Consider the following 54,999-nt stretch of genomic DNA (forward strand, 5'->3'; position numbering starts at 1 on the left):
ATGTGTTGAAACGGCGCGATCCGAGCCTGCCCGTGGTTATCTATCCAACGCTGGTACAAGGACAAGATGCAGCGGTCTCAATTGCCCAAGCCATTGGACGTGCCAACAGCCGCAACGAATGTGATGTGCTGATTGTTGGCCGTGGCGGAGGCTCACTCGAAGATTTATGGTGCTTTAATGAAGAAATCGTCGCCCGTACTATCGCCGCCAGTCAGATCCCTATCGTCAGTGCCGTGGGCCATGAAGTGGATGTTACCATTGCTGACTTTGTTGCCGACGTGCGCGCGCCGACGCCATCAGCCGCCGCAGAATTAGTGAGCCGTGATCTTAGTTACCGCTTGCAGCAATATCAGCAGCGCGAGCAAGCGCTCAAAAACGCGATTGGCACCCTCCTGTATCGCCAGCAGCGGGCACTGACGCAGCACGAACACCGTTTGTCTCATCAGCACCCTCGCCGTCGTCTACAACAGCAAAGTCAGCATATTGATGAGCTGCAAAGACGGATGCACCAGGCACTCACTAAGCAGTTTTCACGGTACAGCAGCCAACTGAACACGCTAGATAACCGATTGCAGCGCATGACGCCTGACCGTCGTATTCAGCAACATCAGGCTCAATTGGCGCAATACCATCAACGCCTCACCCACGCGATGGACTCACACCTGTCACATGCGCAACAGCGACTCGCCACCTTGGTCGCCACCTTAGATGCGGTCAGCCCACTTGCCACCCTTTCTCGCGGCTATTCAATTAGCCGTGATAGTGATGGGCACATCGTCACTAACATCAACCAGCTAGAAGAGGGCGATACCTTACACACTCAGCTCAGCAACGGCGATGTCACCAGCGTGGTTCGGCAGCGACACCCCCATCAATCTTCTGATTAAACTCTGCACAACACACATCTGACCGATCAGTAAGCGATCGCGCGATCTTGGGGTTTATTCCCCTTGATCAGCTTCCTACCCTGAAAAGAATATTTATCAATACACTTCCCGAAAGCATAAGTTACATATTCTGCATTTGGATTTTTAAAAGGATAAAAATCTTAACTATATTTTATTAAAGCCTGGATCCAGAACAATCTAAAAGTGTGACGTGGGAAGGGGTGTCGATTTTATCACCGCTCAAAACCTGAGCGGCAGCGTGACACACTAGGATCTAAGACAACAGATAATCGCGCTCATTAATGTGAGTCAGATCACTTTTATTCAGTAACCGATCCCAAGAGAGATCGAACCCACCACATCGCGATCAAAAAAAAGCCCAGCATCGCTGCTGGGCTTTGTATTACTTCTTATTACGATTTTTCACCATATCCATTAAGCGTTTACGTTGACGGGATTGAGATAATGTCAGCTTTTCTTTTTTCCCCTCATAGGGGTTTTCGCTGTTTTGGAACTGGATCTTGATCGGCGTGCCCATAATATCCAGAGTTCGACGGTAGTAATTCATCAAATAACGTTTGTACGAATCAGGTAACTCTTTAACAAGGCTGCCGTGAACGACCACAATCGGTGGATTGTAACCGCCTGCGTGCGCATATTTGAGCTTCACCCGACGTCCCCGGATCATCGGTGGTTGATGGTCATCTTGCGCCATTTTCAGAATACGGGTGAGCATCGCGGTTCCGACGCGTTTTGTCGCTGACTGATACGCCTCTTGAATCGACTCGAACAAGTGGCCTACCCCGGTGCCGTGCAAAGCAGAAATAAAATGAACACGGGCAAAGTCGACAAACCCTAAGCGGCGGTCAAGCTCAGACTTCACGCGCTCTTTCACTTCGCTATCTAAGCCATCCCACTTGTTGACCGCCAAAACAATCGAGCGGCCCGCATTCAGCGCAAAACCAAGTAAGCTTAAGTCTTGGTCCGAGATGTTCTCTCGTGCGTCGATCACCAACAATACGACGTTGGCATCTTCAATCGCCTTGAGGGTTTGGATCACCGAAAATTTTTCCACTTTATCGGTCACCCGTTTACGACGTCGAACCCCGGCGGTATCAATCATCACGTATTCGCGACCATCACGCTCCATGGGAATGTAAATCGAGTCGCGGGTCGTGCCTGGCATGTCATAAACCACCACGCGCTCTTCGCCCAGCATACGGTTAGTCAGGGTCGATTTACCCACATTGGGACGGCCGATAATACCGATTTTAATCGGCAGCGACTGTAAGTATTCATACTCGCTTTCAGCCTGCTCTTCGGTTTTAACCGCGTCTTCGCCACTGTCGAGCGTATCTGCTTCATCGGTCAAATCGACCAAGCCTGCTTGCTCGTCGTCCTCGTCCGCTGACACTTGCTCAACCAAAGGCGTCAACGCACGATTAATCAGGCCGCTAACACCTCGACCATGCGCGGCGGCAATTTGGAACATGTTGTCCATGCCCAGCTGCCAAAAGTCCGCGGTTGCCGTGTCTGGGTCAATACCATCCACTTTGTTCACCACCAAGAAGGTGGTTTTTTCACGGGTACGAATATGCTGAGCAATGTCTTTGTCCGCTGGCGTAAGACCGGCTCGACCATCCACCATAAACAGCACGACATCGGCTTCTTCAATCGCCGCTAGCGACTGCTCCGCCATCTTGGTTTCTACACCTTCTTCGGTGCCGTCAATGCCGCCGGTGTCGATCACGATAAACTCGTGATCATCCAGCAATGCTTTGCCGTATTTTCGATCCCTGGTCAGTCCCGGAAAATCCGCTACTAATGCATCGCGTGTGCGGGTAAGACGGTTAAAGAGCGTCGATTTCCCCACATTCGGGCGCCCCACTAGGGCTATAACAGGAATCATGTAGGCCTCTTCTTTTCATTCGCTTTATTAATAAACAAGGCTCCCGACTGTCTTTGCAGCCAGGAGCCTAAATATAGAACTGGGTGGCTTCGCTTACTCGATACTCAGCTTTCTCAGTTGACCATCACGGGTGATCACGATATAGCCATCATCCGTTTGCACCGGGGCAACAGCGATCCCGTTACCTTCCAGTGATTGCTGCGCGACAAAATCGCCCGTTTGCGGATCAAGCCAATGCAAGTAGCCTTGGCTGTCGCCGACCACCAGATAGCCGCCGCTTGCCGCGGGTGCCGTTAAGATACGGTACGCCAACTGTGTGTTGCGCCACATCTCTAGGCCGTTGCGTGCATCTAACGCAACAATATTGTCTTTATCATCAATAAGATAAATACTATTGCCTGCTACGAGGAAGTCTTTAGCAGAGGAAAAATCCCGCTTCCACGCCGCTTTTCCGGAGCGCAAATCAATAGAGACTAATTGGCCATTATAGCCTACTGCATACAAACGGTCGCCATCGAGCACTGGGGTCGCATCCACATCCACTAAGCGGTCGATTTCAGTCGCCCCTTTTGGTGTCGAGATAGGAATTTGCCAAATAGACCGTCCGGTTTCGATCATTGCCGCGCCTAGGCGTCCATTGGCCATCCCCCAGAATAAGCCGCCGGAAATAGTCACCGGCGCACTTTCACCGCGTAGGCTCAAGTTCGGCACATCATTGGTGTTGTTCCACTGTGGCTCGCCCGATTCCGCGTCCAATGCCACTAACTCACCACGGCTGGTGTTAACGATCACCAACCCAGCTTCCACCAAAGGCTTGGCCAGCACTTCGCCATTCACGTTCTGTTGCCAAACCCGCTCGCCGGTTTCCGCATCCAGTGCGTACACTTGACCCGTTTCGCCACCCACATACACTTTGCCGTATGAGGCGCTCAACCCGCCGGAGAGCAACGCCGGTGTCTCGTCTTGCACCGACTGTTGCCAGATAGATTCACCGCTTTCTAAATCAAACGCGGCGACTAAACCTTGTCGATCAGCCGCAAAGACTTTGTCATAGGCCACTGTGGGCTGAAGTGCGGAATAATACTGCCCGACACCGTCGCCCACTTGTGCTCGCCAATGCTGGGTTGAAGATATCTCATTGGTCACAGCAGGCAGTGGGGCCATTTGCACCACATCTTCTTCACCGGCACAGCCAGCCAGTACAGCCATGGTCGTGGCCATTGCAGCCATGCGCCATAATCGTTTTTTCATACCACGACCTTATTGACTCAGATTATCAAGCTTCATGTTAACGGTCGGGCTTTCCGCCGCCGCCAATGACGCTGCATACGCGTCTCGCGCTGCCTGCTTGTCGCCTTGACGAAGCAAGACGTCGCCGCGGATCTCTTCCACTTTCGCGGTCCAGCTCTGCGTGGTGACTTTGTCGAGTTCGCTCAATGCGGCTGGGTAATTACCTAACTCCGCTTCAACGCGCGCCAGGCGTGTCGTCACCAACCCATACAGCGCCTCGTCTTTCACGGCTTGCTGAGCGTTTTGCAATTGCTCACGGGCACTTTCCAGCTCCCCTTGCGCAACATGCTTTTGTGCCAGCTGCAATGCTGCCAAGGCACGATAACCTTCATGGCCTTCTAATTGGCTCAATGACACGGTATCGCCGCTTTCAATACCACTTAGCACTTGTTCGTATTGCTGCGAGGCTTGCTCTTGGTTGGTAAGCTGTTGTGACTGAAAATAACGCCAGCCATATAACGCCCCCAAACCGACAACGGCGCCGATCACGACCGCTTTACCGTTGTCTCGCCACCACTTCTTAATGGCTTCAACCTGCTGCTCTTCTGTGGTGTAGACGTCCACGTTCTGTCCTCTTAAATCAATGCTTTTAGTGACGCGGCGATCTCATCCTGATTCAGTGTTTGTTGCTCGCCGCCTTTCAAATCTTTTAACGCCACTGTGCCGTTGGCCACTTCATCCTCGCCTAGCACGAGCGCCACAGAGGCGCCGACTTTATCCGCGCGCTTAAACTGTTTCTTAAAGCTACCACCGCCAAAATGTGACATCACACGCAGTCCGGGCACCTGTTCGCGTAAGCGCTCCGCCAGTTTCATCCCAGCGATCATCGCGCCTTCACCCGCCGTGACCATGTACACATCCACCGCCGGGCGGACATCATCTTGGTTGAGGTTTTCCAGCATCAGAACCAAACGCTCTAATCCCATTGCAAACCCAACGGCAGGCGTCGCTTTCCCCCCGAGTTGCTCAACCAAGCCATCATAACGGCCACCACCGCACACCGTGCCTTGCGCCCCCAAGCTATCGGTGATCCACTCAAACACGGTCCGGTTGTAGTAGTCGAGGCCACGTACCAAACGGTGGTTAACTTGGTATTCGATACCTGCCGCGTCCAAGAGTTCACACAAGAGGGCAAAATGCTGTTTAGATTCGTCATCCAGATAATCACCCAACTGAGGCGCATTAACCAATACAGCTTGGATGTCCGCATTTTTGGTATCGAGCACGCGCAATGGGTTGGTCTGCATTCGACGCTTGCTGTCTTCATCCAACACTGATTCGTGTTGCATCAAAAAGTCCACCAGCGCTTGACGATAGTTCGCACGCGCTTGTGGTGATCCGATTGAGTTAAGCTCCAATCGCACATGCTCAGCAATGCCCAGCTCACGCCACATACGTGCGGTCATCATGATAAGTTCCGCGTCCACGTCTGGGCCATTTAGGCCAAACACCTCAACGCCAAACTGATGAAACTGGCGATAACGACCTTTTTGTGGGCGCTCATGACGGAACATAGGCCCGGTGTACCACAGGCGGTGCTCTTGGTTGTACAGCAGGCCATTTTCGATCCCCGCTCGGACACAACCCGCGGTCCCTTCAGGACGCAAAGTGAGGCTGTCACCGTTGCGATCATCGAAGGTGTACATTTCTTTTTCGACAACGTCTGTCACTTCGCCAATCGCACGGCTAAACAAATGCGTTGCTTCCACAATAGGCATGCGAACTTCGCTATAGCCGTAAGCGCTCACTACCTTTTTAATCGTAGATTCGAGCTTTTGCCATAAAGGAGATTGAGACGGGAGGCAGTCATTCATGCCTCGAATTGCTTGAATTGTTTTAGCCACGTTAACTTCCGTTACCGACATGATAGAAAAGGGGAGAAGGCCGCCTAACGGCTTAGCCTTCTTGATCGATTTGTGACACCTTGATGCGGTTGCGTTCATCCATCATCGCCGCTTTGGCGCGGATTTTTGCCTCCAACTCATCCACCAAGTTGTCGTTATTAAAGCGCTCTTTTTGGCGTTTACCGTCGAGGTAATAAGCGCTGCGCTTGTTACCTCCAGCCAAACCGAGGTGAGACGCTTCGGCTTCACCCGGGCCATTGACCACACAACCAATCACGGAGACATCCATTGGGGTCAGTATATCTTCCACGCGCTGCTCGAGCGCATTGACTGTACCAATCACATCAAACTCTTGACGCGAACAGCTCGGACACGCAATAAAATTGACGCCGCGCGAGCGAATGCGAAGTGATTTGAGAATATCGAAGCCCACTTTGATTTCTTCTACCGGATCGGCGGCGAGCGATACCCGCAAGGTATCACCAATGCCTTCCGCCAGTAGCATTCCCAAACCAACGGATGACTTAACCGCACCAGCACGCGCGCCACCAGCCTCCGTAATGCCAAGGTGTAAAGGCTGATCAATCTGCCGAGCAAGTTTGCGATAAGACTCAACCGCCAAGAAAACATCTGACGCTTTGACGCTGACTTTAAATTGATCAAAGTTAAGACGGTCCAAGATATCGACATGACGCATGGCCGACTCGACCAAAGCATCGGGCGTTGGCTCCCCGTATTTTTCTTGCAGATCACGCTCAAGTGAGCCGCCATTCACACCAATTCGGATTGGAATGTTTTTATCACGTGCGGCATCTACCACCGCCCGAATGCGCTCTTCTTTACCAATATTACCTGGGTTGATACGCAAACAATCGACACCATACTCCGCCACTTTTAATGCAATACGGTAGTCAAAGTGGATGTCTGCCACCAAAGGGATCGACGTTTGCGCTTTAATCTCTTTAAACGCTTCCGCCGCGTCCATGGTGGGTACTGACACCCGAACGATATCTGCACCCACCCCTTCTAGCGCTTTGATTTGCGCGACGGTGGCTGCCACATCTGTGGTTCGCGTGTTGGTCATAGATTGCACGGCAATCGGCGCGCCATCACCAATCGGCACATTGCCGACATTGATGCGCGTTGAGGGACGGCGTTTGATGGGAGTTTCGTTGTGCATATCGACGTTCTCTGATTACTGCGGAAGGCGCAACCGAGCCACTTGGCCGGTTGGGAAGCCATCAAGATCAATGTTGTCGCCATTAAAGGTGATTTTCACCACACTAGGGGCACCCAATACTAATTGATACGGGGTGTCGCCGGTTAAGGTCACTTGTTCACCCTCAGATTTTATCCCGGTTGCCAGTCGCTCACCATTGGCGTCTCGCACGTCTATCCAGCAATCTCCACTAAAGGTCATCACCAGACGGTTATTGACCGTGCTTGCGGGGGCTTCATCCTCAGACGCTGCCGTTGGTTGTGCCTCTGGTGTTGTTTGCGTTGTCGCCTCGTCCGTTTGCGCCGACTCAACCGCAGTGGCCGATTCTGACGCCGTCGATGCTGATGGGCTCACCTCATCTGACACCGGCGCGTTCGCGGCATCTTGTACATCAGTGACCTGCGGCTCCGCCTCTTGTGAGGCCGCCGAATCTGTCATCGCAGGCTCGGCCATTGCCGGTGCATCGGCGGCAACCATCGCGCTATCTTGTGCTGATGGGGTCGTGACGAGTTCATCCGCTTGTTGGCTATCTAATTGTGTTGGCACGGACGTCATAGCCTGCTGATTCTGCCAATACCACACGCCAGTGATCCCGACCGCAATGGCAATAATCACCCAAGACAGCCACATTAATCGACTTTCGCTCTTTTGCCGCCGCGTTTTGCGCGAGAAGCTTTGCATTTTTTGTACAGTAGCCGCACTGCTCGCTTCCATATTGCTATTACCCAACAGCTGATCGGCGTCGATTTGCATCAGCTTGGCATAGGAGCGCAAATAGCCACGTGTAAACGTGGCCAATTGATCCATGTCTGGGTTGTTTTGTTCAAGATCCTCAATGACACTGACCCGTAACCGAAGTCGGTCAGCAACATCACGAACACTCCAGCCCATTTTCTCTCGCGCTTGCTTTAATACTTCCCCGGGCGCAGGTTGGGTATCAGATTGCGCTTGTTCTTCCGTCTGTTCAGTATTCATTCGCTAGGTACAATTGATATTCTTTGGATTCTGGAAACCGTTGCGCCAATCGCTGAGCGTCATGGGCAGCTCGCTCCGTGTAGCCTTGTTGCTGATAAGCTTTCACTAGCAATAACAGTCCGGCAGGCTGAACACCAACGCGTTGGTGGAGCCGCTTGATACGTGCGACGGCTGCTGCCTCTTGCCCAGTCTCTATCTCTAACTTGGCAAGTTGTAAACCCGCACGGACATTCCGCGGGTCGTGATCAGCCGCTTTGCTAAACAAGGCTTTTGCGCGTTCTACGTGGCCAGCTTTTAGCTGACAAAACGCTGCGTTTTCATAACTGTCTGACACACGATGATAATACGGTTGTACGACTGCTTGCAAAAATGCGTCATTTGCCGCGGCAAACCGCTGTTGTTCGCACAAGAAAACACCGTAATTGTTATATACATCGCCTTTTTCAGACGCTTGCGCTAACGCTTGTTGATATAAGCGATCCGCTTTGTCGTTTTCACCGACACGTTGTTGATAATACGCCATCGACAGCGAGGTGCGATAGTAGTTAGGTGCATATTGGCGCGCTTGCTGCAAGTTTTGCTGCGCTTGTTGATAGCGATCACTGTTTAGATAGCCTAATCCCAGTGCAATACGCGCCTCTGCGGCTTGAATCTTATCAAACTTGGGCTCACTGTGCTGCGAACTTGGCGTTGAACAGCCAACCAACGCCATCAACACGCCCACAACCCAAACCGTTTTTGTCATGCCATCCCCTTATCGCCATCTCATTTAGACGGGTCGAACAGGGATCACCTCCTGTGCGCCCAGTCGCTTCTCGGCACGCTTAGTTCGGTCGACAATGTCACCGGCTAGTTGGCCACACGCTGCGTCAATGTCATCGCCTCGTGTTTTACGTACCGTCACCGTAAAGTCGTATTCCATCAAGGTTTTCATAAACCTATCAATACGAGAATTACTCGGTTTGTTGAACGGTGATCCAGGATACGGGTTAAATGGGATCAGGTTAATCTTCGCTGGGGTGTCTTTTAATAGCTCTGCGAGTTGGCGCGCATGCTCCATGTAGTCATTGACATGATCCAGCAAGATATATTCTACCGTCACACGGCCGCGGTTGGCATTTGAGGTTGCAATATAACGGTGTACCGCATCCAAAAAGGCCTCGATATCCCAACGATCGTTAATTGGCATGATTTGGCTACGCAGCTCATCGTTCGGCGCATGCAGTGAGATGGCCAAGGCGACATCGATTTTGCCAATCATTTGCTCCAAGCCAGAGACCACGCCCGATGTCGACACGGTGACTCGGCGCTTAGATAAGCCATAAGCATTGTCGTCGAGCATCAAATTCAGAGAAGGGAGAAGGTTTTTCATGTTGAGCAGCGGCTCTCCCATGCCCATCATCACCACGTTAGTGATCGGACGACGGCCCGTCTCTTTCTCAATGCCGATCTCTTTCGACGCACGCCACACTTGCCCGATGATCTCAGACACACGCAAGTTGCGGTTAAAACCTTGTGCCCCGGTTGAGCAGAACTTGCAATCAAGCGCACAGCCTACCTGAGAGGAGACACACAGTGTCGCCCGATCATCTTCGGGGATATATACGGTTTCCACGTCTTGACCGCCCACACGCATTGCCCATTTGATAGTGCCATCTTGGGAGTAATGCGCTTCACTGACTTCTGGGGCTTTAATTTCTGCCACCCGCTTGAGCTTCTCACGCAACTTCTTGTTGATGTTGTTCATTTCATCGAAGTCGTCGCAACCAAAGTGATACATCCACTTCATGACTTGGTCAGCACGGAAGGCTTTTTCGCCGAGCTCATCAGCGAAGTAGGCACGCAATCCTTGCCTGTCAAAATCAAGCAGATTAACTTTCTCTGTCGTCATTGGGGGTTGCCTCGTAAGAACTAGCTAGGTGGTAAGACTGAATCATCGCCTCACGCGTGCCGACGTCTTACCTTGATCATAGCCAAGATATCTCCTCGGACGCGCTTAAGGCGCGAAATTGTACAGGCTTTAGATCACAGTTTCCACTCTCTAACAGCGGGGTTATTCAATGTGGTTGTCTGATTTCGATAGGCAGAAAAAAAGAGGCTGACGCCTCTTTTTGAAGATTAAAAAGCAGGTGCTTGATTTAGCAGCGAGGATGAATTTCATCCGCGGTAAAAAAGTACGCGATTTCGCGCTCTGCAGACGCAGGGCTATCAGAGCCATGCACTGAGTTATATTGCATGCTTTCCGCATGGTCAGCGCGCAATGTGCCACACGCTGCTTCTTCTGGGTTGGTTTTTCCCATCAACTCACGGTAGCGGCTAATCGCGCTCTCGCCTTCTAGTACTTGCACCATGATAGGGCCTGACGTCATGAACCCAACCAAGGATTCAAAGAAAGGCTTCCCTTGGTGCTCGGCATAAAATCCTTCTGCCTGCTCTTTGCTAAGATGGAGCATTTTCGCCGCCACGATACGCAAACCTGCACTTTCGATACGCTGATAAAGCGTGCCAATTAAATTACGCTCTACGGCATCAGGTTTAACGATAGAAAAAGTGCGTTCAATGGTCATTCGCTTGTCCTTTCACTGTCTGAATCTGGCCCGCTAGGGGCAACAACGCGCCTACCCTAGCAAATTTCCTCGCGTGTCCCTATGACCAATCGGGTGAAGCGTTAACTCACACAAAATTTTGTTAACCTTTCACCCAAGGTGTCACAGGTCTATTTCGCTTGGTCGAGCAATACACGCGCTAAGGTTTTCACGCCCATTCCGGTCGCGCCCACGGCCCATTTATCATTGGCCGCTTTGCGGTAAGTGCCAGAGCAATCAATGTGCATCCAGCCTTTTTGATAATCCTCAACAAAGTAGGAAAGGAACGCCGCCGCGGTGCTCGCACCTGGCATGTACGCCCCCATGGATGCATTGGCAATATCCGCAAACGAGGAAGGCAGCAGCTGGCGATGGAACTCGGCCAATGGCAACGGCCACATGCCCTCGCCTTCTTTTTGTGCCGCGTCAAGCGTACGGTGTGCGAGCTCATCGTCGAAACTAAACAGCGCATGATAGTCATTACCCAACGCGGCTTTTGCCGATCCGGTGAGCGTGGCACAATCAATCAGAAGTTCAGGTTTTTGTTCACTGGCGTACATCAGGCCATCAGCGAGCACCAAGCGCCCTTCCGCATCGGTATTGAGCACTTCAACGGTCACGCCATTTTTGTACGTGATAATATCACCCAACTTGTAAGCACTGCTTGAGATCATGTTCTCGGCACAGCAGAGTACCAGTTTAACGCGTTTATTCAGCCCCTTGGCAATCGCCATCGCCAGCGCCCCGGTCGCTGTCGCTGAGCCGCCCATGTCCGCTTTCATGGTGGTCATAAAGTCGGAGCCTTTAATGCTGTAGCCCCCAGAATCAAAGGTGATCCCTTTCCCCACCAAACAGGCATACACAGGCGCGTCCGGATCGCCTGTAGGGTTATAGTCGAGTTGTAACATGGTCGGTTTGCGCGCCGAGCCACGACCGACGGTATAAATGCCATTCCAGCCTTTTTCTAACAGGTCGGTACCGGAAATGATTTTATAACTGACCTGGTCGGGGGCCATGGACTTAACAAACTCCCCCGCACGCGCTACTAACTGATGTGGCCCAACTTCTTCTGCCGTTTGGTTGATAATATCGCGTACCCAGTCACCCACGGTCTGTCGAAGCTCGAACTCTTGCGTATCGGCATCGTTCAACACGGTCTGCGTAAAGGCGACCTTATTTTTGGGGCCACGAAGCCCTTGGTAGAACGCCCAGACTAATTCAAGGTCCCAGTGTTCTCCTGTGAGTGTCAGCGCAGGCACACCTTGCCCTTCAAGCTTGCGCGCCGCTTGTTGCACCTTGTCTCGCGGATTGGCATCGCTCGACACATGGATCACCGCGTTGTCAGCGTCAAAGGAGACCAGCGCGTTATCGCCCCACTGTGGCGCCGCCGGCTGATGCGACAGGATAACGTTTAATGAATCTGACATATTGCACTCCTTGTACTGTCTCGCTGCTTTTACTGTACAGCGTGTCTCACTGAGCCCTCAGACAAACGCCTGGACGCCTCAGCGATATGAAAAAAGCGAGCCCATTGGCCCGCTTTGAATGTATGTTTTATTGGCCACAGGTACTGTGCCGAGCCGGAGACGATAACACAAGTATTATCAATCACTCGCGAGAGCTAGCCCTCAGTCTCTCTCATCCATCCAGCACATGATGATCGCCTCGAGGATGCGCTCATTGGAACGCTCTGGGTCATCGTCAAAATCATCCAGTTCAGTGATCCACTGATGCAAATCAGTAAAACGAACCGTTGTTGGATCGACATCTGGGTAGGCGTCACAAAGCTCGATTGCAATATCGAGCGAGTCTGTCCATTTTAAGCTCATCTTGCTTCTCCGTCCGTTACAGCCTTGGATTAATGGTTTTCGGCTGCGTGATTCAAGGTATAGCGCGGGATCTCAACCACCAAATCTTCATCGGTAATTTTTGCTTGGCAACCCAAGCGTGACTCCGGCTCAAGCCCCCACGCTTTGTCGAGCATGTCATCTTCTAGCTCATCACTTTCGTCTAACGAGTCGAACCCTTCACGGATCACCACATGGCAGGTGGTACACGCACACGACTTTTCACACGCGTGTTCAATGCCAATGCCATTTTTCAACGCCACGTCGAGGACTGTTTCCCCTTCTTTCGCTTCCAATTCCGCACCTTCTGGGCATAACTCGTGGTGCGGCAGAACAATAATCTTAGGCATGATTACACCTCATCAATGGATTGGCCGGCCAACGCATGACGAATCGATTGATCCATGCGGCGTGCCGCAAAGGTCTGGCTGGCTTTGTCTAATGCTTTGATCCCGGCTTCAATGGCGGCGCCATCATCACCGTTGCGCAAGGCAATCAAGGCTTCTATTTCTTTCACCAAAGCTTGCTGCTCATCAGCGTTGAGCAGGTTATCCCCGTCTTGTTGCATGGCAACCAGCAAGCCTTCGATCACACGATCGGCTTCCACACGCTGCTCCGCCAAGTAGCGGGCATCTTTGTCTTCTTCCGCATGGGTAAATGACGATTTGATCATGGTGGCAATCTCATCATCACTCAAGCCATAAGAGGGCTTCACTTGGATAGACGCTTCCACTTCGGTGGATTTTTCCATCGCCGTCACGGACAACAAGCCATCAGCATCTACTTGATAAGTCACGCGAACATGGGCCGCCCCCGCCGTCATCGGTGGGATGCCTTTGAGGCTAAAACGTGCTAATGAGCGGCAATCGTCTACCATTTCACGCTCACCTTGAACCACATGCACTTTCATGCCGGTTTGGCCATCTTTAAACGTGGTGAATTCTTGCGCTTTTGCCACAGGAATGGTGGTGTTGCGTGGGATAATTTTCTCCACCAAACCGCCCATGGTTTCGATACCAAGAGAAAGCGGGATCACATCCAACAGCAACATGTCAGAGTCTGGTTTGTTGCCCACCAAAATATCGGCTTGCGTCGCGGCGCCAACGGCAACCACTTTGTCTGGATCGATGCTGGTCAGTGGCTCGCGACCGAAAAACGTACCAACCTGTTCACGCACGGCGGGAACACGGGTAGAGCCGCCCACCATCACGACTTCCAGCACCTCATCGGCACTGACACCGGCATCTTTTAATGCGCGGCGGCATGACATCAAGGTTTTCTTAATAAGTGGAGCAACCAATTGATCGAACGTTTCACGGCTCAACTCGCCTTGCCACCCCAGCACATCGATGGACGCGCTGTCAGCAGAAGAAAGGGCAATTTTCGCCTGCGTGGCGGCGTGCAGCACGGTACGGCGCTGATCGCCACTGAGGGTGTCAAACCCGGCTTGCTCACAGATCCATTGCTCGAGTAGATGGTCAAAGTCGTCTCCGCCCAAAGCGGAATCGCCGCCGGTCGCCATGACCTCAAACACGCCCTGAGATAAGCGTAGAATCGAGATATCAAAGGTGCCGCCACCTAGGTCATAGACCGCAATTACCCCTTCTTGGCCCGAATCAAGGCCATAAGCAATCGCCGCAGCGGTAGGCTCGTTAAGCAAACGCAGCACGTTTAGGCCTGCCAGCTTCGCCGCATCTTTAGTTCCCGCACGTTGTGCGTCATCAAAATAGGCGGGTACGGTGATCACCACACCTTCAAGCTCGTCGCCCAAACTTTTTTCCGCACGTTCGCGAACGGTGCGTAAGATATCGGACGAGCCCTGCACTGGGTTAATCGCGCCACGGCGGGTTTCCACTTGTGGCAAGCCATTTTCGGTTTGTGAAAACTGATAAGGAAGTTGCGGATAACGGGCTTGCACATCGTCTAATGAACGCCCCATCATGCGTTTGACAGACACCAAGGTATTGGCGCTATCCGTTTGCACGTGTGGGAGGGCGTCATAGCCCACGGAAATGGCATCATCACCGTAATGGACCACAGAAGGGATCAGTGGTCGATCTTGTTCGTCGTTCAAGGTGGTTGCGGTACCGCTTCGTACCGTGGCCACCAAGGTGTTGGTGGTACCCAAATCGATGCCGACCGCGTGCTTGTGCTCATGCGGCGCGGCACTTTGACCGGGCTCTGAAATTTGTAACAGTGCCATGTCTAATCCTTAAACTTTACTGCGTTGACAGGCGAAAGGGCGATCAACTCATCAGCTGATCTTCGACACGCTCCACTTCATGGCGAAGCTTTTCTGCGAACTTGAGTTTACGCACAATCACGGCGGCCTCTTGCCACTGTGACGCAGCCAATGCCTGTTTAACCTCTAGAATCAATGCGTCGTAGAGTGACTGGGCTTTTTCACCAAAATCAAACAGCGCCGCTTCATCTTGACTATCGGTAATCGACTCGAGCTCCTCACGCAACGTCATTTGCTGCATCAGGAACTCAGGATCCTGCATGGTTTGCTGTTCGTCTTTTAAGTCAATACCTTGCAACGTCAGCATATACTCAGCGCGTCGAACCGGATCTTTTAACGTCTGAAACGCGTCATTCACTTGCGATGCTTTCTGTACCGCCTGCAGACGGGTTTTCTCGTCTTGGCTAGCAACATTATCGGGATGGTACTGACGTTGCAATTCCCGAAACGTTGAAGAAAGCGAGCTACCGTCCAGCTCAAACTGATACGGTAGCTCGAAAAGTTCAAAATGATTCATGTGCTCTCACGGATTACACGTTGAAGCTTTCGCCACAACCACATTCACTACTCACGTTAGGGTTGTTGAATTGAAAACCTTCATTCAGGCCTTCTTTAACAAAATCCAGCTCTGTCCCTTCGAGATAGAGCAAGCTCTTACCATCGACGATTACCTTGACATCATCGTACTCAAAAACCTGATCGCCTTCTTGAAGCTCATCCGCAAATTCGAGTACATAGGCCATGCCTGAACACCCTGACGTTCTCACGCCCAGGCGCAAGCCAATGCCTTTGCCACGGTTATTGAGAAACGCTCTGACGCGATCTGCTGCCGCCTGTGTCATGGTAATAGCCATATATCAACAACCCCTTCGTTTTACTGCTGGTGTTTTTTCTTGTAATCACTGACCGCCGCTTTAATGGCGTCTTCCGCCAAGATAGAGCAGTGCACCTTGACGGGTGGTAGCTCTAATTCTTCTGCGATCTCAGAGTTTTTGATCGCAGCAGCGTCGTCAATCGAGCGGCCTTTCACCCACTCGGTAACCAGTGAGCTCGAGGCAATCGCCGAGCCGCAGCCGTATGTTTTAAACTTGGCGTCTTCGATGATGCCTTCGTCATTCACCTTGATTTGTAGTTTCATGACGTCGCCACACGCAGGGGCACCAACCATGCCATTACCAACCGATGGGTCGCCTTTCTCAAACGAGCCAACGTTACGTGGGTTTTCGTAGTGGTCAATTACTTTATCGCTGTAAGCCATAATCGTTTCCTCAATATGATTGCTCACTGTTGCCAGCTGGCGCGTTATTCGAGTTAGTGGTGCGCCCATTCAACGGTACTTAGATCGATACCGTCTTTGTACATGTCCCAAAGTGGTGACATTTCACGCAGCTTGTTAACTGCTTCACGCACTTTCTCAATCGCATAATCCACTTCTTCTTCCGTCGTAAAGCGACCAAATGAGAAGCGCAGCGAGCTATGTGCGAGCTCATCGTCGCGTCCAAGCGCACGAAGCACATAGGAAGGTTCAAGGCTTGCTGAGGTACACGCAGACCCTGACGATACCGCCAGATCTTTCAGTGCCATCAGCAATGACTCGCCTTCAACAAAGGCAAAGCTCACGTTTAGGTTATGTGGAACACGCTGTTCCAAATCGCCATTGACGTAAACTTCTTCTAAATCTTTCACGCCTTCATAAAAACGCTCGCGCAATGCCAGCGCATGTTGGAAGTCTTTCTCGCGCTCTTCTTTCGCGATACGGAACGCTTCACCCATGCCCACAATTTGGTGAGTAGGCAATGTGCCTGAACGCATACCACGCTCGTGACCACCACCATGCATTTGCGCTTCAATGCGTACGCGTGGCTTACGGCGAACGTATAAGGCACCAATGCCTTTAGGGCCGTACGCTTTGTGTGCGCTGAATGAGATCAAATCGATTTTCATCTCTTTGACGTCCAGTGGCACTTTACCCACTGACTGCGCCGCATCGACGTGGAACATAATTTTACGTTCACGACAAAGCTCGCCAATCGCAGAGATATCTTGAATCACACCAATCTCGTTATTCACGTGCATGATTGACACTAAAATCGTGTCATCACGCATCGCCGCTTCGAGCTTCTTCAGATCGACCAGGCCGTTTTCTTCTGGCTCAAGATACGTCACCTCAAAGCCTTCACGCTCCAGTTGACGGCAAGGGTCAAGCACGGCTTTATGCTCTGTTTTGCAGGTAATAATGTGCTTGCCTTTCTTGGAGTAGAAATTAGCAATACCTTTGATAGCCAAGTTGTCTGACTCAGTCGCGCCAGAGGTAAACACGATCTCACGTGGGTCGGCATTGCAGTAATTGGCAATGTTCTCACGCGCTGTATCAACCGCTTCTTCTGCTTGCCAGCCAAAGCGGTGTGAACGAGAGGCCGGGTTACCAAAAAACCCGTCCATGGTCAGGTACTGACTCATTTTTTCAGCAACGCGCGGATCCACCGGACACGTGGCTGAATAATCAAAATAAATGGGCAATTTCATGTTTTTCTCCAATTACACCGACATTGGTCATCAGGAGCGAACGTTTACGCCTATGGTGGCGCTATCTTGTTTGACCTGCGAGCTAAATGTGTTTCTGGGCGCCAATGAGGCATCCAGTTTAGCGTCCTGACGATCTGCTACTTGCTTCACTTCGTTATCATGCATCAGCTCACCGAGCGTGATGTCGTTTAAAAAGCCGCTAATTCGGGCACTTAAGTCGTGCCACAGAGTATGTGTTAAACAACGGGTGCCGCCTTGGCAATCCGCTTTACCTTGGCACTTGGTCGCGTCGACAGATTCGTCAACGGCAGCAATCACGGCCCCTACGGCAATGTCACTTGCCGCAATACCGAGGCGATAGCCGCCGCCGGGACCACGTACACTTGTCACCAACCCCGACTTGCGGAGCCGTGAAAAAAGTTGCTCAAGATAAGACAAGGAAATGCCTTGACGCTCAGAGATGTCCGCCAGTGGTACAGGACCCTGCTCGGCATGAAGCGCCACATCGAGCATGGCGGTAACCGCATAACGGCCTTTCGAAGTCAATCTCATAACACGCTACCTGTGGTGAATAGATGCTCAGATAGTTACATACCCGAGTAATTTGGTCAAGTATTTACCTGAGTATTTTTGTCAGGTTTTCACCCTAAGTTACGCATGCTCGGTTGAAAGGATCACTGAGCGCGATGATTATCGGTATTTTGCTCGCGCGATGCCGCTTGTTGGGTCACTTTTTCGATGGATGACAGCACCCCCCGTAAAATATTTAACTCTTGGCTCTCAAGTCGCGCTCGGTTAAAGAGCCGACGTAACTTGGTCATCACCATCCCGGGATGCTGAGTACGGATAAATCCGGTTTTGCTAAGGACCGTTTCTAGGTGCTGATAAAACCGTGAAAGCTCTTCATTTAAAGGGTAGGTTTGTTCCAGCGTGGGGCCTTGATAGGCTTGACTGTCTAGCCAAGCGACGCGCATTTCATAGCACAGGGTTTGTACCGCCATCGCCAAGTTCAATGAGCTATAGTCTGGGTTGGACGGAATCGACACATGATAATGGCAGGTCTGCAGCTCTTCATTGGTCAAGCCAGTGCGCTCGCGACCAAAGACAATCGCCACCGGGTGAGTACTCGCCTCTTCCACGGCCTTTTTACCGCATTCGCGCGCATCGAGCATCGGCCACTCGAGTGTCCGGCTTCTTGCACTGGTTCCCACCACAAGGCCACAGTCTGCCACTGCCTCTTCTAAGGTCCCGACGACCCGCGCATTGTTGGCGATATCACTGGCACCGGCCGCCAACGCAATGGCTTGGCCATCCACTTCACATTCGGGGGCCACGAGGGTCATATTGCTAAGCCCCATGACTTTCATTGCCCTAGCGGCTGAGCCAATATTACCGGAATGGGAAGTTCCCACCAATACGACGCGGATTTGATCTAGCATGATGTTGTTTTCGTCTCTTACGCTGTGCACCCTTGATGGGGTGGGCAGGTGTCTGTTAGATCTGCGCAGTTTATCACAGTGCAATCGATAATACTTCTCAGCTAAGCGTGTCGCGCCAGTTCACGGACGTCGCGACGGTCAAAAAATACCCACTTTCCTTTTGCTCTGGCTCTGTTATACTCCGCCCCGCTTTCGTTCTTTAACATCCGTTGGGAAAACCGTATGCATCCGATGCTAAACATCGCCGTCCGTGCTGCACGGAAGGCTGGCGACTTTATCGCCAAATCTGCAGAAAACAGAGACAACATCGAAACCGCGCAAAAAGGCAGTAATGACTTTGTCACTAATGTCGACAAAGCGGCAGAACAAATCATCATCGACATCATCAAAAAGTCCTACCCGGACCACACCATCGTTGGCGAAGAGTCAGGCGTGGCTGAAGGGAAAGATAGCGACTATCAATGGATCATCGACCCACTGGATGGCACCACCAACTTCGTTAACGACTTTCCCCATTTCAGCGTGTCTATCGCGGTGCGTATTAAAGGCCGCACTGAGATCGGCTGCGTTTACGACCCTATCCGTAATGAGCTATTCACCGCACAACGTGGTGCTGGCGCACAACTCAATAACAAGCGTATTCGTACCGGTAGCGCCAAAGAGCTCGACGGCACCATCTTAGCGACGGGCTTCCCCTTCAAAGCAAAGCAACACGCTGAAGGCTTTATGGCGGTCGTGAGCGCGTTATTCGTTGATTGTGCTGATTTCCGTCGCACCGGCTCTGCCGCGTTGGATCTTTGCTATGTGGCCGCAGGCCGTGTTGATGGCTTTTTTGAGCTTGGCCTGAAACCGTGGGATATCGCGGCAGGCGAATTGATTGCCCGTGAAGCTGGGGCGATTTGTACCGACTTTAACGGCGGAACCGACTACATGCGTAGCGGTAACGTGGTAAGCGGTGCACCACGCGTCGTAAAAGGCATGCTGGCCAAAGTGCGCGAGAACGCCCCTGAGTCGATGAAAAAATAATGCTTCCCTCTGGGTATAAAAAAGCGACGCTCGGTGAGCGTCGCTTTTTTTATGCCGTCAAATCATCGGCTGTCTCTTTAACACAGAGTGCCATACTGGCTGCGACGCACACCGAGTGTGCAATTCGCCCCGCAACAAACGCGGGGCGAGCGCATCAAGGCATCGCGTCAAACTCTTGCCCTTCTTTTTCCACTTCTGGCACCAACAGGTGCTCACGCGCAATACCCAGCTTCAATGCCAGAGCAGACGCCACGTAGATTGAAGAGTAGGTACCCACAGTGATACCAATCAGCAAGGCCATCGCAAAGCCGTGGATCATGGTTCCACCCAAGGTGAACAGTGCAATCACCACAAACAAAGTCGTGCCCGAGGTAATGGTGGTTCGACTCAGGGTCTGAGAGACAGACGCATTAATGATTTCATCTGACTCACCTTTACGCAGCTTACGGAAGTTTTCACGAATACGGTCGAACACCACGATGGTATCGTTCAACGAGTACCCCACCACCGTCAGCAACGCAGCGACGATGGTCAAGTCCACTTCGACTTGGAACAAGGAGAAAATACCCAAGGTAATGATCACATCGTGCGCCAGTGCCATCACCGCCCCCGCGGCCAAGCGCCACTCGAAACGGAACGACACGTAGATCAGGATACAGACCAGCGCGATGATGATCGCCAACCCACCCGCTTCGGTCAGCTCGTCACCCACATTCGGGCCAACAAACTCGATGCGGCGCATTTCTACCTGGTCACCCGTACCCGTTTTGATGGCATTGAGCACCTCATTACCGAGGTTCTCGCCTTCCATATCATCACGCGGACGCAGGCGCACCATCACATCAGTGGCACTACCGAAGTTTTGTACCACGGCGTCACCAAAGCCGTCAGCCGCCAGTGACTCACGAATTTGCGGTAAGTCAGCGGGCTGTTCAAAGCCCACTTCTATCAAGGTACCACCGGTAAAGTCGAGCCCCCAGTTAAGCCACTTAGTGGATAGGGTGACGACAGACGCGGCAATCATGGCGATGGACAACACGAAGGCCAATTTAGACCAACGCATAAAGTTGATCGACATGTCCGGTTTAAATATTTGAAACATGCTTGGACTCCCTTAAATCGACAGCTTCTTGACGCGCTTACCGCCGTACACCAGATTAACCAGTGCACGCGTACCAATGATGGCGGTAAACATCGAGGTCAAAATACCGATCGACAGTGTCACCGCGAAGCCTTTTATCGCGCCTGTTCCCACAGCAAACAAGATGATTGCGGTGATCAGCGTGGTGATATTGGCATCGGCGATGGTACTAAACGCGTTAGAATAACCACGGTCGATTGCATGTTGAGGGTTACGGCCTTCGTGGATTTCTTCGCGGATACGCTCAAAAATCAGCACGTTGGCATCGACCGCCATCCCCACCGTCAGGACAATACCGGCAATACCAGGCAGTGTCATGGTCGCCCCTGGGATCAAAGACATGATACCGATAATCAAGACGATATTGGCGAGCAAGGCACAGTTAGCAAACAGACCAAAGCGACGATAGTAAATCAAGGTGAAGACCATCACCGCCACCAAGCCCCAGATACAGGCTTGCACACCCATATTGATGTTTTGCTGACCCATTGATGGACCAATGGTGCGCTCTTCAACAATCGAGATAGGCGCAATCAAGGCACCTGCGCGCAGCAGCAGCGCCAAGTTATGTGCTTCGGCGGCAGAATCAATGCCGGTAATGCGGAAATTACGTCCCAAAGCAGACTGGATCGTGGCTTGGTTAATCACTTCTTCGTGTTTTTCCAAGATCACTTTGCCGTCTTCGTCACGCTCGCCACTGTCTTTGTATTCTGCAAACACGGTGGCCATCAGCTCACCAATGTTACGCTTACTGAAGTCCGCCATTTTGTCACCGCCCTCGCTGTCGAGAGAGATGTTAACTTGTGGTCGGCTGTATTCATCGCGGGAGGAGCTAGCGTCAGTAATGTGCGAGCCCGTCAAAATGACCCGCTTTTTCAGCACGGCGGGACGACCATCTCGAGTACGCATCAACTCGCTGCCCGGTGGCACTCGGCCTGCCATGGCGGCAGATAGGTCAGCGTCCTGATCCACTTCGCGGAATTCCAAGGTCGCGGTGGCACCAAGAATTTCTTTCGCGCGTGCCGTGTCTTGCACACCGGGGAGTTCAACCACAATACGGCTTGCGCCCTGACGTTGCACCAAAGGCTCGGCCACACCCAGTTCATTCACACGGTTGCGCAGAATCGTAATGTTTTGCGCCACCGCGTAGTTACGAATTTCTTTGAGGCGCTCTTCTTTGTAAACCGCGGCTAATCGCCCTTCATCTTCATCGACAGAAAAGTTCATGTCGAGGTAGTTGTTCGAGAGCAGTTCTAGCGCTTTATTGGTGTCTTCGGCATTACGCAGATTCACCACAACACGGGTGTTATCTTCTATTCGTAAACCACGATAACGGATACGCGCTTCACGTAAGTCGGTGCGGAAGCTGTCTTCTTGCTGGGTGATCAGCTTTTCTAATGCTGCATCCATGTCCACTTCCATCAGGAAGTGCACCCCACCACGTAGGTCTAGGCCAAGCTTCATCGGGGTAGCACCCAGCGTATCCAGCCACGATGGCGTTGCAGGCGCCAAGTTTAAGGCAACCACATAGTCATCACTGTCGAAACGCGACATCAAGGCATCACGGGCACTGATTTGTGCTTCCGTGTCTTTAAAGCGGGCTAAGACGGTACCGTCTTCGAGCGCAATGGATTGGTAGGAAAGGTCGTTCGATTCGAGGGTCTGTTTGATGGAGTCCAACGCAGTCATATCTACCGAGGCGCCACGCGCCCCGGAAATTTGTACTGCTGGATCTTCACCGTATAAATTGGGAAGCGCATACACGATGCCAATAACCAGTGTTATTAGCACCATGATGTACTTCCACAAAGGATAACGGTTTAGCACAGCATGCATCCTTTATGGTTGCGAGAATTAGAGAGACTGGATAGTACCTTTAGGCAGTACTGCCGTCACGAAGTCTTTTTTGATGGTCACTTCGTTATTATCGTTGAGTGCAATCACAATAAAGTCATTGTCTTCAGCGATTTGAGTGATCTTACCCACTAAACCACCTCCGGTTAGCACTTCGTCCCCTTTGCTCATAGATGCCATAAGGTTTTTGTGCTCTTTGACACGCTTAGATTGCGGGCGGTAGATCATAAAGTAAAAAATCACCGCAAAGAGACCAAGCATGATAAAAAGCTGCATTCCGCCACCTTGTGGTGCGGCTTCAGCGGCTGCGTGAGCTTGTGAGATAAACATTCAATCACGTCCTCGTTCTAGTTGTTGAATTCGAAATTAATCGAGCGGCGGCACTTCCTTGCCACGACGCGCGTAGAAATCCGCTACAAAGGCATCTAATCTACCTTCGTCAATCGCGTTACGCAAACCTTCCATCACGCGCTGATAGTAGCGTAAGTTGTGGATGGTGTTGAGTCGCGCGCCTAGGATCTCATTACAGCGGTCTAAATGGTAGAGGTAAGCACGGCTGTAGTGGCGGCAAGTGTAACAGTCACACTCGGGATCCAGAGGCGAGGTATCACTTTTATGTTTCGCATTGCGGATCTTGATCACACCGCCAGTAATAAACAAGTGGCCATTACGTGCGTTTCGTGTCGGCATCACACAATCAAACATGTCGACACCACGGCGAACCCCTTCGACCAAATCTTCAGGTTTCCCCACGCCCATCAGATAGCGCGGTTTATCCTCTGGCAGCTGTGGACAAGTGTGCTCCAAGATCCGGTGCATGTCTTCTTTCGGCTCCCCGACCGCTAGGCCGCCAACGGCATACCCATCAAAACCGATCTCGGTAAGACCTTCTACAGAGACATCTCGCAAGTCCTCGTACACGCCGCCTTGTACAATACCAAACAAGGCATTTTTGTTACCTAATTTGTCAAAGTGATTGCGGCTACGTTTTGCCCAGCGTAGTGACATATCCATCGACTTTTTCGCTTCGTCATGCGTGGCAGGATAGGGCGTACACTCATCAAAAATCATCACGATGTCTGATCCCAAGTCATATTGGATCTCCATCGATTTTTCCGCGTCCATAAAGATGCGATCGCCGTTCACTGGGTTGCGAAAGTGCACCCCTTCTTCGGTGATTTTACGGATATCGCCCAAACTGAACACTTGGAAACCGCCAGAGTCGGTCAAAATAGGGCCATGCCACTGCATAAAGTCATGCAAATCCCCGTGCAGTCGCATAATTTCCTGACCTGGGCGTAGCCATAGATGAAAAGTGTTCCCTAATAGGATCTCCGCCCCAGTCCCTTTCACTTCTTCAGGCGTCATCCCTTTGACGGTGCCATAGGTACCCACCGGCATAAAAGCCGGCGTTTCCACAGTGCCGCGTTCAAAGATTAAGCGGCCACGGCGAGCGCGTCCGTCGGTTTTTTTCAGTTCGTATTCCACGAATCCTCCTCAGTGCCAGAGAAACAGTCTGGCGTGTGTCTTATGCTAACAGGTTTACCCTGCCGCAAGCATAGCGCACACGGACATAAGAGCCCGTGTTCTCATCATGTCGTCAGTGGTGCTGACGGGTAATAAACATGGCATCGCCATAGCTGAAAAAGCGATAGCGTTCTTCAACCGCCGCACGATAAGCGGCCATGGTATGCTGGTAACCGGCAAACGCGCTTACCAACATGATCAAGGTGGATTCCGGCAAGTGAAAATTGGTCACCAATACATCCACTAGCTGCCATTCATACCCCGGATAGATAAAAATCTGGGTGTCATTAAAAAACGGGGACAGTGGCTCACCTTTTTGCTTGGCCGCCTGTGCCGCACTTTCCAGTGAACGCACCGAGGTGGTTCCCACCGCAATCACCCGCTTGCCTTGTGCTCGCGTTTGATTGACCGCATCAACCACCTCTTGCGGCACTTCAGCATACTCAGCGTGCATGGTGTGCTCTTCAATGTTGTCGACCCGAACCGGTTGGAACGTTCCGGCTCCCACGTGCAAGGTGACAAAAGCAATATTGACGCCTTTTTCTTTAAGCGCTGCCATAATGGCATCGTCAAAGTGTAACCCCGCCGTTGGCGCAGCGACGGCCCCAGGCTTTTGGTTATACACGGTTTGATAGCGTTCTTTATCGCTCTCTTCATCTGGGCGGTCGATGTATGGCGGCAACGGCATATGGCCGATGTCGTTAAGCGTATCTACCACGCCTTTATCGTCGTGTAGCTGAATTTCGAACAGAGCATCATGGCGTGCCACCATCTTTGCTGGGACCTGTCCGTCATCGCCGAGGAGTAATTCGGCGCCGGGTTTAGGTGCTTTAGAGGCGCGCACATGGGCGAGGAAACGACGTTCGTCGAGCACACGCTCCACCAGCACCTCTATTTTACCCCCCGACGCTTTGCGGCCATACACGCGCGCGGGGATCACTCGCGTGTTGTTGAACACCATCAAATCCCCAGGCTCAACCAGATCGAGGATATCCTTAAACTGACGATGTACCACCTCACCGCTTGTGCCATCGAGTGACAATAAGCGACTTGCACTGCGATCCGGTTGCGGATAGCGCGCAATTAACTCATCGGGGAGTTCAAAGTGAAAATCGGATAATTGCATGACATTTGCCTAGATAAAAAGCAGGCCGCTAGTATAGGTAGCCCACCGTGAAGATCAAGCAAGCTGGATGCTTGATTCAGGCATCGTTTACACAGGCGCCAATGAACACAACATTTGCCTCGATGCGCGTAGTTATCTTGATGCATATCACGCCTAACCCGGTACAACTGCACTACAGTAAAAGTATCCCTGTGTACTGATGACAAGGAGGTGCCATGTTTATTGTTGATGATATGATGACCCGGCATCCACACACGCTTAGCCCTGACCATACCCTGGATGACGCGCACCGTTTAATGCGCGCCGAGCGCTTTCGCCATCTCCCCATCGTTGACGATGATGAGCGTTTGTTAGGACTGGTCACACAAAGAGATGTGCTGTCAGCACAAGCCTCTTCACTAGGCAAAACGACCAATGGCGATCACCAGATCCATACTCCCCTATCACACTTTATCGAGCGGCAACTGGTCACAGTCGACCCCGGGGCGTCACTACGGGCTGCAGCGCTAACCATGCTCGAGCGTAAAATAGGCTGCTTACCGGTGGTGAAGCACCAACGTTTGGTTGGGATCATCACCGACAGTGATTTTGTCGCCATCGCGTCAACATTGCTGGAGATCCAAGAAGAAAGTGAGCCGGTTGAAGAGGGAGAATAAATAAAAAAGGGAGTGTGAGACTCCCTTTTTATCAGGTTGATAACCGGTATCGCGCGATTAGAATTGATCTTCTTCCGTCGAGCCCGTTAATGCCGTGACCGATGATTGCCCACCTTGGATAATATTGGTCATCTGATCAAAATACCCAGTACCCACTTCTTGCTGGTGCGCGACAAAGGTATAGCCACGCTCAGCGGCAGCGAACTCTGGACGCTGAACCTTTTCAACGTAGTGACGCATGCCCTCACCTTGCGCATAAGCATGCGCCAAGTCGAACATGTTGTACCACATGTTATGAATACCCGCCAACGTGATGAACTGGTACTTATAGCCCATATCAGACAGTTCTTGTTGGAAACGCGCTATCGTCTCGGCGTCCAGGTTTTTCTCCCAGTTGAAAGACGGTGAGCAGTTATAAGCCAAAAGCTGGTCTGGATACTGAGCATGAATGGCTTCAGCAAACTGTCGTGCTTCTTCCAAGTCCGGTTTCGCGGTCTCGCACCAAATCAAATCGGCATACGGCGCATAAGCTAGGCCTCGAGAAATGGCTTGCTCAATCCCAGGACGCACGCGATAAAACCCTTCGGCTGTGCGCTCACCAACGATGAAGTCCTTGTCGTATGGGTCGCAATCTGAGGTCAATAGATCGGCCGCGTTGGCATCAGTACGCGCAATGACCAGCGTATCGGTGCCCGCCACATCGGCAGCTAAGCGCGCCGCGACCAATTTTTGTACCGCCTCTTGGGTTGGCACCAACACTTTTCCGCCCATGTGGCCACATTTTTTCACTGAGGCGAGCTGATCTTCAAAGTGAACACCGGCAGCGCCAGCTTCAATCATGTTACGCATCAGCTCGTAGGCGTTAAGCACGCCACCAAAGCCTGCTTCGGCATCCGCTACAATCGGTAAGAAATAGTCGGTGCCCTCTTCCGGCGAGCCCCCTTTCGACCACTGAATTTGGTCCGCTCGGCGAAACGCATTATTAATGCGCTTAACGACAGCGGGAACGGAATCAACCGGATACAACGACTGGTCTGGATACATACTCGAGGCTGTGTTGTTGTCAGCCGCCACCTGCCAACCAGACAGATAAATCGCTTCAATACCCGCTTTGGCTTGCTGCACCGCTTGACCGCCTGTCAATGCGCCCAAGCAGTTGACGTAGCCTTTTTTGGCACTGCCATTGACCAAATCCCATAGTTTGGCAGCTCCCCGCTTAGCGACGGTATTCTCCGGCACAAACGAGCCACGCATATTGACGACTTCTTCAGCCGTGTAGGGGCGCTTAACCTGTTTCCAGCGCGGGTTTTCCGCCCAATCCTTTTCCAGTTCAGCGATTTGTTGTTGGCGAGTCAAAGTCATGTTCCATTCCTCTTTGTTAGCAGGGCTGTACCAGCCCCTTACTGTCATTCCATGTTTGTTATTGTGCTTCCATGCCCATTACGGCAAATACTCATAACCCGGTAAGGTTAAAAAGTTAACCAGCTCATCACTGGTAGTGAGCGTTTCCATCAAGGTTGCCGCTTGCCGGTACCGTCCTTGCGCAAAGCGCTCTGCGCCTAGCTCTTTTTCAAGCACCGCCATTTCCTCGGCAAGATACTGAGAGAACAACGCCTTGGTCACCACCTTGCCGTTGCTCAGTGGTTTTTGATGCTTAATCCATTGCCAAATCGACGCACGTGAGATTTCAGCCGTGGCCGCGTCCTCCATCAAGCCATAAATAGGCACACATCCGTTACCTGAAATCCACGCTTCAATGTACTGCACCGCCACGCGAATGTTATGTCGCATTCCCGCCTCTGTGCGTTCGCCATCGCAAGGCGCCAGCAGCTCTGCAGCAGTAATCTCAGCATCTTGCTCGCGGGTCACCGTAAGTTGATTCGGCTTATCGCCAAGTGCACGGTCGAAAATCGCGCGAGCCGTGTCAGCCAGCCCTGGATGCGCAATCCAGGTGCCATCGTGGCCATTATTGGCTTCTAAGGTTTTATCCTTTTCAATTTTCTCTAGCACCTGCTGGTTTTCAGCCGGGTCTTTACTGGGAATAAAGGCTGCCATGCCACCCATCGCCAACGCGCCACGCTTATGGCACGTTTTGACCAGTAAACGCGAGTAAGCGTTAAGGAAAGGCTTATCCATGGTCACCACTTGGCGGTCCGGCAACACGCGGTCCGGATGATTACGCAATGTTTTGATATAGCTAAAGATATAATCCCAGCGACCACAGTTAAGGGCGACGATGTGATCACGAAGGTGATACAAAATCTCATCCATTTCGAACACGGCGGGCAAGGTTTCAATCAGCACGGTCGCTTTGATGGTGCCACGGCTTAGCCCAAACTCGTCTTCGGCAAAGGAAAACACCTCACTCCACCACGCGGCTTCTTGATATGCTTGAAGTTTAGGCAGGTAGAAATAAGGCCCCGATCCCGTCTCGAGTAAACGACGGTAGTTATGGAAAAAGTAAAGAGCGAAGTCGAACAGGGCCCCTGGAATTGGTTTACCCTGCCACGTCACGTGTTTTTCGGTCAGGTGCAAGCCACGCACACGGCAAATAAGGCGTGCTGGGTCCTCATTTAGCTGATAGCGTTTGCCTGTATCAGGGTGCTGATAACTGATGGTGCCATTCACGGCATCGCGCAAATTACGCTGCCCGTCAACCACTTGTGGCCACGCTGGCGCAAAGGAGTCTTCAAAGTCCGCCATGAAAACTTTCACGTTGGCGTTGAGTGCGTTGATCACCATCTTCCGGTCTACCGGTCCGGTAATTTCTAGCCGCCGATCTTGTAAATCCTCGGGAATGCCACGGATGGTCCAATCCGCTTGGCGGATCGATTGCGTCTCCGGAAGAAAGTCGGGCAGCTCTCCCGCATCAATGCGTTGTTGACGCGCCTCACGCGCCGCTAACAGTGTGGGTACGCGCGCCGCATAACGCTCAGCGAGACTGGCTAAAAAGCACAATGCATCATCGGTTAAGATTTCTGCCTGCTCTGCGGTGACTGTCTCGTTAATCACCAACGATTCGCGTAAGGTTGAGCACGCTTCCGTCATATCGCCTCCCTGGCTTATCATTTGTAATCCAATCACAACACTATTATTACTACACGCGCTTGGGCTCTCGTGCAGCACTTGTGTTATTACGTTGGCTTACATTCGCGCAAAAATCAACCAAGAACAAAACAAAAACGGAATGGTAAATTATTAAAATAAATTAAAAACAAACACTTAAACAGTTTAGAGTATAAGCTCGAATGCGCTTTTTTATGACCATTATCAGAATGATATAACACTGCTACGGGGATCATAATTTTGTCACCACTTTGTAATCAGTTACGTAATTAAATTACACACCAAGCGCTTTACCCTGTGGCGAAAAAATAAAAAAATATTTTAACTTCAATGACTTATATGTAAAAACAAAAAGCAGCCCCCTGGGGTGCTGCTTTTTTCGTGATAATAATCCAACGGCTTCGGTGTCATTTTCAACGCCCTTAAACAGGCAATCATGCTGCAAAAAGGCAAAAACATCAGTGTAAATCACTTATTTTAGGCTTTTTACTCCCTAGCTGTTGGGGAAAGTAGTCCTGCGACCAGATCAGCAAGCTGGTTAAACGTATTAATCCGACTCGAAGAGGGTCGCCAGACCACTCCTATATCACGGTAGGCCGCTTCTCCCGGCGGCGTTTCTAAATGCACGTCGAGGTTATCAATTAAGCCATGATCAATCGCCATTTGCGGTATAAAGGTCACACCATTGCCGTTTGCGACCATTTGCACCAAGGTGTGTAAGCTGGTTGCCATAAATGGGTTAATCTTCTGTGAGGCCGTCATCTGACAGGCAGAAACCGCATGGTCAGTGAGGCAGTGTTCTCGCTCAAGCAAGAAAACAGATTCATCGGGCAGCGCGTCATAATCGATGGGTAACTCAAGCTGCGCAGCTTGCTTTTGGCTCATCACCATTTTAAACGGATCACGCCCCACCACGCGACGGGTCATGGTGCCAATATCCATTGGCAGCGCGAGGATAAGGATATCCATTTCGCCGTGTTTGAGCGCGGTGAGTAAGTTCGCCGTGGTGTCCTCACGCAACAACAAATCTAAGTTGGGGTAATGTCGGTTGACTTGCTGCACCACATCACACAATAAGAATGGCGCGATGGTAGGGATGCAGCCCAGCCGTACTTTGCCGTGCATAGGATCTGATTTAACTTGCGTTAGCTCCATCAAATCCTGACTGCGCGCTAGGATTTCTCGGCTACGGCGCACCACCTCTTCGCCCATCCCAGTGAGTACCAAGGTTTTATTGTCACGCTCAATGAGCTGAGCACCAATCAGATCCTCGAGGTTTTGGATCCCAGCGCTCAAGGTCGACTGGCTCACAAAACACAATTTCGCCGCTTCGCCAAAATGCCGCGTTTCGGATAGGGTAACCAGATAGTGTAGCTGCTTTAAAGACGGATATTTGTTCATACAGTCATATTTTAAACAATCGTATTTTTCGATTATTACAATCTATTAATTCCACTTTTTTCAATCTAACAAGTTAGCTATAGTTTGTCTCGCTTATATAGGAACCTGATTATCAGGCAAACATTTAAACTAGGAGCTGAGATATGGTACTCGTAGGTCGTCAAGCACCAGATTTTACTGCCGCTGCCGTACTAGGTAATGGCGAAATCGTTGATAACTTCAACCTGAAAGAGTTCACCAAAGGCAAAAAAGCGGTTGTCTTTTTCTACCCACTCGACTTCACTTTCGTGTGCCCATCAGAGCTGATCGCATTCGATAAGCGCCTGAGCGACTTCCAAGCTAAAGGCGTTGAGGTTATCGGTGTGTCTATCGACTCTCAGTTCTCACACAACGCGTGGCGTAAAACGGCTGTCGAAGACGGCGGCATCGGCGCTGTGAAGTATCCACTGGTTGCTGACGTTAAGCACGAAATCTGTAAAGCATACGACGTTGAGCACCCAGAAGCTGGCGTTGCGTTCCGTGGTTCTTTCCTTATCGACGAGGAAGGTGTGGTTCGTCACCAAGTTGTTAACGACCTACCACTAGGCCGTAACATCGACGAAATGCTACGCATGGTTGACGCACTGAACTTCCACCAGAAAAACGGTGAAGTTTGCCCTGCACAGTGGGAAGAAGGTAAAGCGGGTATGGCTGAGTCACCTGAAGGTGTAGCTGCATACCTGTCTGAGCACACTGACGACCTGTAATAAGGTCAAGTGCCCTGCACTGGACAATGTGAGACAATAATGAGGCCCGGCAAACCGGGCCCTTTTTTATCTATCCCACCTCGCCTTACTCAGGCTCTTCTCTCATCAAGCCATTTCCAATCTAACACTAGGTAATTGCCTCTCACCCTGCCACAATAGCGTGGACTATCTTGATACGGTTCGTTTCGTCAAAGGGGTGATATGTCTGTCTTGGTTGAAGTTTGTATTGATAGTATTCGTTCGTTATCGCTTGCTGAGCACGCTGGTGCGGATCGAGTGGAACTGTGCAGCGCACTTCGCCTCGGTGGTTTAACCCCAAGTGATGGCTACATGCAACAAGCCGCTCAGAAAGCGCGGATCCCTATTTATGCGATTATCCGACCGCGAGAAGGCGACTTCGTCTATGCCAGTGAAGAGATTGAAGTGATGCTGCAAGATATCGCCAACGCCCGCCAAGCTGGGTGTGCAGGCGTGGTGATCGGCGCACTCACGCCAAGTGGTCAACTCGATTTGCCGGCTATTGATGCCATGCTTGCCCAAGCAAAGGGAATGGGAGTGACTTTCCATCGCGCATTTGATCACTGCCAAGACCCTCACGCGGCGCTCGAAGCAATCCTTGCCCGCCCGACGATTGAACGCATTCTCACCTCCGGGCAAGCGACGAATGCTTGGCAGGGAAAAGAGGCACTCAAACAATGGGTGGACGCCACACGCCATACCTCATTGGCCATCATGCCAGGCGCAGGCGTGACCCCCGACAATGCACAAGCGATTTTAACGACCACCGGCGCACGTGAAATCCACTTGTCGGCACGCACCGAGCAAGTAAGCGTCATGCAATCAAACGCCTGCGCATCGATGGGCGATGGGGACGATGGCAGTTATCCGATCACCGATCCGGAAAGCGTTCGTCTCGTCAAAGCCATTGCTCAATCGTTTTAAACCTCTGTGTAATGCCGTGATCAGACAACATGGCAATGTGACCCACTCTAGTCTTTTGAGGTGATATACGCTTTCGCTACTTGAATCCATTGCATCCGAAAAGTGAGTTTTCTACCGTGATCCCATCGCTGTGGTAAAAGGAGAGCGGCCTTGTCGGATAAAAAAGCACACAAGATCAGCAAAAAACACTACGAGAAAAAGCTAACCGAATTACAGACTGAGTTGGTCAAACTTCAAGAATGGGTCAAGCAAGAGCAGTTGAAAGTGGTGGTCATTTTTGAAGGGCGCGATGCCGCCGGTAAAGGCGGCGTGATTAAACGGATCACCGAAAAGCTCAATCCGCGTGTTTGTCGAGTCGTCGCGCTAGATAAGCCCACAGAGCGTGAACGCACACAGTGGTATTTTCAGCGTTACATTGAGCACCTACCCGCCGGTGGTGAAATTGTCTTGTTCGACCGTAGCTGGTATAACCGCGCCGGCGTCGAGCGAGTCATGGGCTTTTGCAGCGATGAAGAATATGAAGAGTTCCTTCGTACGTGCCCCGAGCTTGAGCGAATGTTGATCCGTTCTGGGATCATCTTAATTAAATACTGGTTCTCGGTATCGGACGAGGAGCAAGAAAAGCGCTTCGCGGAGCGGATTAACACCCCAATAAAGCGTTGGAAATTCAGCCCCATGGATCTCGAGTCTCGTAGTCGTTGGGTGCAATACAGTGAAGCCAAAGACCGCATGTTTGCCTACACCGACACCAAAGAAAGCCCTTGGTGGGTGGTGGAAGCCGATAACAAAAAGCACGCTCGGCTCAATTGCATCGCTCACTTACTCTCACAAATCCCTTACCAAGAAATTGACTACCCCGCAGTCACCCTCCCAGAAATCAATAAGGAAGGTTACGTGCGTATGCCTTTGCATGACCAGAGCTTTGTCCCAGACGCCGTCAGTGACTGGATAGACGACGAGTAGCGATTATTTGAGGAGCTTTTCCAGCTCCTCTTTTTGAATGTGTCGAACGTCTTTGCCTTTGACAAAATAGATGATGTATTCACAAATGTTCTGACACCGATCGCCCACTCGCTCAATGGCTCGGGCCGACCACATCACTTTCAGCACATTGGGAATCGAGCGTGGATCTTCCATCATGTAGGTCATCAGCTGTCGCAAAATCCCCTCGTATTCACGGTCCAACGAGTCATCTTTACGATAGACTTTCATTGCCGCATCAATATCCATGCGCGCAAAGGCGTCTAACACATCGTGCAGCATTTTAGCGGCACGCTGACCTAACGCTTCGAGTGATACCAAAAACGGCTGCTGAGAATAGCTCGAGTTGTCGAGAGCCATTTTAGCGATACTGTCAGCAACATCACCAATGCGCTCAAGATCAGTGATGGTCTTAATGATAGCCATCACCAGTCGCAGATCGCTCGCGGTGGGCTGACGTTTAGCAATGATGCGTGTACATGCCTCATCAATCGCCACTTCCATGCCATTCACTTTGTGATCTTCACGAATAACATGGCGCGCGAGCTCCACATCTTGATTGTGCATGGCGCGCAGCGCATCGGTTAGCTGACGCTCAACCAAGCCGCCCATTGCCAGCACGTGGGTGCGAATGGCTTCAAGCTCTGCGTTAAACTGACCAGAAATATGACGGCTAATATTGTGGTTATCCAAGGCCTGCTCCTTATCCGTAGCGCCCGGTGATGTAGTCTTCGGTTTGTTTGTTTTGTGGGGTGGTAAACAAGGTATCGGTATCCGCGTATTCCACCAAGCGTCCCATGTTAATAAACGCCGTTTGATCCGAGACCCGCGCCGCTTGTTGCATATTATGGGTAACAATCACCACTGTGTATTGATTCTTTAAATCATTAATCAGCTCTTCAATGGTCAAGGTTGAGATGGGATCCAACGCTGACGATGGCTCATCAAGCAGCAACACTTCAGGTTCAATCGCGATCGCCCGCGCGATCACCAGCCGTTGCTGTTGCCCACTGGACAACCCAAACGCATTGTCATTAAGGCGATCTTTCACCTCATCCCATAATGCCGCGCCACGCAATGAACGCTCGACGGCATCATCGAGTGTTCTGGGATCATTGATCCCTTGTAAACGCAGTCCAAAGATCACATTTTCATAGACAGATTTGGGGAAAGGGTTAGGACGCTGAAACACCATCCCCACTTGACGGCGTAATGCTGGTACATCCACGTCGCGGTGATAGATATTTTGCCCGTGTAGGGTGATCCCGCCTCGAACACGGCAACCATCCACCAAGTCATTCATCCGATTAATACAACGTAGCAATGTCGATTTACCACACCCAGACGGTCCGATAAACGCAGTGACCTTCCCTTTGGGAATACGCATACTGATATCAAACAGCGCTTGGGTCGACCCGTAGTAAAGGTTGAGATCCCGAATAGCTAACGCGGTTTGCTCGTCAGGCAAATTCCCCAAGTCTAAGCTAGGCGTGACACCTATGGGTGGCGTTATCGAAAACATCGAGCGGGATCCTTATCGTTATAATTCCAATGCGCGATACTTTTCACGCAAGTAATGACGAATACCAATCGCGGACAAATTGAGCGCCACGATCACAGACACAAGCAAAAACGACGTGGCGTATACCAAAGGACGCGCCGTTTCGATGTGCGCGCTTTGAAAGCCGACATCATAAATATGGTAGCCCAGATGCATGAACTTCCGCTCTAAGTGCAAAAACGGGAAGTTACCATCCACTGGCAAAGAGGGGGCGACCTTAACCACCCCCACCAACATTAAGGGCGCCACTTCTCCGGCTGCGCGCGCAACCGCTAAAATCAACCCGGTCATCATCGCAGGACTGGCCATCGGCAGAACCACCCGCCAGAGCATTTCTGATTGTGTCGCCCCAAGGGCAAACGCACCATGGCGAACACTGGTGGGGATCCGAGCCAACCCTTCTTCTGTAGACACAATCACCACAGGTAAGGTGAGGATCGCCAAGGTTAACGCCGACCAGAGAATACCTGGTGTCCCAAAAACCGGTGCCGGCTGCGCCGCTTGATAAAATACATCGTCAATGGTGCCACCGATAAAATAGACAAAAAAGCCCAACCCGAACACACCGTACACAATTGACGGTACCCCGGCGAGGTTAACCACGGCAATGCGAATAATACGCGTGAATGCCGTTTTCGGCGCGTATTCGTGAAGATATACCGCGGCGAGCACCCCTAACGGGGTGACAATCACTGACATCAATAGCACCAAGAAAACGGTGCCAAAAATCGCCGGAAAAACGCCCCCCGCCGCATTACTGTCTCGTGGAGATTCGGATAAAAAGGTCGCAACCTGGTAGCCCCAAAATTTAAGCTTATCAACGGCACTCATGGCGTTGGGATACCAAACATTAATCACATTTTGCAGAGGCAACGCCACGGCGTCACCGTGGCTATCTTCAACAACAAGCGCACCCGTTTGTTGTTTTTCTCGCAGCTGTTTGAGCTTTTTCTCTAACTGCTGGTATTGCGATAGCAGCTGTGAACGACGCTTATCAATTCGTTTTTTTTCTGCCGTGTTTAGCTGGCTATCTAATGAGAGGGACTTTTCCTCCAGCCGCAGCTGCTCCAGCTGATAGTTAACGCTCGCTAGGTGTACTTGCTCGATGTCATTGATCACCTCTCGACGCGCCGCTAAATCTTCCAGGCGTTGATAAAGTTCAGACAGCACTAATGCATGTTGGTGGCCGCCGGCGTCGACGTATGCTTGAGGCTTGCCGTAGAACATGCCATTTTCATTTCGCTCGATCATCGCCATTTCAACGGGTGTGTGCTGACTTTTTATCTGAAACGCCAGCAATTGACGAAAATCGATCCCTTCTTGCTCACGGTTACCGGTTTTTACCACCAAACGTTGGTAGCTGGGCTGGCGATAGGCTGGCAATACAACACCAGCATCTTTGAGCTGCGTCGCATCAACCTCATCGGTTCGATATATTTGCCCGACCACGGTTTCTACTCCCTGCTCACTCTTCACTTCAAAGCTGGTGACCGGTGTCGGCCAGAAATAGCCTAAGCCTCGATAGCCGAGCAATAACAGCACCCCAAGAATCGCAATCAGACTGACGCTGACCATTCCGGCCGTCATCCAAACCCAAGGAGTGCCAGATTTTATCCATGGACGCATGCGCATTCTCATCTCGGTTAAAGGTTGCTGTATTTGTCACGCAAACGCTGACGGATCAGCTCTGCCAATGTGTTAAAGACAAACGTGAAGACAAAAAGAATAAAAGCGGTTAAAAACAGCACTCGATAATGGGAACTACCGACTTCAGACTCCGGCATTTCCACCGCAATATTGGCCGATAAGGTACGTAGTCCTTCGAGCAAATTCCAATCCATGATAGGCGTGTTACCGGTTGCCATCAGTACGATCATTGTTTCACCGACCGCGCGCCCAAGGCCCATCATTACGGCAGAAAAAATACCAGGGCTTGCGGTAAGCAACACCACCCGAATCAAGGTTTGCCAGTGTGTCGCCCCTAAGGCCAAGGCGCCGTTTTTAAGGTGAGGGGGCACAGAAAAAATCGCATCTTCGGCAATAGAGAAAATGGTTGGGACTACCGCAAATCCCATGGCGATACCCACCACCAGCGCATTGCGCTGATCATAGCCGATACCCAGTTCATGCGTCACAAACTGGCGCGCATCGCCCCCTAACCAGACCTGCTCTACCCATGGTCCAAGGTAAGCGGCTACTACGCCCACCATCAATAACGCCGGAATAATGACCACTATCTGCGCGTTATCAGGTAAGCGGCGTCGCACATACCTAGGGATCATGCGCCACACGCCGCTTAGCCCAAGTAAAATAATAGGGATGAGCAGGAGCAACAAAAAGACGCTAGCAATGTGCGACTCAACCCAGGGTGCCAGCCACAAACCGGCCAAAAAGCCGATAATGACGGTGGGCAACGCTTCAATCGTTTCCACCGTCGGCTTCACCCAACGCCGGAGCCCGGATGACATAAAATAAGCAGTGTATATGGCTGCGCCAATCGCCATCGGCACCGCAAAAATTAAAGAAACCAAAGCGACCTTTAAGGTACCAAAAATCACGGGCACCACACTGAGCTTGGCTTCAAAGCTGTCATCCGCAGAGGTCGACTGCCACACATACTGCGGAGACGAGTACCCTTCATACCACACTTTCTGCCATAGTGAGTGAATACTCACTTCTGGGTGAGGATTGTCGACGGTCAACCATTGCCATTGATTGTCGACCACAGCAATCAGCCCATTTGCACGAGGCGTAAACGCCAAAGCGTCGGGCAGCGCGGTAAACTGAGCATCGAAATGGCGCTGTTTCTCACTGGTGGCATGCACTAGGCTAAGTCGTCCCGTTTCATCTACCATCGCCAGACTTTTACGGTGACGCTCAGGTGCGAGACGTGCCACGCCCTCCCCCGGTGAAAACGCGCGCACTTCAGTTAACGATGGCTCACCATTTTTCACCACATCGAACCATTGTGTGACGGTGCCATCTTGGTGCTGAAGGAGCAAAGAGCGTCCCCCGGCTAGCATCGACATTTTCGTGACTGGGCTGGCGACCACATTGTCGAGATTAACCGTTTCGCGCAACGCTAAATCGTTCCCGTTTACGCGCCAAATCGCTAAACGATTTTGTTGATGCACAAACAAGCGCTGCCCGTCTCCTGATAACGCGATATGGTCAACGGTTTGCGAAAGAGGCACCATGCTTTTCTGCGTACCACGAAAAACCACCAAATGGTTATCCTGAGTGACAGCAGCCAGCACGGGCGGGATGGTTTGACCGTGTAAACTATCCGGCACCGCAACAGTCAGCTGGTTAAGCGGCTGCGCGCTCGCGTCCACGATCAACTCACGACCAAAGGCCGGCATAGTGGACAATTGAGGGACCACTGAGGCGTCAGCTTGGTATTGTGTACGAAAGCGTAATTGCCAAGCAGCTACGCGCCCAGGCGTCTTTTCCACCGCCAAAAATGGCGTAGATGCTTCGACGCGGCTTATCGCAGGCTTATCCATGCTGGATAGCGGCTGCTGTAATACCGTTTGCGCGCGGAGCACGGCGCTGGCTGTGGGAGTCTCAGACCGTTGCGGGCGTTTGGCAACCGTTAACACACCTCGATCATCCAAGCCATACACCAGTTGATTGCGCGTATCGGCACCAATGTATTGAGGCACGCCGGGAGTGGCTAAGGTAAAACGCTCACTCAAGCTCACACTCGCTTGGTGAAAAAGCGGTACCACCACCGTGAGTAAGTAGAAGAAAAGAAGCAGCAGGGTCACTAATACCATCACGCCACCAAGACGTACCGTTTGGCGAGTCAGTTTATCTTTAAAACGCCGCGCCGGTCTGGTGTCCGTTAATGATGGTGAAGAGTGGGTCATTCGTGCCTCTTTTTATTAAGCAAGCCCTGCATTGTATGTCATTACAATGACAATTTTGTGACAGCGAGACGCACGACGCCGCCTTTCACAAACACGGCATCGCATCACTGTCGTCCAGTGTATCGTGAGTGGTCATCAACGCCTAGTCACGCTATCGCCACGCAATAAATATGCAACAAACGGGCTTTAGGCTTGCTCAAGTTGATATTGGGCACACTTTCGTGAGTTTAGCCTCCAGCAGCATAGACAACACCTTGACTGGCCTCAATAATTGTCTAAAGAATCGCCGTAAGGATCACGCATGAAGCACTTTGTTATCACATTAGTGGGCCCAGATCGCGCTGGCCTCGTTGATCAAATATCACACACGGTTTTCAATCATCACGGCAGCTGGCAAGCCAGCCGACTCAGTCAGCTAGCAGGGCAGTTTGCCGGCATCATTCACATTTCGGTGTCAGACACGTACGCTGATGCGCTGGTCCATGCGTTACGCGCGCTCGATGGTTTACAGTTGCTCATCACCGATGCGACGCCCGCCTCACCGTCTCCGATTACCCATACGTTGTCGGTAACAGGCAACGACAGGCGCGGCATTGTGCAAGCGCTCAGCCAGCTGCTCGCCGCTCATGGCGTCACCATCAACAAACTCAACACGCAAACACAAAGCGCCGCCAATACGGGCGGGCAAATTTTCACCGCAGATTTTTATTTAACGGTTCCGCCGGTAGCGGACATTAACGTATTGCATGAAGCCCTTGAAACGTTGTCAGACGACTTGATTGTCGATTTTGACAGCAATTTTATTCAGTAGAACAGGATTTTCTTACGCGTTATGACTTTAGACTCTTATCATGTCGACAAAGAACTTAGCTGGCTGTCTTTTAATGAACGTGTCCTGCAAGAGGCCGCGGACAAAAGTGTGCCTATTATTGAGCGAGTTCGGTTTTTAGGCATTTTTTCATCCAACCTTGACGAGTTTTATCAAGTACGGTTTGCCGACGTGAAACGGCGCATCATTATCGATGAAGAACGCGGAGTGGAAAGTCATGCCAAAGAGCTATTGAGCAAGATTCAAGCGAAAGTCGTCAAACTGAATCAAGATTTTGATCATCTTTACAACGATATTTTGCTCGAAATGGCACGCCGCCATATTTTTTTAGTTAACGAACGTCAACTCTCTGACCATCAAGCGCAGTGGCTAAAACGTTATTTTAGAAGCAATATTTTGCCTTACATCACGCCAATTATGCTTAACAAGGACGTCGATGTTTTAAGCTTTTTGAAAGATGCCTACTCTTACCTCGCCGTACAGCTGAAAAAAGAAGGGGAAGAGCCCAAGTATGCGCTGATAGAGATCCCAACTGATGAATTAGAACGCTTTGTTAAAGTTCCTGAGCCAAAAGGAAAACGGCAGCGAAAAACCATCATTTTACTCGATAACATTATCCGTTTGTGTTTAGACCAAATTTTTAGTGGTTTTTTCGACTACGATACTGTCGAAGCGTACGCGATGAAGATGACCCGCGATGCGGAATACGATCTGACCAATGAAGTGGAGCACAGCCTGCTTGAAAACATGTCAGAGAGCTTGGATCAGCGTTTAACCGCCCTACCGGTTCGGTTTGTTTATCAACGCGATATGCCACCGGAAATGGTGAGCAAATTGATTCAGGTATTAAAAATCTCCGACTACGACAGTGTCTTACCGGGTGCTCGCTATCACAACTTTCGTGATTTTATCGGCTTTCCGAACGTTGGACGTAAATACCTGGAAAACCCGCCTTTGCCACCGTTCGAATCGGCTGATTTTCAACTACAAAACAATGCCTTCGATGCTATTCGCGAACGCGATATTCTACTTTATTATCCCTATCATACGTTCCGCCATATGACTGAACTGGTGCGTCAGGCGTCGTTTGATCCTAAAGTGCGTAGTATTCGGATTAACGTCTATCGTGTAGCGAAAAACTCTCGCATTATCAACTCGATGATTGATGCTGCCAACAACGGAAAACGCGTGACCGTCGTGGTCGAGCTGCAAGCACGTTTTGATGAAGAAGCCAACATCGAATGGTCACGGGTTCTCACGGATGCTGGCGTAAAAGTCGTGTTTGGCACCCCCGGGCTCAAAATTCACTCGAAACTGTGTTTAATTTCTCGTCGTGAAGACGGCGTGCTACGCGATTATGGCCATATCGGCACAGGTAACTTTCATGAAAAAACGGCGCGAATTTATACCGACTTCGCGCTGTTTACAGCGGATCAGCCATTGACGTCAGAAATCCGCAAAGTATTTGAGTTTATTGAAAACCCGTATCGTCCTGTAAAGTTCAACCACTTAATTGTCTCGCCACGTAACTCGCGGCGTCGTATGTATAAACTGATTGAGCGTGAAATTGAGCATGCGCAGGCCAAACGTAAGGCAGGTATTACGCTCAAGGTCAACAACCTGGTCGACAAAGGCCTAGTGAACCTGCTGTACAAAGCCAGCAATGAAGGGGTGAAAATTCGCATCATCGTACGCGGCATGTGCTCGCTAGTGCCTGGGGTTAAAGGGGTAAGTCAGAATATCAAAGCAATCAGCATTGTTGATCGCTTCTTAGAGCATCCCCGCGTGTTTGCCTTTGAAAACGGCGGTGAACGTGATATGTATATTTCGTCTGCCGATTGGATGACTCGCAACATCGATAACCGGATTGAAGTTGGGGCTCCCATTCGCGATCCCAGACTGAAAGATCGCATCATGGCCATCTTGGAGATTCAATTTTCCGATCGCGCGAAAGCCCGCGTTATCGATAAAGCCATGTCCAACGCCTACGTCAAACGGGGTAACAAGAAAAAGATCCGCTCTCAGACCGAGATCTATGATTACCTTAAGCACGCAGAGCGCCAAGAACTCAAAAACGCGGAAAAGTTGCAACATGACACACCCCCAGTCAAAGGATAAGCCGCGCGAAATCGCAGCGGTTGATCTCGGATCTAACAGTTTTCATATGGTCGTCGCGCGCGTCGTTGGCGAAGGGTTACAGATAGTGAGTCGCCATAAACAACGTGTGCGACTGGCTGCAGGGTTGGATGATCAACATCGCCTCAGTGATGAGGCGATCAGCCGTGGTGTCGAGTGCTTAGCCATGTTCGCTGAACGGCTGAACGGCTTAGATATGGAGAATGTCCGTATCGCCGCCACCCACACCTTGCGCCAGGCCCGCAATGTCGACACCTTCATCAAGCGGGCAAGACAGGTTTTGCCCTACCCGATTGAAATTATTTCCGGGGAGGAAGAGGCGCGTCTTATTTATATGGGCGTCTCCCACACGCAGCAAAACGTTGGCCGGAAGTTAGTGATTGATATTGGGGGCGGCAGTACAGAATTAGTGATCGGGGATAACTTTGAGCCCGCACTGGTTAACAGTAAACGGGTTGGCTGCGTCAGTTATAACGAGCGTTTTTTCCCCAAAGGCAACATTACGCCTAAGCAATTTGCCGCCGCACAGCTGGCCACCCAACAAAAGCTAGAAAGCTTGGCTTCTCAATACCGTCAGGCTGGCTGGCAAGTGGCGCTCGGCGCGTCAGGCACCATCAAAGCGATTCGTGAAGTGATTATCGGCCTGGGTGATGAAGACGGCATTATCACCCGTAAGCGGTTAGATAACCTGATCGAAAAACTGCTGAAGTTTAAAACCAGTGACAGTATCGATTTACCGGGCTTGTCGGTCGACCGCCAACCGGTTTTCGTCGCAGGCGTGGCGATTCTTTCTGGGATCTTTGATGCGCTTGCCATCGAATCGATGCGCTTCTCTGATGGTGCGTTACGAGAAGGGTTGCTCTATGAAATGGAAGACCGCTTTCAGCGTACCGATATCCGTGGTCGTACGACGGATGATATGGCAGCACGCTACAACATCGACCTGAGTCACGCCCGTCGCGTGCAACACACAGCAGCGTATTTTTATGCGCAAGCCGAGCCGGATAAGGGTAGTAAGAAAGCAGAGCTCGCCGGGCTTTTGAATTGGGCTGCGCTGCTGCACGAAGTGGGGTTAAGCATTGGTTATCCTGGCTACCACAAGCATTCTGCGTATATTCTGCGCAACACCAATTTGCCTGGGTTTAACCAAGAGCAGCAAACCGTGCTAGCCACCCTCGCGCGCTTCCATCGTAAGGCGCTAAAACTCAATGAAATGCCTAAGTTTACCTTGTTTAAACCTAAGCTCATCGAGACGCTGATTTGCGCACTACGGTTAGCCTGTGTGTTGCACTCACAACGTAACGACGAGGCCTTGCCAGAGATTGCTCTCAGTGTCGACAAAAAAGGGGCATGGCAACTCACCTTCCCTACCGGGTGGCTGCAAGAGAACCGTTTGCTCGCGGCGGACTTGGAAGCAGAGCAGGCATACTGGCAGTCAGTAAACTGGGGGCTGACCTTTAGCGACTGAGAGCACGACAAGCGTCCAGTGGAGGCCGTCGCTTCCGCAACGCTGAGTCCCTAAACGTCTAAACCCTTAACGCGAGCCTTTTAGCGACGCATCCAGCCCTAATGCCTGTCTTTGCGCGCGCACCGCTTGAGCCGGCAAGGGAATATAGCCTTGCTGACTCACCGCCTTCTGCCCTTGCGCCGACAAAATATAACGCATAAATGCCGATTCAAGTGGCGCCAGCGGCTGATTGGGCGCTTTATTGATATACAAATATAAATAACGGGTAAGGGGGTACTCACCCGTTCGAATCGCTGAAGGGGTGGGCTTTATCGCCTCTTTTCCTTGGTGTGAAATCGCCAGCATGCGCGCCCCTGACGCTTGATGGCCGATCCCTGCATACCCGATCGCATTCAGCGAAGAGGCCACCGACTGCACAACAGACGCCGAGCCGGGCTGCTCATTCACATCGGCTCGAAAATCCCCACGACACAACGCAGCTTGCTTAAAATAACCATAGGTACCGGATACCGAGTTACGGCCGAATAATTGCAAATCTCGGTTGGCCCAACGGCCTGATAAGCCCAATTGCCCCCAGGTTGCCACCGGTTTACTCGCCCCACACCAGAGGGTGCGAGAAAATACCGCATCCAACTGTTGAAAACTGATGGTGCGTAAAGGGTTGTCTTGGTGGACATAGACGGCCATCGCATCCACCGCAACGGGTACCGCGGTAGGAGGATAGCCAAAACGTGCTTGAAACGCATTTTCTTCACTGACCCGCATCGGACGACTCATGGGGCCAAGTTGTGCGGTCCCTTCCACCAGCGCGGGGGCGGCGGAGGCAGAGCCTGGCGTTTGTAGCTGTATATTCACCCCTGGATGTAGCCGTTTGAACCCGTCAGTCCAAGCGGCCATCATATTGGCTAGGGTGTCTGAGCCGACAGAGCTCAAGTTACCGGATATACCGCTGCTACGTTGATAATCAGGCAGCGTGTCGGCATGGCTAAAGCCCGCCATGCTCACTAGCAGGCTGGCTGTGGCAATAAACCGCTTTAACATGCTAACCGCTCCGGTAAGGTAAAGGAGAACGTGCTCCCCACCCCGAGTTCACTTTGAATATCTAATTCCGCATCGTGATGACTTAACGCATGTTTTACGATCGCCAATCCTAAGCCACTGCCACCCGTTTCACGGGAGCGGGCTTTATCCACCCGATAAAAACGCTCAGTTAACCGATCCAAATGTTGCGGCGCGATCCCCTCACCACTGTCCTGTACTTCCAAGCGTGGGCCTTTGCTTGCGCGATACCAACGCACAGTGATCCCAGCGTTGGGCGGGGTGTGCTTTACTGCGTTATAAACCAGGTTGGAAATCGCACTGCGTAATTGATCGTCATTGCCTTTCACTTTGAGGCTGGTATCAACTTCAAACGTAAGTACATGCTCACTATCACCACTTAAGGCTTGGGCTTCTTTTTGTAGCACATCAAGCATGGCTGGCACATCCACATGATGATCCAGCTCAGGCTTGGCCGCTGCTTCAATTTTAGACAGGGTCAAAAGCTGTTCTACCAGTGACTCCATCCGAGACAATTGCTCGGTCATCACTCCATGTGCTTTCGGCCACATGGGACCAACAACCATCTCCGGATCTTCAGTCATTTCTAAGTAGCCACGCAAAACCGTCATCGGCGTGCGTAGCTCGTGTGAAACATTGGCGAAAAAGTTGCGGCGCATCCCTTCCAGTTGCTTCAACTGAGTGATATCACGCACCACCATCAAATATTCGCCTTCCGCATAGGGCATGGTCCGGAACTCAAGTGTGCGCGCGCTATTGAGGTGAGAGCGCATCTCGAGCGGCACATCGTAATTGGCATCAGCAATATAACTGACGAATTCAGGGGCGCGGATAAGATTACTGATATGCTGGCCATTATCATCAGGCATACGCAAGCCGAGCAGTTCTTGAGCTAATTTGTTACACCAAACAATGGCACCGTCACGCTCAAAAACCACCACCGCATCCGGTAAAGACTCTGCCCCGTTGCGAAAGCGACGAATCAGATTCGCCAGCTCCTTACGGCGACGACGATTACGCTTTTGTAAGCGATAAATCCCATTAAACAAAGGCTCCCAGGAGCCGGTGCCTGAGGGTGGCATCAGGCTTTTGTCTTTCCAAAGCCAATCCGACAGCTTGACTTGCTGATGCAGGTGCCAAAGCAGCATGGCAACGGTGGCGCCAAGCAACAGCCAAGGTAGGCCACCAAACAGCCAACCTATGATAAACCAAGGTAAATAAAAAAAAGCCAGCTCCCAGGCTAGCTTCTTCCAAGACAGTCGTTCGACCATTGCGTCTCCATGCAGCCTACACCTGATGTAGGCGGGATTTAACTACGTGTTGAGAAACGATATCCAGCGCCGCGCACGGTTTGTACCAGTTTAGCGTGTCCACCGGCTTCCAGCACTTTGCGCAAGCGACGAATATGCACATCCACCGTTCTATCTTCAACATAGACATTGGTGCCCCACACGTTATTGAGTAGCTGCTCGCGGCTATATACTCGCTCTTGATGGGTCATGAAAAAGTGCAGCAGCTTAAACTCGGTCGGCCCCATGTCTAGCGGATTATCATTGGCGGTCACTCGATGCGAGACAGGGTCAAGCTTCAACCCTTGTACTTCAATGACATCATCCAAGGTTGTCGGCGACACGCGGCGCATCACCGCTTTTAATCGCGCCACCAGCTCTTTCGGCGAGAAAGGTTTGGTGATGTAGTCATCGGCCCCTACTTCTAAGCCTCGCACTTTGTCTTCTTCTTCGCCCCTTGCGGTCAGCATTACCACGGGGATTTGTCGGGTTAACTCTTCCCGCTTTAAGTGCTTAATAAGATTGAGCCCCGATCCGCCAGGTAACATCCAATCCATCAGGATCATTTCTGGGTAAGGCTCGCATATTTGCGCCAGTGCCGAGTCGTAGTCTTCTGCCTCAACCGTTTGATAACCTTTTTGTTCAAGTACAAAACAAAGCATCTCGCGAATGGGGGCTTCGTCTTCAACAACGAGAATCCGTCTAACCATGATAATTACCTAGTGTTATCATTGAACTGGCGCCATTATGTGGATTTATTATGACATTTTTGTGACCCAGCGCGAGCTATTTTCCCCTTGTGTCGACAGGCTGTGACCTAGCCTACACCTTGCTGTGTCACTAATACACGGCTTGCGCCGCCACCTTGGCTATCTACACGGACTTGTGCACCAATCCGCTCAACCAGTGTATTCACATGCGAAATCACCCCAATTTGTCGGCCATCCGCTTGCAGGGTATCCAGGCAGGCTAACGCCATTTCTAAGCTATCAGGGTCTAGGGTGCCGAAGCCCTCATCAATAAATAGAGAGCCAAGCTGGCGGGTATCTGCCGCTAAAGAGGCCAGTGCTAGCGCCAGCGAGAGCGAGACTAAAAAGCTCTCTCCGCCAGACAGTGATTCGACACTGCGCACCTCATCACCCATATCGTGATCGACCACCTGTAACGCCAGCAAGCTATCCGGCACCGTTTGCAGTGCATAACGTGGTGACAATGACGCCAAGTGCTCATTGGCGATATCCACTAACTGAGACAAGGTTAAAGATTGGGCAAGATTTCGGAACTTCGCCCCGCTCGCGGAGCCAATCAGATCAGCCAATTTTAGCCATTGTTCCGTTTGATGCCGCTGCGCCTCTATTTTTTCAGTCAGTGAGCCGGCTTGGTGCTTGGCTTTTTCTGACTCAGTCAATTGGTGACGAAGCGTAAAGAGGCGCGGCTCCTGCTCCTCGAGCGCTTGCTGCCACTGTGACTGCTGTGCGCTGAGAGACGCATCATCATCAGGTAGCTGCTGTGCCACTATCCAAGCTTTGGTGTCTGCCATGGTTTGCTGACAATGAACAAGCTGTTGCTGACGCTCATCAAGGCGCGTTTTGGCTTCTTGATAACGCGCTTCAACATCGCTGATCGCCTGTCGCTCATTGGCGCGCCATACCTCGCTATACGACAGCGCGCCAATCAAATCATACTGATGAACACCGAGTTCCGGCTGCCATTGGATCCAACGTCTCACACTTGCGCGGTAGCGCTGATCCGCCTCACGCTGCTGGGTATCAAGCGTTTGCTGGCGCGCCTGCACACCAGCACGCTTTTCACTGGCCTGCGTGTAGGCTTGCTCGGCTTGGTTACGTTGTGCAACTTGTTCTTCAATGGTCGCTTTGTAGGCTCGCTCTAGCGCCTCCAGATCTGATTGCGGGATCAACGCTTGGCGCGCGGCACTTTGCTGTTGATGCTCTTGTGCGAGGGTCACCAGTTGGGCTTGCCGGGCTTGAATATCTTCTGACAAGCTCTGGCACTGCTGCGAAAGCGAGGCGAGGTCGGTCTCTCTTTGTTGCTTGTGCTCAGCAAGCGCCGCTTTTTCGTCTTGCAGTGCCTGATAGGCTTGAATTTTTTGCTCCATCTGGCGGATATAATGCGCGGCGCCAACCTGTTGCAGGCTCGCCAGCCACTGTCCAGCGCCTAATTGCTGATCCAGCGATTGGCTGACTCGAGTCACTTGCGTCTGTTGCTGCTGCCATTGCTCATCAATCGCATTGAGCCGTGTCTCACACTCTGTCAGTGACTGGTCGAGTTGATGACGTCGAGCCACTAGCTGCTCACGTGCATGCTGGAGTTCGGCAATGGCCGTATCCATTTGCTGAATGTGGGCAAGCTGTTGTTGGCGCTCTGTCATCGCTTGATAACAGGCTTGATACTCGGCATAGGTTGGTTGCGCCTGTGCGTCAATCTCGCCGAGGATGTCACTGAGTGGACGTGATAAGTCGATGGTTTCATCCAGCTCAGCGATCGCAGCATGTACCTCTCGTTCGCATTGCTGTCGCTCAGCCTGCCAAACCGCTCCCTGCTCTTTTAACTCGGCACACGCGTGCTGGCTTTGCTGGTGCTGCCTTTGCCAGTAATAATACTCGGCGTGATGTTGGTTATACGATGCTTGCAAGGCGTCTACACGCGCCTGCTGCTGCGCGATCATGCCTTCAATCGCGGGGGCATGGTGCAGGTAGGGGTGCTCGGTGGCCCCACAAAGCGGGCAAGGATCCCCCTCGTGTAAAGTTTGGCGAAGATCATCAAGCTCGACCACCGCCATCGCCTGTTGGAGGCTATTTTGTGCTTCTTCGACCTGAGCCTGCTCACGGGTCAGCGTGTCTTTCAAATGCGCTAACTGGGTTTGGCTGTCTGCAAACAGTGCTTGATGTTTTTCCAGCTCCGCTTGGTTATGCTGACAGCGCTCTTGCCAATACTGCCAGTTTTTTCCCTCATTGAGCACCGCTTCTTGCTGCTGCTTTTGCGTGTGCAGTTTGCTATACCGCACCTGATCCGCGTCTTGATTTGCCTGCAGCGCCTCAGGCTCTAACGCTTGTCGCTTGGCTTTCAGCTGCGCACTGCTGTCATCAACTTGGGCAATGTCTTTGTCCAACTTGTCACGTTGCGGCTGCCAATGTTGCTGCTGATGATAACGGGCTTGATACTCTTCTTGCAGCGCCGAGAGTGTATCTTGGCAATCGAGGTACTGGCGCAGGTTATCAAACACAGGTTGATAATGTTCCGCCACATGAGAAAAGTCACCATAACGGGCGATTTCTTTTTCTATCGCCGCCTCACGTTGTTGCTGTTGTTCGGCTTGCGCACGCGCTTGCGCAAAAGACTGTTGGGCTTGTCGATACTTTTGCTGTTGCTCATTCAGCGCTAGGTTTTGCTCATGCATTTGCCGTTCAATGCCAGACAGTTGGGTATCTATCTGTTGCGCTTGCCGTACTTTAGGCTCAAGCTCCGCCCAGCTTTGCTCGGCCTCCGCCACTGCCCGATTAGCGTCGCGCCAACGTTCAGCCTCTTGTTCATACGCTTGGGCTATACGACGTTCTTCACGCGCGAGCTGATGGCGTTCGAGTGTGAGCGCCTGCCGTTGCCATTGGGTGGTCTGCACCGCTTGCCAATCGTCCCGAGCTACTTGGACACGCTCTATCTCGTCCAACGCGTCACGCCGGGCGGCAATGCTCTCTCGCGCTTCACTCGCTTCATCGAGCGCCTGCTGAGCCGTCTCAACGCCCTGCTGCGCTTGCGCAAAATGCGTGTGTTGTTGGCGATAGTCATTGAGTTTTCGGAGCTGAGTGTGTAAATCGTGAATGTGCTGCTGGCATTGCGCCTGCTCTTGATGCAATTGCTGTTCTTCGTCATCCGTGAGTAACTGAATATCGCCCAACTGTTGGGTCAGTTGATCCAGTGCTTGCTTTTCATCACGTGCCCGCTGGTGCGCCATTTGCGACAGCCGGCTATATATTTCAGTGCCTGTCATGCGCTCAAGCAAGGCCGCTCTATCATCTGCAGACGCTTTTAAGAAAGCGGCAAAATCCCCTTGCGGTAACATCACCGCACGGCGGAACTGTTCATAGCTCAGTCCCACTAAGCGCTCTATTTCACTGAGTACTTCCTGTTTTTTACCGGCGATACGTTGGCCTGTGGCGAGGTTCTCCAACCAATGCTCACTCGCCTGTATACGGCCGTCCGCCTTACCGCGTGCACGGCGCACCGACCAATGCGCACGCCAACGGCTACCGTCATAGGCGACAAAATCCACTTCCGCGTGCCCTTCGCCTTTACCACGCGATAAGATACTGCGCACATCATTGGCTTTAACCCGAGTGGCCGGGTCGCCCAAGCCAATATCCGCATCATGCTTTTTATTGGACTGAAAGCGCGGGATCTTGTCGTAAAGCGCCAAGCAAATTGCATCCAAAAGCGTCGACTTTCCCGCGCCCGTTTTGCCTGTGATCGCAAACAAGCCACTGTCACCCAGCGGTCCTTGTGAAAAGTCCAATGCAAACGGATGTTGAATGCTGGCCAAATTCTCGCCACGTAATGCCAGGATTTTCATCGTTTATTGATCCTCGTCCTGTTCCAGTTGCTCCAATAACTGAGAAAACGTTGCTGATAACGCCGTATCAGGTTCACCTTGATACTTTTGCTGCCAACCATGGCGAAGCACCTGATAGGGCTCGACCTCCGAGAGACGTTGCTGTCGAAAGCCACTTGTTTGTGGTTGCTCGCGATAATGCGGTGTGATTTTGGCAAGCCGCACAGGTTTACCATCCAAGGCCGCTAGAATTTTTTCCCTGAGCATCGGCTGGGGCTTATCTAACAAAACAGGGACATCAAGCAAAGGTTGCTGCGACAGCGGTAAAGGCTCAAGCGTGAGTCCCGCCAGTGCGTCGAGTACTGTTTCCAACGGTGAGGGCTGTTCCGGAACCTGCCATAAATCAACGGCACGCGGCACATAATGTGGGATCACACTTTGTAGCTGATTGTCTTCAAGCGTTACCGCTAACACTTGGTGCCGATAGTGGCGTTCGGATAACGACAAAGGGATGGGCGATCCGCAATAACGAATCCGTGTTTGCTTTGCCACTTGCTGAGCTAAATGCAAATGTCCAAGCGCGACATAGGCAATATCCTCACTGAAAATATCCGCCGGCAGCGCATGCTGATTCCCCCCAAGAATGCGCCGCTCTGACATTTCTGACAACTCACCACTGGCCATATACACATGGCCCATCGCTATCAACGCCTGATCAGCGCGCGCGTTTTCACGCCCAGCTTGCTCCGTTTGCTGATAAATACGTCGCACTCCCTCAATAAGCCGATCGTCCTTTTCATCGAGTCCTTCTGTACGCAAATCACCACTTCGCAAAAAAGGCACCGCCAATACCCAAGCCGCGACGTCGCCTGACTTATCGGTAATAGGCACTCGCATACGTTCTGTATCTAGGTGACCGTCACTATCACGGGCAATGGCACCAATTAAGTGTAAATCAAAGGCTTTCAGTAGCTCGTGTGGGGCGTCGAGTTTGCTAGGTGAGTCATGGTTCCCGCCGGTGATCACCACATTTAAGTGTGGCAGTGCTTTGGCAATATCAGCCAAAAAACGATACAGCATTCGCCAAGCGCTGGCGGGGGGGTTGGCGCTGTCAAACACATCTCCCGCCACCAATAAGGCATCGGCTTGCTCATCAATGAGGCATTGCTTAAGCCAATCGAGAAAGGCTTGATGTTCATATTGGCGATCATAGCCATGTAACTGATGACCAAGGTGCCAATCGGAGGTATGAATGATCTTTAACACAACTGAGGTAATCCGTTCATTGAGGAAGCTGGGCAAGTTTGTCTCGCTGAAGTCGCGAGCAGGGTTAAATTCTACGCTAATTGCAGCGACATTCGAGAGTGAATGCAATACCATGTTGCCTTTCTCACAACAGGATGGATAAAGCCTCGCCATGATTTGGTTTAAGAATTTACTCGTCTATCGTCTTACCCGTGATATTCCCCTCGATCCAACACAACTGGAAAGCCAGCTGAGGGAGTTCGACTTTACCCCTTGTGGCAGCCAGGACATGCAAAAGTTTGGCTGGGACAATGCACTGGGTAAGCATGGCGATATGCTCACGCATGTCAGCGGTAACAATATCCTGATCCGCGCTCGCAAAGAAGAAAAGTTGCTTCCCGCGTCGGTGATCAAAGACGCCTTGGAAGAGAAAGTTGACGCCATGGAGCAAGCCCAAGGGCAACGCCTGAAAAAGCGCGAGAAAGATAGCCTAAAAGACGATGTGGTCATGGAGCTCTTACCGCGTGCCTTCACGCGTCAAAGTCAGATGTGCGCTTTGATTATGGCGGATAAAGGTTTGGTATTAGTTGATGCCGCCAGTATCAAAAAAGGCGAAGAGTTGCTCGCCCTTCTACGGAAATCCATCGGCAGCTTACCCGTCGTTCCCGTTGAAACCGAGACCCCGGCAGAGCATGCAATGACCGAATGGGTCAAGCAAGGCCAAGCGCCGCAAGGCTTTCACCTCGGTGATGAAGCAGAACTCAAAGCACTGCTGGAAGAAGGTGGGGTGATCAAATGTAAACAGCAAGATCTCACCAGTGATGAAATTCAGGCGCACCTGGAGGCAGACAAGCAAGTCACCAAGTTGTCCATGGACTGGCAAGAACAAGTCGACTTCATATTAGGCGATGATTTAAGCGTGAAGCGACTGAAGTTCTCCGAGGAAATTCGCGATCAAAACGCTGACATCGACCGAGAAGATGTCGCAGCCCGCCTCGATGCCGACTTATCGCTGATGTGCGGCGAGCTCGACACCCTTCTAGATGGCTTATTCACCGCGTTAGGCGGTTTAAAAACCGACTAACTAACCCCCACAAAGATTAGGTAAATTCGGCTGGTAGTGTGGGTAATGTCACAGTAAAATGGCGCCCACACTCACCTTCAACGTGAAGGTGCCTGACTTATACTCAGACTCAAGCTTGGAATTATGTTTACGCCAGAATTACTCTCTCCCGCCGGTAGCCTAAAGAATATGCGCTACGCGTTCGCCTATGGGGCCGACGCCGTGTATGCCGGCCAGCCACGCTATAGCCTGCGTGTGCGCAACAATGAATTTAACCACGACAACCTGAAAATAGGCATCGACGAAGCCCATGCGCAGGGTAAGAAGTTCTACGTGGTCTGTAACATTCAGCCGCACAACGCCAAGCTAAAAACCTTTATTCGCGATCTCAAGCCAATTATCGATATGGGCCCTGACGCGCTGATCATGTCCGATCCTGGCTTGATTATGATGGTGCGTGAGCACTTCCCTGATATGGCAATCCACCTTTCCGTGCAAGCCAACGCGATTAACTGGGCGACCGTCAAGTTTTGGCAGCAGCAAGGGATTGAACGTGTGATCTTATCGCGTGAACTATCACTGGAAGAGATCGAAGACATCCGCCAACACTGCCCTGAAATGGAGCTTGAGGTGTTTGTTCACGGCGCGCTATGTATGGCGTATTCTGGCCGTTGTCTGTTGTCAGGCTATATTAATAAGCGTGATCCAAACCAAGGCACCTGTACCAACGCCTGCCGTTGGGACTACAAAGTGCATAAAGGCAAAGAAGACGACGCAGGCCAAGTCGTACAAGTTCAAGAAGTGACCCCAACCTTGGGTAAAGGCGAGCCAGTTGATGATGTCGTGTTGCTTGAAGAAGGCGGACGCCCGGGTGAGTTGATGGCCGCGTACGAAGATGAGCACGGCACCTACATCATGAACTCAAAAGACTTGCGCGCCATTCAGCACGTTGAACGCTTGACCCAAATGGGCGTGCACTCGCTAAAAATCGAAGGTCGCACTAAGTCTTTCTATTACTGCGCACGTACAGCACAGGTGTATCGCCAAGCAATTGATGATGCCGTGGCCGGTAAACCGTTCGATGAGAGCCTGATGAATACCCTCGAGAACCTTGCACACCGAGGCTACACCGAAGGCTTTTTACGTCGACACACCCACGATAGCTACCAAAACTATGACTATGGCTATTCGGTTTCTGACCAACAGCAATTTGTCGGCGAATTTACCGGCAAGCGTCGTGGCGATCTGGCTGAAGTGGAAGTGAAAAACAAATTTATGCTCGGTGACAGCCTTGAGCTGATGACACCGCGAGGCAATGTCCATTTCACCTTAGAAGCGATGGAAAACCGTAAGTCAGAAACCATCACTGATGCCAAAGGTAGCGGCCACTTCGTATTTATTCCTGTGCCAGAAGATATGGATCTAGAGTACGCGCTACTGATGCGTAACCTGCAATCAGGACAAGATACACGTAACCCATCGGGTAAGTAATATGGCACTACTCATCACCGATAAATGCATAAACTGCGATATGTGTGAGCCCGAGTGTCCCAACGGGGCCATCTCGATGGGTTCCGAGATCTTTGAGATCGAGCCAGATTTATGTACCGAGTGTAAAGGCCATTACGACAAGCCAACGTGTCAGTCGGTCTGCCCTATCTCCAAATGCATTATCACCGATCCCGATAATGTCGAGACAGAGGATCAGCTCTTAGAAAAATTTGTGGTCATCCAAGGGATGGCCTAAGCCATTAAAAGCGCCGCAAGGCGCTTTCTTTATGTCTTGTTATTCTCCAGCAATAACCCTAACACTAAAGGGGCGCTTTAAACGCAAAAAACCCCAGCTTTTCAGCTAGGGTTTCTAAGTAGTGGCGGAGTGGACGGGACTCGAACCCGCGACCCCCGGCGTGACAGGCCGGTATTCTAACCAACTGAACTACCACTCCGCACCAATTCTGTCTCATCAAAGTCTTACATCTATTTGCTTTGATGATTAAATCTGTTTTTGCCTTCAGATTTTTCCAAAAATCTGAAAACAAGAAAGCAAGCCTGGCGATGTCCTACTCTCACATGGGGAGACCCCACACTACCATCGGCGCTGCTTCGTTTCACTACTGAGTTCGGCATGGAGTCAGGTGGGTCCAAAGCGCTATGGTCGCCAAGCAAAATTTGGTGTGTCTTCACTTTTCAGTCAAAACACGTAATCTAGAAAGCTGTTCGTTCTCGCCACAATCAACTGGCTTTATTCGAGTCCAACCCAAAACCTCTTGGGTGTTGTATGGTTAAGCCTCACGGGCAATTAGTACAGGTTAGCTCAACGCCTCACAGCGCTTACACACCCTGCCTATCAACGTTCTAGTCTAGAACAACCCTTTAGAGAGCTCGAAGCTCTAGGGATGACTCATCTCGGGGCCAGCTTCGCGCTTAGATGCTTTCAGCGCTTATCTGTGCCGAACTTAGCTACCGGGCAATGCGTCTGGCGACACAACCCGAACACCAGCGGTTCGTCCACTCCGGTCCTCTCGTACTAGGAGCAGCTCCCCTCAATCATCCAACGCCCACGGCAGATAGGGACCGAACTGTCTCACGACGTTCTAAACCCAGCTCGCGTACCACTTTAAATGGCGAACAGCCATACCCTTGGGACCGACTTCAGCCCCAGGATGTGATGAGCCGACATCGAG

At 51.5% G+C, this 54,999-nt stretch carries 48 protein-coding genes, 1 tRNA gene and 2 rRNA genes (1 of these 51 cut by a window edge); 12 read left to right on the top strand and 39 right to left on the bottom strand.

Annotated elements, in window-relative coordinates:
- A protein-coding gene (gene xseA / locus WN56_RS10725) for an exodeoxyribonuclease VII large subunit (protein ID WP_156146672.1) crosses the window boundary here: on the top strand, nucleotides 1–887 show its 3' portion. It extends 502 nt beyond the left edge of the window; only the last 887 of its 1,389 coding nucleotides appear in the window; the start codon falls outside the window, past its left edge; the stop codon is at nucleotides 885–887.
- Nucleotides 888–1,290: 403 nt separating this feature from the next.
- On the opposite strand, the gene der is transcribed toward xseA, so the two are convergent.
- The 19 genes from der to trmJ all read right to left on the bottom strand — a co-directional run bounded on the left by der (nucleotide 1,291) and on the right by trmJ (nucleotide 18,763).
- Nucleotides 1,291–2,796: a ribosome biogenesis GTPase Der gene (gene der, locus WN56_RS10730; protein ID WP_046074995.1), complete on the bottom strand. Its 1,506-nt coding sequence runs from the start codon at nucleotides 2,794–2,796 to the stop codon at nucleotides 1,291–1,293.
- A 93-nt stretch (nucleotides 2,797–2,889) separates the two neighbouring features.
- Nucleotides 2,890–4,047, bottom strand: coding sequence for an outer membrane protein assembly factor BamB (bamB, locus tag WN56_RS10735; RefSeq protein ID WP_046074996.1), 1,158 nt, complete (start codon nucleotides 4,045–4,047; stop codon nucleotides 2,890–2,892).
- A gap of 9 nt (nucleotides 4,048–4,056) precedes the next feature.
- Nucleotides 4,057–4,650: a tetratricopeptide repeat protein gene (locus WN56_RS10740; RefSeq protein ID WP_046074997.1), complete on the bottom strand. Its 594-nt coding sequence runs from the start codon at nucleotides 4,648–4,650 to the stop codon at nucleotides 4,057–4,059.
- An 11-nt stretch (nucleotides 4,651–4,661) separates the two neighbouring features.
- Nucleotides 4,662–5,930, bottom strand: a complete 1,269-nt coding sequence (hisS, locus tag WN56_RS10745; protein ID WP_046075050.1) for a histidine--tRNA ligase — start codon at nucleotides 5,928–5,930, stop codon at nucleotides 4,662–4,664.
- Nucleotides 5,931–5,982: 52 nt separating this feature from the next.
- The gene (gene ispG, locus WN56_RS10750) at nucleotides 5,983–7,110 is read right to left on the bottom strand and encodes a flavodoxin-dependent (E)-4-hydroxy-3-methylbut-2-enyl-diphosphate synthase (protein ID WP_046074998.1); all 1,128 of its coding nucleotides are present in this window, start codon (nucleotides 7,108–7,110) and stop codon (nucleotides 5,983–5,985) included.
- A gap of 15 nt (nucleotides 7,111–7,125) precedes the next feature.
- Entirely contained in the window at nucleotides 7,126–8,124 is a 999-nt protein-coding gene (rodZ, locus tag WN56_RS10755; RefSeq protein ID WP_046074999.1) for a cytoskeleton protein RodZ, read from the bottom strand.
- Nucleotides 8,114–8,869 carry a type IV pilus biogenesis/stability protein PilW gene (pilW, locus tag WN56_RS10760; RefSeq protein ID WP_046075000.1) on the bottom strand — a complete coding sequence of 252 codons (756 nt, stop codon included), beginning with the start codon at nucleotides 8,867–8,869 and terminating at the stop codon, nucleotides 8,114–8,116. The genes rodZ and pilW overlap by 11 nt, the downstream gene beginning before the upstream one ends.
- A 24-nt stretch (nucleotides 8,870–8,893) precedes the next feature.
- Nucleotides 8,894–10,015, bottom strand: coding sequence for a bifunctional tRNA (adenosine(37)-C2)-methyltransferase TrmG/ribosomal RNA large subunit methyltransferase RlmN (locus tag WN56_RS10765; protein WP_046075001.1), 1,122 nt, complete (start codon nucleotides 10,013–10,015; stop codon nucleotides 8,894–8,896).
- A 247-nt stretch (nucleotides 10,016–10,262) separates the two neighbouring features.
- Nucleotides 10,263–10,691 carry a nucleoside-diphosphate kinase gene (ndk, locus tag WN56_RS10770; protein WP_046075002.1) on the bottom strand — a complete coding sequence of 143 codons (429 nt, stop codon included), beginning with the start codon at nucleotides 10,689–10,691 and terminating at the stop codon, nucleotides 10,263–10,265.
- A gap of 149 nt (nucleotides 10,692–10,840) precedes the next feature.
- A complete protein-coding gene (pepB, locus tag WN56_RS10775) occupies nucleotides 10,841–12,136 on the bottom strand; it encodes an aminopeptidase PepB (RefSeq protein ID WP_046075003.1) in 1,296 nt (431 codons plus the stop codon).
- A gap of 201 nt (nucleotides 12,137–12,337) precedes the next feature.
- Entirely contained in the window at nucleotides 12,338–12,538 is a 201-nt protein-coding gene (iscX, locus tag WN56_RS10780; protein WP_046075004.1) for a Fe-S cluster assembly protein IscX, read from the bottom strand.
- A 29-nt stretch (nucleotides 12,539–12,567) separates the two neighbouring features.
- On the bottom strand, nucleotides 12,568–12,906 hold the full coding sequence (fdx, locus tag WN56_RS10785) for an ISC system 2Fe-2S type ferredoxin (protein WP_046075005.1): 339 nt from the start codon (nucleotides 12,904–12,906) through the stop codon (nucleotides 12,568–12,570).
- Between the two features lie 2 nt (nucleotides 12,907–12,908).
- Nucleotides 12,909–14,759 (bottom strand): Fe-S protein assembly chaperone HscA, encoded by a 1,851-nt coding sequence (hscA, locus tag WN56_RS10790; protein WP_046075006.1) that lies wholly within the window; start codon nucleotides 14,757–14,759, stop codon nucleotides 12,909–12,911.
- A 43-nt stretch (nucleotides 14,760–14,802) separates the two neighbouring features.
- Nucleotides 14,803–15,315 (bottom strand): co-chaperone HscB, encoded by a 513-nt coding sequence (hscB, locus tag WN56_RS10795; RefSeq protein WP_046075007.1) that lies wholly within the window; start codon nucleotides 15,313–15,315, stop codon nucleotides 14,803–14,805.
- 13 nt (nucleotides 15,316–15,328) lie between these two features.
- On the bottom strand, nucleotides 15,329–15,652 hold the full coding sequence (gene iscA, locus WN56_RS10800) for an iron-sulfur cluster assembly protein IscA (protein ID WP_046075008.1): 324 nt from the start codon (nucleotides 15,650–15,652) through the stop codon (nucleotides 15,329–15,331).
- A 20-nt stretch (nucleotides 15,653–15,672) separates the two neighbouring features.
- Nucleotides 15,673–16,056, bottom strand: coding sequence for a Fe-S cluster assembly scaffold IscU (gene iscU / locus WN56_RS10805; RefSeq protein WP_046075009.1), 384 nt, complete (start codon nucleotides 16,054–16,056; stop codon nucleotides 15,673–15,675).
- 53 nt (nucleotides 16,057–16,109) lie between these two features.
- Entirely contained in the window at nucleotides 16,110–17,324 is a 1,215-nt protein-coding gene (locus WN56_RS10810; RefSeq protein WP_046075010.1) for an IscS subfamily cysteine desulfurase, read from the bottom strand.
- Between the two features lie 30 nt (nucleotides 17,325–17,354).
- Nucleotides 17,355–17,876 carry a Fe-S cluster assembly transcriptional regulator IscR gene (gene iscR, locus WN56_RS10815; RefSeq protein WP_046075011.1) on the bottom strand — a complete coding sequence of 174 codons (522 nt, stop codon included), beginning with the start codon at nucleotides 17,874–17,876 and terminating at the stop codon, nucleotides 17,355–17,357.
- Nucleotides 17,877–17,998: 122 nt separating this feature from the next.
- A complete protein-coding gene (gene trmJ / locus WN56_RS10820; RefSeq protein WP_046075012.1) occupies nucleotides 17,999–18,763 on the bottom strand; it encodes a tRNA (cytosine(32)/uridine(32)-2'-O)-methyltransferase TrmJ in 765 nt (254 codons plus the stop codon).
- Between the two features lie 222 nt (nucleotides 18,764–18,985).
- Between trmJ and suhB the strand changes: the two genes are divergently transcribed.
- The gene (gene suhB, locus WN56_RS10825) at nucleotides 18,986–19,789 is read left to right on the top strand and encodes an inositol-1-monophosphatase (protein ID WP_046075013.1); all 804 of its coding nucleotides are present in this window, start codon (nucleotides 18,986–18,988) and stop codon (nucleotides 19,787–19,789) included.
- 154 nt (nucleotides 19,790–19,943) lie between these two features.
- Here the strand turns inward: suhB and secF are convergent, their stop codons facing one another.
- The 5 genes from secF to queA form a co-directional block, all read right to left on the bottom strand.
- A complete protein-coding gene (secF, locus tag WN56_RS10830) occupies nucleotides 19,944–20,891 on the bottom strand; it encodes a protein translocase subunit SecF (RefSeq protein WP_046075014.1) in 948 nt (315 codons plus the stop codon).
- Nucleotides 20,892–20,903: 12 nt separating this feature from the next.
- A complete protein-coding gene (secD, locus tag WN56_RS10835; protein ID WP_046075015.1) occupies nucleotides 20,904–22,757 on the bottom strand; it encodes a protein translocase subunit SecD in 1,854 nt (617 codons plus the stop codon).
- Nucleotides 22,758–22,784: 27 nt separating this feature from the next.
- Nucleotides 22,785–23,114 carry a preprotein translocase subunit YajC gene (yajC, locus tag WN56_RS10840; RefSeq protein ID WP_046075016.1) on the bottom strand — a complete coding sequence of 110 codons (330 nt, stop codon included), beginning with the start codon at nucleotides 23,112–23,114 and terminating at the stop codon, nucleotides 22,785–22,787.
- 36 nt (nucleotides 23,115–23,150) lie between these two features.
- Nucleotides 23,151–24,272 carry a tRNA guanosine(34) transglycosylase Tgt gene (gene tgt / locus WN56_RS10845; RefSeq protein ID WP_046075017.1) on the bottom strand — a complete coding sequence of 374 codons (1,122 nt, stop codon included), beginning with the start codon at nucleotides 24,270–24,272 and terminating at the stop codon, nucleotides 23,151–23,153.
- 112 nt (nucleotides 24,273–24,384) lie between these two features.
- Nucleotides 24,385–25,437 carry a tRNA preQ1(34) S-adenosylmethionine ribosyltransferase-isomerase QueA gene (gene queA, locus WN56_RS10850; RefSeq protein WP_046075018.1) on the bottom strand — a complete coding sequence of 351 codons (1,053 nt, stop codon included), beginning with the start codon at nucleotides 25,435–25,437 and terminating at the stop codon, nucleotides 24,385–24,387.
- Nucleotides 25,438–25,652: 215 nt separating this feature from the next.
- Here queA and WN56_RS10855 point away from each other — a divergent pair, with 215 nt between their 5' ends.
- The gene (locus WN56_RS10855; protein WP_046075019.1) at nucleotides 25,653–26,093 is read left to right on the top strand and encodes a CBS domain-containing protein; all 441 of its coding nucleotides are present in this window, start codon (nucleotides 25,653–25,655) and stop codon (nucleotides 26,091–26,093) included.
- Between the two features lie 57 nt (nucleotides 26,094–26,150).
- Here the strand turns inward: WN56_RS10855 and aceA are convergent, their stop codons facing one another.
- The 3 genes from aceA to WN56_RS10875 form a co-directional block, all read right to left on the bottom strand.
- On the bottom strand, nucleotides 26,151–27,455 hold the full coding sequence (gene aceA, locus WN56_RS10860; protein ID WP_046075020.1) for an isocitrate lyase: 1,305 nt from the start codon (nucleotides 27,453–27,455) through the stop codon (nucleotides 26,151–26,153).
- 78 nt (nucleotides 27,456–27,533) lie between these two features.
- Nucleotides 27,534–29,141, bottom strand: coding sequence for a malate synthase A (aceB, locus tag WN56_RS10865; RefSeq protein ID WP_046075021.1), 1,608 nt, complete (start codon nucleotides 29,139–29,141; stop codon nucleotides 27,534–27,536).
- 504 nt (nucleotides 29,142–29,645) lie between these two features.
- Entirely contained in the window at nucleotides 29,646–30,560 is a 915-nt protein-coding gene (locus WN56_RS10875; RefSeq protein WP_046075023.1) for a hydrogen peroxide-inducible genes activator, read from the bottom strand.
- 143 nt (nucleotides 30,561–30,703) lie between these two features.
- On the opposite strand from WN56_RS10875, the gene WN56_RS10880 reads away from it, so the two are divergent.
- From WN56_RS10880 to ppk2, 3 genes are all read left to right on the top strand, one after another.
- The gene (locus WN56_RS10880) at nucleotides 30,704–31,306 is read left to right on the top strand and encodes a peroxiredoxin C (protein WP_046075024.1); all 603 of its coding nucleotides are present in this window, start codon (nucleotides 30,704–30,706) and stop codon (nucleotides 31,304–31,306) included.
- 201 nt (nucleotides 31,307–31,507) lie between these two features.
- Nucleotides 31,508–32,248, top strand: coding sequence for a copper homeostasis protein CutC (locus WN56_RS10885; protein WP_046075025.1), 741 nt, complete (start codon nucleotides 31,508–31,510; stop codon nucleotides 32,246–32,248).
- A 150-nt stretch (nucleotides 32,249–32,398) separates the two neighbouring features.
- Entirely contained in the window at nucleotides 32,399–33,211 is an 813-nt protein-coding gene (gene ppk2, locus WN56_RS10890) for a polyphosphate kinase 2 (protein ID WP_046075026.1), read from the top strand.
- A gap of 3 nt (nucleotides 33,212–33,214) precedes the next feature.
- Here ppk2 and phoU read toward each other — a convergent pair whose 3' ends face one another.
- From phoU to WN56_RS10910, 4 genes are read right to left on the bottom strand one after another with little or no spacing between them, the layout of a single operon-like run.
- The gene (gene phoU / locus WN56_RS10895) at nucleotides 33,215–33,922 is read right to left on the bottom strand and encodes a phosphate signaling complex protein PhoU (protein ID WP_046075027.1); all 708 of its coding nucleotides are present in this window, start codon (nucleotides 33,920–33,922) and stop codon (nucleotides 33,215–33,217) included.
- Between the two features lie 10 nt (nucleotides 33,923–33,932).
- Nucleotides 33,933–34,751, bottom strand: a complete 819-nt coding sequence (pstB, locus tag WN56_RS10900; RefSeq protein WP_046075028.1) for a phosphate ABC transporter ATP-binding protein PstB — start codon at nucleotides 34,749–34,751, stop codon at nucleotides 33,933–33,935.
- Between the two features lie 18 nt (nucleotides 34,752–34,769).
- Nucleotides 34,770–36,416 (bottom strand): phosphate ABC transporter permease PstA, encoded by a 1,647-nt coding sequence (pstA, locus tag WN56_RS10905; protein WP_046075029.1) that lies wholly within the window; start codon nucleotides 36,414–36,416, stop codon nucleotides 34,770–34,772.
- Nucleotides 36,417–36,433: 17 nt separating this feature from the next.
- Nucleotides 36,434–38,662, bottom strand: coding sequence for an ABC transporter permease subunit (locus tag WN56_RS10910; protein WP_046075030.1), 2,229 nt, complete (start codon nucleotides 38,660–38,662; stop codon nucleotides 36,434–36,436).
- Nucleotides 38,663–38,963: 301 nt separating this feature from the next.
- Between WN56_RS10910 and WN56_RS10915 the strand changes: the two genes are divergently transcribed.
- Genes WN56_RS10915 through ppx form a run of 3 tightly spaced genes read left to right on the top strand, consistent with a single transcriptional unit; the run spans nucleotide 38,964 to nucleotide 43,095 of the window.
- On the top strand, nucleotides 38,964–39,473 hold the full coding sequence (locus tag WN56_RS10915) for a glycine cleavage system protein R (RefSeq protein WP_046075031.1): 510 nt from the start codon (nucleotides 38,964–38,966) through the stop codon (nucleotides 39,471–39,473).
- A gap of 21 nt (nucleotides 39,474–39,494) precedes the next feature.
- Complete coding sequence (gene ppk1 / locus WN56_RS10920; protein WP_046075032.1) at nucleotides 39,495–41,609, top strand: polyphosphate kinase 1; 2,115 nt, start codon at nucleotides 39,495–39,497, stop codon at nucleotides 41,607–41,609.
- Nucleotides 41,584–43,095: an exopolyphosphatase gene (gene ppx, locus WN56_RS10925; protein WP_046075033.1), complete on the top strand. Its 1,512-nt coding sequence runs from the start codon at nucleotides 41,584–41,586 to the stop codon at nucleotides 43,093–43,095. The genes ppk1 and ppx overlap by 26 nt, the downstream gene beginning before the upstream one ends.
- Nucleotides 43,096–43,161: 66 nt before the next feature.
- On the opposite strand, the gene WN56_RS10930 is transcribed toward ppx, so the two are convergent.
- The 5 genes from WN56_RS10930 to WN56_RS10950 all read right to left on the bottom strand — a co-directional run bounded on the left by WN56_RS10930 (nucleotide 43,162) and on the right by WN56_RS10950 (nucleotide 51,387).
- Nucleotides 43,162–44,136, bottom strand: coding sequence for a PstS family phosphate ABC transporter substrate-binding protein (locus WN56_RS10930; protein ID WP_052708066.1), 975 nt, complete (start codon nucleotides 44,134–44,136; stop codon nucleotides 43,162–43,164).
- A complete protein-coding gene (phoR, locus tag WN56_RS10935; RefSeq protein WP_046075034.1) occupies nucleotides 44,130–45,425 on the bottom strand; it encodes a phosphate regulon sensor histidine kinase PhoR in 1,296 nt (431 codons plus the stop codon). The genes WN56_RS10930 and phoR overlap by 7 nt, the downstream gene beginning before the upstream one ends.
- Nucleotides 45,426–45,463: 38 nt before the next feature.
- Complete coding sequence (gene phoB, locus WN56_RS10940; protein WP_046075035.1) at nucleotides 45,464–46,153, bottom strand: phosphate regulon transcriptional regulator PhoB; 690 nt, start codon at nucleotides 46,151–46,153, stop codon at nucleotides 45,464–45,466.
- 107 nt (nucleotides 46,154–46,260) lie between these two features.
- Nucleotides 46,261–50,028 carry an AAA family ATPase gene (locus WN56_RS10945; RefSeq protein ID WP_046075036.1) on the bottom strand — a complete coding sequence of 1,256 codons (3,768 nt, stop codon included), beginning with the start codon at nucleotides 50,026–50,028 and terminating at the stop codon, nucleotides 46,261–46,263.
- Nucleotides 50,029–50,031: 3 nt separating this feature from the next.
- On the bottom strand, nucleotides 50,032–51,387 hold the full coding sequence (locus WN56_RS10950; protein WP_082084450.1) for an exonuclease SbcCD subunit D C-terminal domain-containing protein: 1,356 nt from the start codon (nucleotides 51,385–51,387) through the stop codon (nucleotides 50,032–50,034).
- 40 nt (nucleotides 51,388–51,427) lie between these two features.
- Here WN56_RS10950 and rdgC point away from each other — a divergent pair, with 40 nt between their 5' ends.
- The 3 genes from rdgC (at nucleotide 51,428) to WN56_RS10965 (ending at nucleotide 54,062) form a co-directional block, all read left to right on the top strand.
- Nucleotides 51,428–52,336, top strand: coding sequence for a recombination-associated protein RdgC (gene rdgC / locus WN56_RS10955; protein WP_172970039.1), 909 nt, complete (start codon nucleotides 51,428–51,430; stop codon nucleotides 52,334–52,336).
- A 123-nt stretch (nucleotides 52,337–52,459) separates the two neighbouring features.
- Complete coding sequence (gene yegQ / locus WN56_RS10960; RefSeq protein ID WP_046075038.1) at nucleotides 52,460–53,806, top strand: tRNA 5-hydroxyuridine modification protein YegQ; 1,347 nt, start codon at nucleotides 52,460–52,462, stop codon at nucleotides 53,804–53,806.
- Nucleotide 53,807: 1 nt separating this feature from the next.
- Complete coding sequence (locus WN56_RS10965) at nucleotides 53,808–54,062, top strand: YfhL family 4Fe-4S dicluster ferredoxin (RefSeq protein ID WP_021022889.1); 255 nt, start codon at nucleotides 53,808–53,810, stop codon at nucleotides 54,060–54,062.
- A 122-nt stretch (nucleotides 54,063–54,184) separates the two neighbouring features.
- Here WN56_RS10965 and WN56_RS10970 read toward each other — a convergent pair.
- From WN56_RS10970 to WN56_RS10980, 3 genes are all read right to left on the bottom strand, one after another.
- A tRNA-Asp gene (locus WN56_RS10970) sits at nucleotides 54,185–54,261 on the bottom strand.
- 101 nt (nucleotides 54,262–54,362) lie between these two features.
- A 5S ribosomal RNA gene (rrf, locus tag WN56_RS10975) occupies nucleotides 54,363–54,478 on the bottom strand.
- Nucleotides 54,479–54,593: 115 nt separating this feature from the next.
- Nucleotides 54,594–54,999 (bottom strand): 23S ribosomal RNA (locus WN56_RS10980); the annotation flags it as partial.

This window comes from Salinivibrio sp. KP-1 (genome assembly GCF_000968645.1).
In the GTDB taxonomy this organism is placed as follows: Bacteria; Pseudomonadota; Gammaproteobacteria; order Enterobacterales; family Vibrionaceae; genus Salinivibrio; species Salinivibrio siamensis.

Bases quoted from the DNA above. Each gene is read 5' to 3' on its own strand.
- der (WP_046074995.1), bottom strand. From the start codon at position 2,796: ATGATTCCTGTTATAGCCCTAGTGGGGCGCCCGAATGTGGGGAAATCG.
- bamB (WP_046074996.1), bottom strand. From the start codon at position 4,047: ATGAAAAAACGATTATGGCGCATGGCTGCAATGGCCACGACCATGGCT.
- ispG (WP_046074998.1), bottom strand. From the start codon at position 7,110: ATGCACAACGAAACTCCCATCAAACGCCGTCCCTCAACGCGCATCAAT.
- rodZ (WP_046074999.1), bottom strand. From the start codon at position 8,124: ATGAATACTGAACAGACGGAAGAACAAGCGCAATCTGATACCCAACCT.
- pilW (WP_046075000.1), bottom strand. From the start codon at position 8,869: ATGACAAAAACGGTTTGGGTTGTGGGCGTGTTGATGGCGTTGGTTGGC.
- WN56_RS10765 (WP_046075001.1), bottom strand. From the start codon at position 10,015: ATGACGACAGAGAAAGTTAATCTGCTTGATTTTGACAGGCAAGGATTG.
- ndk (WP_046075002.1), bottom strand. From the start codon at position 10,691: ATGACCATTGAACGCACTTTTTCTATCGTTAAACCTGATGCCGTAGAG.
- pepB (WP_046075003.1), bottom strand. From the start codon at position 12,136: ATGTCAGATTCATTAAACGTTATCCTGTCGCATCAGCCGGCGGCGCCA.
- iscX (WP_046075004.1), bottom strand. From the start codon at position 12,538: ATGAGCTTAAAATGGACAGACTCGCTCGATATTGCAATCGAGCTTTGT.
- fdx (WP_046075005.1), bottom strand. From the start codon at position 12,906: ATGCCTAAGATTATTGTTCTGCCGCACCACGAGTTATGCCCAGAAGGT.
- hscA (WP_046075006.1), bottom strand. From the start codon at position 14,759: ATGGCACTGTTACAAATTTCAGAGCCCGGTCAAAGTGCCGCGCCGCAT.
- hscB (WP_046075007.1), bottom strand. From the start codon at position 15,315: ATGAATCATTTTGAACTTTTCGAGCTACCGTATCAGTTTGAGCTGGAC.
- iscA (WP_046075008.1), bottom strand. From the start codon at position 15,652: ATGGCTATTACCATGACACAGGCGGCAGCAGATCGCGTCAGAGCGTTT.
- iscU (WP_046075009.1), bottom strand. From the start codon at position 16,056: ATGGCTTACAGCGATAAAGTAATTGACCACTACGAAAACCCACGTAAC.
- WN56_RS10810 (WP_046075010.1), bottom strand. From the start codon at position 17,324: ATGAAATTGCCCATTTATTTTGATTATTCAGCCACGTGTCCGGTGGAT.
- iscR (WP_046075011.1), bottom strand. From the start codon at position 17,876: ATGAGATTGACTTCGAAAGGCCGTTATGCGGTTACCGCCATGCTCGAT.
- trmJ (WP_046075012.1), bottom strand. From the start codon at position 18,763: ATGCTAGATCAAATCCGCGTCGTATTGGTGGGAACTTCCCATTCCGGT.
- suhB (WP_046075013.1), top strand. From the start codon at position 18,986: ATGCATCCGATGCTAAACATCGCCGTCCGTGCTGCACGGAAGGCTGGC.
- secF (WP_046075014.1), bottom strand. From the start codon at position 20,891: ATGTTTCAAATATTTAAACCGGACATGTCGATCAACTTTATGCGTTGG.
- yajC (WP_046075016.1), bottom strand. From the start codon at position 23,114: ATGTTTATCTCACAAGCTCACGCAGCCGCTGAAGCCGCACCACAAGGT.
- queA (WP_046075018.1), bottom strand. From the start codon at position 25,437: ATGCAATTATCCGATTTTCACTTTGAACTCCCCGATGAGTTAATTGCG.
- WN56_RS10855 (WP_046075019.1), top strand. From the start codon at position 25,653: ATGTTTATTGTTGATGATATGATGACCCGGCATCCACACACGCTTAGC.
- aceA (WP_046075020.1), bottom strand. From the start codon at position 27,455: ATGACTTTGACTCGCCAACAACAAATCGCTGAACTGGAAAAGGATTGG.
- aceB (WP_046075021.1), bottom strand. From the start codon at position 29,141: ATGACGGAAGCGTGCTCAACCTTACGCGAATCGTTGGTGATTAACGAG.
- WN56_RS10875 (WP_046075023.1), bottom strand. From the start codon at position 30,560: ATGAACAAATATCCGTCTTTAAAGCAGCTACACTATCTGGTTACCCTA.
- WN56_RS10880 (WP_046075024.1), top strand. From the start codon at position 30,704: ATGGTACTCGTAGGTCGTCAAGCACCAGATTTTACTGCCGCTGCCGTA.
- WN56_RS10885 (WP_046075025.1), top strand. From the start codon at position 31,508: ATGTCTGTCTTGGTTGAAGTTTGTATTGATAGTATTCGTTCGTTATCG.
- pstB (WP_046075028.1), bottom strand. From the start codon at position 34,751: ATGTTTTCGATAACGCCACCCATAGGTGTCACGCCTAGCTTAGACTTG.
- pstA (WP_046075029.1), bottom strand. From the start codon at position 36,416: ATGCGTCCATGGATAAAATCTGGCACTCCTTGGGTTTGGATGACGGCC.
- WN56_RS10910 (WP_046075030.1), bottom strand. From the start codon at position 38,662: ATGACCCACTCTTCACCATCATTAACGGACACCAGACCGGCGCGGCGT.
- WN56_RS10915 (WP_046075031.1), top strand. From the start codon at position 38,964: ATGAAGCACTTTGTTATCACATTAGTGGGCCCAGATCGCGCTGGCCTC.
- ppk1 (WP_046075032.1), top strand. From the start codon at position 39,495: ATGACTTTAGACTCTTATCATGTCGACAAAGAACTTAGCTGGCTGTCT.
- ppx (WP_046075033.1), top strand. From the start codon at position 41,584: ATGACACACCCCCAGTCAAAGGATAAGCCGCGCGAAATCGCAGCGGTT.
- WN56_RS10930 (WP_052708066.1), bottom strand. From the start codon at position 44,136: ATGTTAAAGCGGTTTATTGCCACAGCCAGCCTGCTAGTGAGCATGGCG.
- phoR (WP_046075034.1), bottom strand. From the start codon at position 45,425: ATGGTCGAACGACTGTCTTGGAAGAAGCTAGCCTGGGAGCTGGCTTTT.
- phoB (WP_046075035.1), bottom strand. From the start codon at position 46,153: ATGGTTAGACGGATTCTCGTTGTTGAAGACGAAGCCCCCATTCGCGAG.
- WN56_RS10945 (WP_046075036.1), bottom strand. From the start codon at position 50,028: ATGAAAATCCTGGCATTACGTGGCGAGAATTTGGCCAGCATTCAACAT.
- WN56_RS10950 (WP_082084450.1), bottom strand. From the start codon at position 51,387: ATGGTATTGCATTCACTCTCGAATGTCGCTGCAATTAGCGTAGAATTT.
- yegQ (WP_046075038.1), top strand. From the start codon at position 52,460: ATGTTTACGCCAGAATTACTCTCTCCCGCCGGTAGCCTAAAGAATATG.
- WN56_RS10965 (WP_021022889.1), top strand. From the start codon at position 53,808: ATGGCACTACTCATCACCGATAAATGCATAAACTGCGATATGTGTGAG.